This is a genomic window from Ruegeria sp. BHSC043 (assembly GCF_059612985.1).
Window position 1 is genome coordinate 275,902 of the sequence record NZ_JBXWRS010000002.1, and the last position, 55,546, is coordinate 331,447.

Annotated in this window: 55 protein-coding genes (2 of these 55 running past the window's edge); 23 read left to right on the forward strand and 32 right to left on the reverse strand. The window is 63.8% G+C overall.

What is annotated here, in order from left to right; all coding sequences use genetic code 11:
• Window positions 1-307 carry the start of a peptide chain release factor 3 gene (locus AC2FMM_RS06425; RefSeq protein WP_496796099.1) on the reverse strand. Its footprint begins 1,301 nt before the window's first position, so 307 of the gene's 1,608 nt are visible here — the first part of the coding sequence; it begins with the start codon at window positions 305-307; its stop codon lies beyond the left edge, outside the window.
• 109 nt (window positions 308-416) lie between these two features.
• Here AC2FMM_RS06425 and AC2FMM_RS06430 point away from each other — a divergent pair, with 109 nt between their 5' ends.
• From AC2FMM_RS06430 to AC2FMM_RS06460, 7 genes are all read left to right on the forward strand, one after another.
• Window positions 417-779: a nuclear transport factor 2 family protein gene (locus AC2FMM_RS06430; protein ID WP_496678040.1), complete on the forward strand. Its 363-nt coding sequence runs from the start codon at window positions 417-419 to the stop codon at window positions 777-779.
• A gap of 75 nt (window positions 780-854) precedes the next feature.
• On the forward strand, window positions 855-1,634 hold the full coding sequence (locus AC2FMM_RS06435; RefSeq protein ID WP_496686269.1) for an SDR family oxidoreductase: 780 nt from the start codon (window positions 855-857) through the stop codon (window positions 1,632-1,634).
• A 2-nt stretch (window positions 1,635-1,636) separates the two neighbouring features.
• Complete coding sequence (locus AC2FMM_RS06440; protein WP_496796100.1) at window positions 1,637-2,749, forward strand: YhaZ family DNA alkylation repair protein; 1,113 nt, start codon at window positions 1,637-1,639, stop codon at window positions 2,747-2,749.
• An 85-nt stretch (window positions 2,750-2,834) separates the two neighbouring features.
• Window positions 2,835-3,920 carry an ABC transporter ATP-binding protein gene (locus AC2FMM_RS06445; RefSeq protein WP_496678042.1) on the forward strand — a complete coding sequence of 362 codons (1,086 nt, stop codon included), beginning with the start codon at window positions 2,835-2,837 and terminating at the stop codon, window positions 3,918-3,920.
• A gap of 123 nt (window positions 3,921-4,043) precedes the next feature.
• Entirely contained in the window at window positions 4,044-4,826 is a 783-nt protein-coding gene (gene surE, locus AC2FMM_RS06450; protein WP_496678043.1) for a 5'/3'-nucleotidase SurE, read from the forward strand.
• Window positions 4,823-5,473, forward strand: coding sequence for a protein-L-isoaspartate(D-aspartate) O-methyltransferase (locus tag AC2FMM_RS06455; protein WP_496796101.1), 651 nt, complete (start codon window positions 4,823-4,825; stop codon window positions 5,471-5,473). Before surE ends, AC2FMM_RS06455 begins: the two co-directional genes overlap by 4 nt.
• Before the next feature lie 62 nt (window positions 5,474-5,535).
• Complete coding sequence (locus tag AC2FMM_RS06460; RefSeq protein ID WP_496678046.1) at window positions 5,536-6,687, forward strand: peptidoglycan DD-metalloendopeptidase family protein; 1,152 nt, start codon at window positions 5,536-5,538, stop codon at window positions 6,685-6,687.
• 33 nt (window positions 6,688-6,720) lie between these two features.
• On the opposite strand, the gene AC2FMM_RS06465 is transcribed toward AC2FMM_RS06460, so the two are convergent.
• Both AC2FMM_RS06465 and AC2FMM_RS06470 read right to left on the reverse strand, forming a co-directional pair.
• Window positions 6,721-7,392 carry a helix-turn-helix transcriptional regulator gene (locus AC2FMM_RS06465; RefSeq protein WP_496686262.1) on the reverse strand — a complete coding sequence of 224 codons (672 nt, stop codon included), beginning with the start codon at window positions 7,390-7,392 and terminating at the stop codon, window positions 6,721-6,723.
• Between the two features lie 21 nt (window positions 7,393-7,413).
• The gene (locus AC2FMM_RS06470) at window positions 7,414-7,719 is read right to left on the reverse strand and encodes a hypothetical protein (RefSeq protein ID WP_480753377.1); all 306 of its coding nucleotides are present in this window, start codon (window positions 7,717-7,719) and stop codon (window positions 7,414-7,416) included.
• A 219-nt stretch (window positions 7,720-7,938) separates the two neighbouring features.
• Between AC2FMM_RS06470 and AC2FMM_RS06475 the strand changes: the two genes are divergently transcribed.
• The 4 genes from AC2FMM_RS06475 (at window position 7,939) to AC2FMM_RS06490 (ending at window position 10,455) form a co-directional block, all read left to right on the forward strand.
• Window positions 7,939-8,154, forward strand: a complete 216-nt coding sequence (locus AC2FMM_RS06475) for a twin-arginine translocase TatA/TatE family subunit (RefSeq protein ID WP_496678054.1) — start codon at window positions 7,939-7,941, stop codon at window positions 8,152-8,154.
• Between the two features lie 6 nt (window positions 8,155-8,160).
• Window positions 8,161-8,619 (forward strand): Sec-independent protein translocase protein TatB, encoded by a 459-nt coding sequence (gene tatB, locus AC2FMM_RS06480; RefSeq protein WP_149774519.1) that lies wholly within the window; start codon window positions 8,161-8,163, stop codon window positions 8,617-8,619.
• Window positions 8,616-9,497, forward strand: a complete 882-nt coding sequence (gene tatC, locus AC2FMM_RS06485; protein ID WP_496686259.1) for a twin-arginine translocase subunit TatC — start codon at window positions 8,616-8,618, stop codon at window positions 9,495-9,497. Before tatB ends, tatC begins: the two co-directional genes overlap by 4 nt.
• A 115-nt stretch (window positions 9,498-9,612) precedes the next feature.
• Window positions 9,613-10,455: an ATP-binding protein gene (locus AC2FMM_RS06490; RefSeq protein WP_496686256.1), complete on the forward strand. Its 843-nt coding sequence runs from the start codon at window positions 9,613-9,615 to the stop codon at window positions 10,453-10,455.
• Window positions 10,456-10,513: 58 nt separating this feature from the next.
• Here the strand turns inward: AC2FMM_RS06490 and AC2FMM_RS06495 are convergent, their stop codons facing one another.
• The 17 genes from AC2FMM_RS06495 to AC2FMM_RS06575 form a co-directional block, all read right to left on the reverse strand.
• Entirely contained in the window at window positions 10,514-11,161 is a 648-nt protein-coding gene (locus AC2FMM_RS06495) for an SDR family NAD(P)-dependent oxidoreductase (RefSeq protein ID WP_496796102.1), read from the reverse strand.
• A 42-nt stretch (window positions 11,162-11,203) separates the two neighbouring features.
• Window positions 11,204-11,452 carry a hypothetical protein gene (locus AC2FMM_RS06500; protein ID WP_496678064.1) on the reverse strand — a complete coding sequence of 83 codons (249 nt, stop codon included), beginning with the start codon at window positions 11,450-11,452 and terminating at the stop codon, window positions 11,204-11,206.
• 184 nt (window positions 11,453-11,636) lie between these two features.
• Window positions 11,637-13,097, reverse strand: coding sequence for an amidophosphoribosyltransferase (gene purF, locus AC2FMM_RS06505; protein ID WP_496678066.1), 1,461 nt, complete (start codon window positions 13,095-13,097; stop codon window positions 11,637-11,639).
• Between the two features lie 482 nt (window positions 13,098-13,579).
• The gene (locus AC2FMM_RS06510; RefSeq protein WP_496678068.1) at window positions 13,580-14,149 is read right to left on the reverse strand and encodes a CvpA family protein; all 570 of its coding nucleotides are present in this window, start codon (window positions 14,147-14,149) and stop codon (window positions 13,580-13,582) included.
• A gap of 41 nt (window positions 14,150-14,190) precedes the next feature.
• The gene (gene radA / locus AC2FMM_RS06515) at window positions 14,191-15,555 is read right to left on the reverse strand and encodes a DNA repair protein RadA (protein ID WP_496796103.1); all 1,365 of its coding nucleotides are present in this window, start codon (window positions 15,553-15,555) and stop codon (window positions 14,191-14,193) included.
• A gap of 129 nt (window positions 15,556-15,684) precedes the next feature.
• Window positions 15,685-16,464 (reverse strand): DNA repair protein, encoded by a 780-nt coding sequence (locus tag AC2FMM_RS06520; protein ID WP_496796104.1) that lies wholly within the window; start codon window positions 16,462-16,464, stop codon window positions 15,685-15,687.
• Window positions 16,465-16,614: 150 nt separating this feature from the next.
• The gene (locus tag AC2FMM_RS06525) at window positions 16,615-17,064 is read right to left on the reverse strand and encodes a paraquat-inducible protein A (RefSeq protein WP_496796135.1); all 450 of its coding nucleotides are present in this window, start codon (window positions 17,062-17,064) and stop codon (window positions 16,615-16,617) included.
• A complete protein-coding gene (locus AC2FMM_RS06530) occupies window positions 17,058-17,711 on the reverse strand; it encodes a hypothetical protein (protein ID WP_496796105.1) in 654 nt (217 codons plus the stop codon). Before AC2FMM_RS06530 ends, AC2FMM_RS06525 begins: the two co-directional genes overlap by 7 nt.
• Window positions 17,712-17,726: 15 nt before the next feature.
• On the reverse strand, window positions 17,727-18,473 hold the full coding sequence (locus tag AC2FMM_RS06535; RefSeq protein WP_496678076.1) for an ABC transporter ATP-binding protein: 747 nt from the start codon (window positions 18,471-18,473) through the stop codon (window positions 17,727-17,729).
• The gene (locus AC2FMM_RS06540; RefSeq protein WP_496796106.1) at window positions 18,470-19,252 is read right to left on the reverse strand and encodes an MlaE family ABC transporter permease; all 783 of its coding nucleotides are present in this window, start codon (window positions 19,250-19,252) and stop codon (window positions 18,470-18,472) included. The genes AC2FMM_RS06535 and AC2FMM_RS06540 overlap by 4 nt, the downstream gene beginning before the upstream one ends.
• Window positions 19,249-20,283 (reverse strand): alanine racemase, encoded by a 1,035-nt coding sequence (gene alr, locus AC2FMM_RS06545; protein WP_496796107.1) that lies wholly within the window; start codon window positions 20,281-20,283, stop codon window positions 19,249-19,251. Before alr ends, AC2FMM_RS06540 begins: the two co-directional genes overlap by 4 nt.
• 198 nt (window positions 20,284-20,481) lie before the next feature.
• Complete coding sequence (locus AC2FMM_RS06550; protein WP_496678081.1) at window positions 20,482-21,972, reverse strand: replicative DNA helicase; 1,491 nt, start codon at window positions 21,970-21,972, stop codon at window positions 20,482-20,484.
• A gap of 225 nt (window positions 21,973-22,197) precedes the next feature.
• A complete protein-coding gene (locus AC2FMM_RS06555) occupies window positions 22,198-22,878 on the reverse strand; it encodes an orotate phosphoribosyltransferase (RefSeq protein ID WP_496686243.1) in 681 nt (226 codons plus the stop codon).
• A gap of 146 nt (window positions 22,879-23,024) precedes the next feature.
• A complete protein-coding gene (locus AC2FMM_RS06560; protein WP_496678084.1) occupies window positions 23,025-24,206 on the reverse strand; it encodes an ammonium transporter in 1,182 nt (393 codons plus the stop codon).
• 180 nt (window positions 24,207-24,386) lie between these two features.
• On the reverse strand, window positions 24,387-24,863 hold the full coding sequence (locus AC2FMM_RS06565; RefSeq protein ID WP_496796108.1) for a CinA family protein: 477 nt from the start codon (window positions 24,861-24,863) through the stop codon (window positions 24,387-24,389).
• The gene (locus tag AC2FMM_RS06570) at window positions 24,860-25,357 is read right to left on the reverse strand and encodes a phosphatidylglycerophosphatase A family protein (RefSeq protein ID WP_496796109.1); all 498 of its coding nucleotides are present in this window, start codon (window positions 25,355-25,357) and stop codon (window positions 24,860-24,862) included. The genes AC2FMM_RS06565 and AC2FMM_RS06570 overlap by 4 nt, the downstream gene beginning before the upstream one ends.
• Window positions 25,354-26,484 carry a bifunctional 2-C-methyl-D-erythritol 4-phosphate cytidylyltransferase/2-C-methyl-D-erythritol 2,4-cyclodiphosphate synthase gene (locus AC2FMM_RS06575; RefSeq protein ID WP_496796110.1) on the reverse strand — a complete coding sequence of 377 codons (1,131 nt, stop codon included), beginning with the start codon at window positions 26,482-26,484 and terminating at the stop codon, window positions 25,354-25,356. Before AC2FMM_RS06575 ends, AC2FMM_RS06570 begins: the two co-directional genes overlap by 4 nt.
• A gap of 152 nt (window positions 26,485-26,636) precedes the next feature.
• Here AC2FMM_RS06575 and dusB point away from each other — a divergent pair, with 152 nt between their 5' ends.
• The 5 genes from dusB (at window position 26,637) to ntrX (ending at window position 33,907) form a co-directional block, all read left to right on the forward strand.
• Window positions 26,637-27,653: a tRNA dihydrouridine synthase DusB gene (gene dusB / locus AC2FMM_RS06580; RefSeq protein ID WP_496796111.1), complete on the forward strand. Its 1,017-nt coding sequence runs from the start codon at window positions 26,637-26,639 to the stop codon at window positions 27,651-27,653.
• Window positions 27,650-28,729, forward strand: a complete 1,080-nt coding sequence (locus AC2FMM_RS06585) for a two-component system sensor histidine kinase NtrB (protein ID WP_496796112.1) — start codon at window positions 27,650-27,652, stop codon at window positions 28,727-28,729. Before dusB ends, AC2FMM_RS06585 begins: the two co-directional genes overlap by 4 nt.
• Before the next feature lie 16 nt (window positions 28,730-28,745).
• The gene (locus AC2FMM_RS06590; RefSeq protein WP_496796113.1) at window positions 28,746-30,113 is read left to right on the forward strand and encodes a response regulator; all 1,368 of its coding nucleotides are present in this window, start codon (window positions 28,746-28,748) and stop codon (window positions 30,111-30,113) included.
• Between the two features lie 96 nt (window positions 30,114-30,209).
• Window positions 30,210-32,501, forward strand: a complete 2,292-nt coding sequence (locus tag AC2FMM_RS06595) for a sensor histidine kinase NtrY-like (protein WP_496796114.1) — start codon at window positions 30,210-30,212, stop codon at window positions 32,499-32,501.
• Window positions 32,498-33,907, forward strand: a complete 1,410-nt coding sequence (ntrX, locus tag AC2FMM_RS06600; RefSeq protein ID WP_496796115.1) for a nitrogen assimilation response regulator NtrX — start codon at window positions 32,498-32,500, stop codon at window positions 33,905-33,907. The genes AC2FMM_RS06595 and ntrX overlap by 4 nt, the downstream gene beginning before the upstream one ends.
• A gap of 63 nt (window positions 33,908-33,970) precedes the next feature.
• Here the strand turns inward: ntrX and AC2FMM_RS06605 are convergent, their stop codons facing one another.
• Window positions 33,971-34,438 carry a hypothetical protein gene (locus AC2FMM_RS06605; RefSeq protein ID WP_496678100.1) on the reverse strand — a complete coding sequence of 156 codons (468 nt, stop codon included), beginning with the start codon at window positions 34,436-34,438 and terminating at the stop codon, window positions 33,971-33,973.
• A gap of 96 nt (window positions 34,439-34,534) precedes the next feature.
• On the opposite strand from AC2FMM_RS06605, the gene trkA reads away from it, so the two are divergent.
• The 4 genes from trkA to hflX all read left to right on the forward strand — a co-directional run bounded on the left by trkA (window position 34,535) and on the right by hflX (window position 39,082).
• Window positions 34,535-35,911, forward strand: coding sequence for a Trk system potassium transporter TrkA (trkA, locus tag AC2FMM_RS06610; protein WP_496678102.1), 1,377 nt, complete (start codon window positions 34,535-34,537; stop codon window positions 35,909-35,911).
• The gene (locus AC2FMM_RS06615) at window positions 35,911-37,449 is read left to right on the forward strand and encodes a TrkH family potassium uptake protein (protein ID WP_496686224.1); all 1,539 of its coding nucleotides are present in this window, start codon (window positions 35,911-35,913) and stop codon (window positions 37,447-37,449) included. The genes trkA and AC2FMM_RS06615 overlap by 1 nt, the downstream gene beginning before the upstream one ends.
• Window positions 37,450-37,571: 122 nt before the next feature.
• Window positions 37,572-37,811, forward strand: coding sequence for an RNA chaperone Hfq (gene hfq, locus AC2FMM_RS06620; RefSeq protein WP_005982826.1), 240 nt, complete (start codon window positions 37,572-37,574; stop codon window positions 37,809-37,811).
• Window positions 37,811-39,082: a GTPase HflX gene (gene hflX, locus AC2FMM_RS06625; protein ID WP_496796116.1), complete on the forward strand. Its 1,272-nt coding sequence runs from the start codon at window positions 37,811-37,813 to the stop codon at window positions 39,080-39,082. Before hfq ends, hflX begins: the two co-directional genes overlap by 1 nt.
• Before the next feature lie 3 nt (window positions 39,083-39,085).
• On the opposite strand, the gene AC2FMM_RS06630 is transcribed toward hflX, so the two are convergent.
• From AC2FMM_RS06630 to hemB, 4 genes are all read right to left on the reverse strand, one after another.
• The gene (locus tag AC2FMM_RS06630) at window positions 39,086-39,481 is read right to left on the reverse strand and encodes an SgcJ/EcaC family oxidoreductase (RefSeq protein WP_496711418.1); all 396 of its coding nucleotides are present in this window, start codon (window positions 39,479-39,481) and stop codon (window positions 39,086-39,088) included.
• A 108-nt stretch (window positions 39,482-39,589) separates the two neighbouring features.
• Complete coding sequence (locus tag AC2FMM_RS06635; RefSeq protein ID WP_496711417.1) at window positions 39,590-42,052, reverse strand: penicillin acylase family protein; 2,463 nt, start codon at window positions 42,050-42,052, stop codon at window positions 39,590-39,592.
• 159 nt (window positions 42,053-42,211) lie between these two features.
• Window positions 42,212-42,784: a lipid-binding SYLF domain-containing protein gene (locus AC2FMM_RS06640; protein WP_496740619.1), complete on the reverse strand. Its 573-nt coding sequence runs from the start codon at window positions 42,782-42,784 to the stop codon at window positions 42,212-42,214.
• Between the two features lie 144 nt (window positions 42,785-42,928).
• A complete protein-coding gene (gene hemB / locus AC2FMM_RS06645; protein WP_496796117.1) occupies window positions 42,929-43,927 on the reverse strand; it encodes a porphobilinogen synthase in 999 nt (332 codons plus the stop codon).
• Window positions 43,928-44,046: 119 nt separating this feature from the next.
• On the opposite strand from hemB, the gene AC2FMM_RS06650 reads away from it, so the two are divergent.
• The gene (locus tag AC2FMM_RS06650; RefSeq protein WP_496796118.1) at window positions 44,047-44,571 is read left to right on the forward strand and encodes a component of SufBCD complex; all 525 of its coding nucleotides are present in this window, start codon (window positions 44,047-44,049) and stop codon (window positions 44,569-44,571) included.
• 21 nt (window positions 44,572-44,592) lie between these two features.
• Entirely contained in the window at window positions 44,593-48,051 is a 3,459-nt protein-coding gene (mfd, locus tag AC2FMM_RS06655) for a transcription-repair coupling factor (RefSeq protein ID WP_496796119.1), read from the forward strand.
• A 9-nt stretch (window positions 48,052-48,060) separates the two neighbouring features.
• On the opposite strand, the gene AC2FMM_RS06660 is transcribed toward mfd, so the two are convergent.
• The 5 genes from AC2FMM_RS06660 to AC2FMM_RS06680 form a co-directional block, all read right to left on the reverse strand.
• Window positions 48,061-48,738 carry an SH3 domain-containing protein gene (locus tag AC2FMM_RS06660; protein ID WP_496796120.1) on the reverse strand — a complete coding sequence of 226 codons (678 nt, stop codon included), beginning with the start codon at window positions 48,736-48,738 and terminating at the stop codon, window positions 48,061-48,063.
• A complete protein-coding gene (locus AC2FMM_RS06665; protein ID WP_496796121.1) occupies window positions 48,735-50,399 on the reverse strand; it encodes a tetratricopeptide repeat protein in 1,665 nt (554 codons plus the stop codon). The genes AC2FMM_RS06660 and AC2FMM_RS06665 overlap by 4 nt, the downstream gene beginning before the upstream one ends.
• A 56-nt stretch (window positions 50,400-50,455) precedes the next feature.
• Complete coding sequence (locus tag AC2FMM_RS06670; protein WP_496678126.1) at window positions 50,456-51,664, reverse strand: multidrug effflux MFS transporter; 1,209 nt, start codon at window positions 51,662-51,664, stop codon at window positions 50,456-50,458.
• A 76-nt stretch (window positions 51,665-51,740) separates the two neighbouring features.
• On the reverse strand, window positions 51,741-52,400 hold the full coding sequence (locus AC2FMM_RS06675) for a DsbA family oxidoreductase (RefSeq protein ID WP_496796122.1): 660 nt from the start codon (window positions 52,398-52,400) through the stop codon (window positions 51,741-51,743).
• On the reverse strand, window positions 52,397-53,914 hold the full coding sequence (locus AC2FMM_RS06680; protein ID WP_496796123.1) for a class I adenylate-forming enzyme family protein: 1,518 nt from the start codon (window positions 53,912-53,914) through the stop codon (window positions 52,397-52,399). Before AC2FMM_RS06680 ends, AC2FMM_RS06675 begins: the two co-directional genes overlap by 4 nt.
• Window positions 53,915-53,979: 65 nt before the next feature.
• On the opposite strand from AC2FMM_RS06680, the gene AC2FMM_RS06685 reads away from it, so the two are divergent.
• Window positions 53,980-54,603, forward strand: coding sequence for a helix-turn-helix domain-containing protein (locus AC2FMM_RS06685; protein WP_496796124.1), 624 nt, complete (start codon window positions 53,980-53,982; stop codon window positions 54,601-54,603).
• Here AC2FMM_RS06685 and AC2FMM_RS06690 read toward each other — a convergent pair.
• Together AC2FMM_RS06690 and AC2FMM_RS06695 are read right to left on the reverse strand one after the other, a co-directional pair.
• Window positions 54,600-54,827 (reverse strand): hypothetical protein, encoded by a 228-nt coding sequence (locus tag AC2FMM_RS06690; RefSeq protein WP_490360565.1) that lies wholly within the window; start codon window positions 54,825-54,827, stop codon window positions 54,600-54,602. The genes AC2FMM_RS06685 and AC2FMM_RS06690 overlap by 4 nt on opposite strands.
• 457 nt (window positions 54,828-55,284) lie before the next feature.
• Window positions 55,285-55,546, reverse strand: partial view of an extracellular solute-binding protein gene (locus AC2FMM_RS06695; RefSeq protein ID WP_496796125.1) — the end only. The gene runs 1,565 nt beyond the window's last position; the window shows 262 of its 1,827 coding nt (coding positions 1,566-1,827); its start codon lies beyond the right edge, outside the window — the gene reads right to left on this strand; the stop codon is at window positions 55,285-55,287.

Sequence of the window (55,546 nt, forward strand, 5' to 3'; positions counted from 1 at the left end):
CTTCGGAGAAGTCCGAGTGGCCGGGCGTATCGACCAGGTTGAACCGGTAGGGGCCATAGTCAAACGACATGGCCGAGGCCGAGACCGAAATGCCCCGGTCCTTTTCCATCTGCATGAAGTCCGACCGCGTGCGCCGTGCCTCGCCCTTGGCGCGCACCTGTCCGGCCATCTGGATGGCGCCGCCATACAGAAGAAACTTTTCGGTCAGGGTCGTCTTGCCCGCATCCGGGTGCGAGATGATGGCAAAGGTCCGGCGCCGGGCGATCTCGGGCGGCAGGGTGGGTTGGTTCGAGGCGGTATCAAGCATGACCGCGCGTATAGGCGGGGAATCCTGCCGAGGCAAGACAAAGGGGGTGGTTCGAATCGGGCGGATGTGCGACGAAGAACATATAGTGAACAAATAATGGAGTGGACCAATAAATTTGAAAGAAATCGCTCAGGAGCTGGTGGCCGGCTGCCGCGAGGACCGCGCCAAGGAGAATTTGGAAAAACTGTATGCGCCCGATGCCGTTTCGGTCGAAGCGATGGACATGCAGGGCATGGGCCGCGAGACCCACGGCATTGAAGGCATCCGAGGCAAGCACGACTGGTGGGAAGGCGCGCACGAGGTGTCGGGCGCGTCGGTCAGCGAGCCGTTCCTGCACGGCGAAGACCGCTTCGCCGTGATCTTCGAGGTTCAGGGCAAGGTGAAGGAAACCGGTGAAGTCTTTGATATGAAAGAGGTCGGCGTCTATCACGTGGCAGATGGAAAGATCGTACGCGAAGAGTTCTTCTACTGATTTGCCGCTGCCAATCTGGTCTTCCTTGCCTAGCCGGTGCTAGACATGCGGGCAACAACAAACAGGGGGGATCAGATGGATCTGGGAATCAAAGGAAAACGCGCGCTGGTCTGTGCCAGCAGCAAGGGCTTGGGGCTGGGCTGCGCCGAGGCGCTGGCGGCCGAGGGCGTCGATCTGGTGATGAATGCGCGCGGGCCTGACGCGCTGGAGGCCCAGGCCGACCGGTTGCGCGCCGAACATGGCGTCGAGGTGCAGACCGTGGCCTGCGATGTGACGACGCCCGACGGTCAGGCGCAGGTGATCGAGGCCGCGCAGGGCGTTGATATCCTTGTGACAAACGCCGGTGGCCCGCCGCCTGGTCTGTGGTCGGACTGGGACCGCGAGGATTTCATCAAGGCGCTGGATGCCAACATGCTGACGCCGATCGCCTTCATGAAGGCGCTGTTGCCGTCGATGATGGACAAGGGTTGGGGCCGCGTTGTCAACATCACCTCGCAATCCGTGCGGGCGCCGATCGCGGTGCTGGGCCTGTCGAACGCGGCGCGCACCGGGCTGACCGGCTATGTGGCCGGAACCGCGCGGCAGGTGGCGCCCTATGGCGTGACGATCAACAACCTGTTGCCGGGCATCCACGCCACCGACCGTGCGGATTCGCTGGATAGTGGCGTCGCGCAGCAAAAGGGAATCTCGCTGGACGAGGCACGGGCCGAACGCGCGGCCACGATCCCGGCGCGGCGCTATGGCGCGCGGCAGGAATTCGGCGCGACCTGCGCGTTTCTGTGCTCACAACATGCCGGGTTCATCGTGGGGCAGAACATCCTGCTGGACGGCGGGGCGACCAACCTGACGATGTGACCGTGGCGCAGGGGTTTTCGCTGAAGGATCAACTGTTCAACGCGGAAAAGACCCGTTACCTGGCCGGCCTGTTCACGCAGGCCGACGCCGGTTTTGACGGCGACGCGTTCCACGCGCGGGTCATGTCGCGCCTGCCGGAGCTGGAGCTGAAGCAGCGGATCGCGTGGATTGCCGATTGTTTGCATGCGGCCTTTCCCGGCGCGCTGCCCGACGTAGCCCCGGTGATCCTGCGCGCCTTGCCGCCGCCTCTGGATCCGTCCCTGAGTGATGACGATTTCGGTGACTTCATCTTCGCCCCGCTGGGTGACTGGGTGGCGCAGGTCGGCGCGGACCATCCCGACCTGGCACTGGATGTCCTTGCGGAGCTGACCCAGCGGTTCTCGATGGAATGGGCAATCCGGCCCTTTCTGAACAGCCATCCCGATCTGGTGCTGGACCGGATGCAGGACTGGTGTAGGCATTCCAGCTATCACGTCCGGCGGCTGGTCTCCGAAGGCACGCGCCCGCGGCTGCCTTGGGGGCAGGCGGTCGGGCTGGACCTGACCGACCCACTGCCGCTGCTGGATCGGTTGCATTCGGACCCGACGCGCTATGTCACGCGGTCGGTAGCGAACCATCTCAACGACATCACCAAGAAAGACCCTGACCTGGCGCTGAACCGCCTGAAGGCGTGGCATGCCTCGGGCGCGCAAGACACTGACGAGATGCGGTGGATCACCGCACATGCGCTGCGCGGGCTGGTCAAGTCCGGCCATGGCGGGGCGATGGCGCTGCTGGGCTATGATCCCGACGCGCCGCTGGAGGTGGATGTTTCGGTGAATGGCGACGCCCGTATCGGCGGCGTTCTGGAGTTCACCGTCTCGGTTTCAGGCCCTGATGATCAACCGGTATTGATCGACTATATCGTTCATTTTCAGCGATCTGGGGGAAAAATCTCACCCAAGGTTCACAAGCTCAAGCAAGCCAATCTGTCAGATGGCCGCCTGCAGCTGAGCAAGCGGCACAAGCTCAAGGGCGACGCCACCACGTTTCGGCTGGTCCCGGGGCCGCACAGGCTTGAGGTTCAAGTCAACGGCCGTGTCCGCGCGGGCGTGTCGTTCGAGCTGCTGGCATAGGCCTCTCTTGCGCCCGATGGGCCGGGTTGTTATCCCGACGCAAGCCCGATGAATTTGATCGGGAAAAGGCAATTGGGGTCCGTCGGTGGCAATCAATACAGCTCCTCCGCGATTGGAAATCCGCAATCTGGTCTGCCGGTTCGGCGGGCGCACGGTGGTCGATGATGTCTCTCTGACCGTTCAGGCGGGGCAGGTGACCTGTCTGCTGGGCCCGTCGGGCTGCGGCAAATCCACCACGTTGCGGGCGATCGCCGGGGTCGAGATGCAGGAGTCCGGCGAGATCTATGTCGACGGCAAGCTGATCTGCGACACCGTGTTCCGCGTGCCGCCCGAACGGCGCGAGATCGGGCTGATGTTCCAGGACTTCGCCCTGTTCCCGCACCTGAGCGTGGCCGACAACGTGGCCTTCGGCCTGAAGGGCGGCAAGGACGAGAAACGCGCCCGCGTCGAGGAGTTGTTGGGCAAGGTGGACCTGCTGCGCTATGTCGACGGGTTTCCTCATCAGTTGTCGGGGGGCGAGCAACAGCGGGTCGCGCTGGCCCGTGCGCTGGCGCCGCGTCCCCGGATCATGCTGATGGACGAGCCGTTCTCGGGCCTCGACAACCGTCTGCGCGATGGCATCCGCGACGAGACGCTGGCCATCCTCAAGGAAGAGGACGCCGCCGTGCTGCTGGTCACGCACGAGCCCGAAGAGGCCATGCGCATGGCGGACGAGATTGCACTGATGCGGCGCGGCAGGATCGTGCAGCAGGGCGCGCCCTACAACGTGTATACCCGGCCCGTCGACAAGGCGGCGGTGGCGTTCTTCAGCGATGTCAACGTGTTGCGGTCACAGGTGAATGGGGCGCTGGCGGAAACGCCATTCGGACAGTTCCTGGCGCCGGGAATCCCCGACGGCACCAATGTCGAGATCGTGTTCCGCCCGCAGCATGTGCGGCTGGATTTCGACCGCAACGGCAAGGGGCCGCTGCCCACCGCCACCGACGGCGTTCCGGCCCGCGGCGTGGTCGAGCGGGCGCGGTTCCTGGGCAACGAAAGCCTGATCGAGTTTCGCATGGACTATGACGGCTCGATCCTGAAGGTCACCGTGCCCAACGTGTTCGTGCCCAATCCGGGTCGGGTGATGTGGCTGACCATCCGCCGCGACAAGTGTTTCGTTTTTCCGGCCTGACCGCCCTGCGCCGTCGATTTCCCCGCAAGTGGTGCGCGAATGCCGCAGAAAGGGCCGGGGCGTCGCTTGCCGCGTTCGGTGGCTGCGTCTATCAAGGGCCAAACGCGGGGGCACAGCAGGCAGATGCGCATACTTCTGACGAACGATGACGGGATCAACGCGCCGGGGCTGATGACGCTGGAGGCGATCGCTGCAGATCTGGCCGGACCCGGGGGCGAGGTCTGGGTCGTGGCGCCTGCTTTCGAGCAGTCGGGGGTGGGCCATTGCATCAGCTATACCCATCCGATGATGATCGCCAAGCTGGGCGAGCGTCGGTTCGCCGCCGAGGGCTCGCCCGCCGACTGTGTTCTGGCCGGGCTGCACGAGGTGATGAAGGACGCCCGGCCCGATCTGGTCCTGTCCGGGGTGAACCGGGGCAACAATTCGGCCGAGAACACGTTGTATTCCGGCACCATCGGCGGCGCGATGGAGGCCGCCTTGCAGGGCATACCCGCGATTGCCCTGTCGCAGTATTTCGGGCCGCGCAATCTAGGGCTCGAGGATCCGTTCCAGGCCGCCGCGCGTCACGGCGCCGACCTGGTGCGGCGCATCCTTGCGGCCACGCCGCCCGAGCAGGAAGACTACCGGCTGTTCTACAACGTGAATTTCCCGCCCGTTCCCGCCGACGAGGTGCTGGGCACCCGCGTCGTGCGCCAGGGCTTTCGGCGCGACACGCATTTCTCGGTCGAGCCGCACACCTCGCCTTCGGGGCGGCGGTTCCTGTGGATCAAGGGCGGCTATCAGCACAACCCCACCGCGCCCGGCACCGACGCGGCGGCCAATCTGGAAGGTTACATCTCGGTCACGCCGATGCGGGCCGATCTGACGGCGCATGACGCGCTTGACGCTTTGAAGACGATCGAATGACTGGACCGGACCCGGAAACCAAGATGCAGTTCCTGTTTGCCCTGCGCTCGCGCGGGGTGACGGATGCGCGCGTTCTGAACGCGATGGAGCAGATCGACCGTGGCAGGTTCGTCCGCGGCCTGTTCGCGGAACGGGCCTATGAGGACACGCCGCTGCCGATTGCCTGCGGTCAGACGATCAGCCAGCCCTCGGTCGTTGGGCTAATGACGCAGGCGCTGCAGGTCACGCCGCGGGACAAGGTGCTCGAGGTGGGCACCGGGTCGGGCTATCAGGCGGCGGTTTTGGCCAAGCTGGCACGCCGGGTCTACACGGTCGAGCGCCACAAGCGCCTGGTGCGCGAAACCGGAGAGCTGTTTCGCGAGTTGGGATTGACCAACATTACCGCGATGCATTCAGACGGATCCTTTGGATTGCCCGAACAGGCCCCCTTTGACCGGATTATCGTGACCGCCGCCGCCGAGGATCCGCCCGGGCCGCTCTTGGCGCAGTTGAAAATCGGCGGTATCATGGTGTTGCCCGTGGGGCAGTCGGATGCGGTGCAGACCCTGATCCGGGTCACCAGAACCGAGTCCGGCTTCGACTATGACGAATTGTTGCCCGTCCGATTCGTGCCCTTGTTGGAGGGGCTTGGCAGGGACGAAGCGTAGAAGCCGTAGCAAAAAGGGCGCCAGAACCCCGGCAAACAGGGGCAGGTGTTGAGGACAGAGACATGAGAGCAGTTTCCAGGTCAGTCTTGGGTCGTGGCGCGTCGGCGCTGGCCACGGTCGCGGTGCTTGCCGGGTGCGAGGGGCCGCTGGATTACGATTTGCGGGGTCAGGTCGGCGGGTTTTCGACCACCCCGGCCGCCTTGTCGGCCACAGCAGACCGCCCGGCGCCCGATGCGCGCGGGGTGATCACCTATCCCACCTACCAGGTGGCGGTGGCCCGGCGGGGCGATACGGTCGGCACGGTCGCGGCGCGGGTCGGCCTGCCCGAGGCCGAACTGGCCCGGTTCAACGGATTGCTGCCCAGCGACCAACTGCGCGAGGGCGAGGTTCTGGCCTTGCCCCGGTCGGTCGGGGCCGGGGCGGGCAATGTCGATATCGCCTCGATCGCAACGACGGCCATCGATCAGGCGCCGGATACCGGCGGCGTGCGTGTCTCGACGCTGGAACCGGTCAAACCTGCGCCGGTCACCTCGACGGACGAGCCGATCCGCCACAAGGTCAAGCGCGGCGAGACGGCCTATACCATTTCCCGCCTGTACCAGGTGCCGGTGGATGCGCTGGCCGAATGGAACGGCCTGGGCCCCGATTTCACCGTGCGCGAGGGGCAATACCTGCTGATTCCAGTCAAGGACCAGGCCGCGCCGCGACAAGCGGCCGTGCCCGCGGCAACGGCGGTGACCGAGCCGGGGCAGGGGTCTCCGACACCCACGCCGCCCAGTGCCACCCAGCCCCTGCCGGATGAAAAGATCGCACCGCCGGCCCCCGCGCCGGACGTTACCGCCGAGGCGCCGACCCAGACCAGCGCTTCGGCCCTGGCGATGCCGGTCACCGGCAAGATCATCCGGCCCTATGCCAAGGGCAAGAACGAGGGGATCGATATTGCCGGCAGCCCCGGCACACCGGTCAAGGCCGCCGAGGCCGGCACCGTGGCCGCGATCACGGCCGATGCCGACCAGATCCCGATCATCGTGGTCAAGCACAGCAACGATCTGCTGACGGTCTATGCGAATGTCGAGGGGATCTCGGTTAAGAAAGGCGACCGGGTCAGCCGCGGCCAGAGCATTGCCAAGCTGCGCGGCGGCGAAAACGCCTATGTGCATTTCGAGGTGCGCGAAGGCTTTGAGTCGGTGGATCCGGAAACCTATCTGCGCTGAAAATTCGGCGCGATCTTTCGGGGCTTACGGGCATCAGGCGGTCGGGTCGTAATCGGCCAGCCGCTTTCCGGGCTCATCGGCAAAGATCTCGGGCAAGGGCGTGACGCTTTCGATCAGGTCAATGCGGAACACGCGGAAGGCGTCGCGCAGCTCGCACCAGGCGGTCAGGGTCCAGACCCTGCCCCAGTATTCCATGTGCAAGGGGCGGATTGTGCGTTCGGTCAGGGTTCCGTCGATGCGCCGGTAGGTCAGCCGCAGTTTCTGGCGCGATTTGATGGCCGCTCGGATCGGCGCCATATGCGCCAGCCCGCGCGCGGCATCGGCAAAGGGATAGACGGCGAATTTCCACGCATCCGCCTCGGCCACCACCTGGGTGGGCAGTACTGCGTCGATCTTGGCGGCCAGCGACTCGGCGGCGGCCTTCAGGTCGGGGTCGGCGGCCTCGGCCACGATCGCCATGCCGAGGTTCAGGGCCTCAAGCTCGGCCGGGCTGAGGTTCAGCGGGGGCAGGGTGATCTGCTCGCGCACCATGTAACCCACACCGCGTTCGCCCTGGACGGGAACGCCCGAAGCCACCAGTGTGTCCATATCGCGATAGATGGTGCGGACCGAAACCTCGAGCCGGTCCGCGATGTCCTGCGCGCGGTGCAGTTTGCCGTCGCGCAGGATCTGGATGATGTCGAACAGGCGGTCAGTGCGGCGCATGACACGCCGTCCGGACCGCGATCAGGCGGTCATGTTCCATAGCACTTTCTCATGGCGCATCTGGATGCTGGCGGGGTCGATCGCCGCCATCAGACCGGCGGCAAAATCCTGCTGTGGGAACTGCGCTGCGGCGTCCTGTGCGGCCTTCATGTCGGTCCAGATGACATAATCGGTCCAGCGGCCATCCTCGCCCTGGCTCAACTGTCGGTGGGCAAAGCCGCGAGCCGCGCGCACGAAGGCCTCGGTCGTCTGGCTGAGCCTGACGAACTCTTCCGGCGTGGTGCCATCAGCGAGGGTGAAGGTGACGATTTCAGCAACATGGGTCATGTGAGTCTCCGTTGACCAGGTTTCGATGCCCTGTTCCTAGTCGTCAGCAACTGACATAAACCTGTCAGTTGAAAATTGCCAGCCCGCAAAAACCACATGAGCGGCCCGGATTTGAACGCGGATTTGACTTGCGTCACTTTTTTCGATGGCCCGGTGGGCGTAGACACGAAGTCAGATCACATTCCCGGCGCGTTGCGCCGACGTAGAAGGAGAAGAGACATGCTCAACAATATCGGCCTTCCCGGCCTCCTGCTGATCGCCGTCGTGGTGCTGGTGCTGTTTGGCCGCGGCAAGATCAGCTCGTTGATGGGTGAGGTGGGCAAAGGCATCACCGCATTCAAGAAAGGCGTAAAGGAAGGCGGCGAGGAGATCGAACAGGACGCGTCTGAGCTGGCCAAGGACGTCACGCCCGAGACCGACAAAGACAAGGTCTGATCGCCCATGTTTGATCTGGGCTGGACCGAGCTGCTGGTCATCGGCATCGTTGCCCTGATCGTCGTGGGGCCCAAGGACCTGCCGGTTCTCTTCCGCAATGTCGGACGGTTCATCGGCAAGGCCCGGGGCATGGCGCGCGAATTTTCAAGCGCCATGAACGAGGCGGCCGACCAGGCGGGCGTGAACGATATCAAGAAAGGTCTGGACGCGGCCACCAACCCGGTGGGCAGTGCGATGGATGGCGTCAAGCAGGCCGCGCAGGACATGGCCAAGAGCATGGATCCGACCAAGTTCGACCCCGACAGCGAAACCGGCAAACTGGCCGCTGAACGCGCCGAGCAGGCCAAGAAGATCCAGGCTGCCACCGCCCGTGCCGCCGCCGAGCGCAAGGCGAAAGAAGCCGCCGAGGCCCTGGCCAAGGCCGAAGAGGCCGAAGCCGCGCTGAAAACCGAAGGCAAGACATGAGCAAGACCGACGAGATCGAGGATACCTCGGCCCCCCTGATCGAGCATCTGGCCGAGTTGCGCACGCGTCTGATCCACAGCGTCGTGGCCTTTTTGATCGGTATGATCATCTGTTTCACGGTTGCCACGCCGATCTTCAACTTTCTGACCCAGCCCCTGTGCGATGTTCTGTCCGAGCGCGGACAGGACTGCGACCTGATCTTCATTTCGCCGCAGGAGGGCTTCTTCGTGGCGATCAAGGTCTCGCTCCTGGGTGGGTTCATTCTGGCCTTTCCGTATATCGGCATGCAGATGTGGCGGTTCGTGGCGCCGGGGCTCTACCGGTCCGAGAAGAACGCCTTCCTGCCATTCCTGCTGGCCTCGCCCTTCATGTTCCTGCTGGGCGCGAGCTTTGCCTTTTACGTGGTCACCCCGCTGGCCTATGACTTCTTCCTTGGATTCCAGCAATTTGGGGCCGAGGGTGAGGCTGTCGCCGAAGGCGCATCCGCGCCGCTGAGCGTGGTGTTCCAAGGTTCGGCGCAGGAATATCTGAACCTGACGATCAAGTTCATCGTGGCCTTCGGTCTGTGCTTCCAGCTTCCGGTTTTGTTGACCCTGATGGGCAAGGCCGGGCTGGTCAGCGCCGAAGGTTTGGGCGCGGTGCGCAAATATGCCGTGGTGGGCATTCTGGTTCTGGCCGCCATCGTGACCCCGCCGGACGTGATCACCCAGATCATTCTGTTCGTTGTGGTCTACGGCCTGTACGAGATTTCGATCTTCCTGGTGGCCCGGGTCGAGAAAAAGCGCGAAGAACAGCTGCGGGCCGACGGCTATTATGACGATGAAGAAGCAGCCGATGACGAGCTGATGGCAGAGTTTGAGGCCGAAGACGACAAGTAAACCCGAGCAGTGAATGGGGAAGGGCGCGCCTTGACGGGTGCGCCCTTTCTTCATCCGGGTCTTGTTGGCGGCCCATGAACGTGGTTGAAATCGGCCGCAAGACTTCGGAGGACCCATGGACGACCAAGCCCTGAACCGCATTGCCGACGCATTGGAACGCATGGCCCCGGCGCCGCTGGCTGCGCCTGATTTCTCGGCCGCCCCCGCTTTTGTCTGGCACATTGCGCCCGACCGGCTGGAGCCGGTGCACCATGTCAACCGCGTCGATCTTGACCTGCTGGTGGGCATCAACCGGTCGCGCGATACGCTGTTGGACAACACGCGCCGCTTCGCGGCCGGGTACAAGGCAAACAACGCGCTGTTGTGGGGTGCCCGCGGTATGGGCAAGTCCAGCCTTGTCAAGGCGGTGCACGGCACCCTTCAGCCCGAGTTTCCCGACCTGAAGCTGGTTGAGCTTCAGCGCGAGGACATGGGCTCGGTCGCGCGGTTGCTGAACCACCTGCGCGCTGCACCTTTCCGGTTCATCCTGTTCTGCGACGACTTGTCGTTCAGCCATGACGATCAGCACTACAAGTCGCTGAAGGCCGTACTGGATGGCGGGATCGAGGGTCGGCCCGAAAACGTGGTGTTCTATGCCACGTCGAACCGCCGCCACCTGATGCCGCGCGACATGATCGAGAACGAACGCTCGAGCGCGATCAACCCGTCCGAGGCAGTCGAGGAAAAGGTTTCGCTGTCTGACCGGTTCGGCTTGTGGCTGGGGTTTCACCCCTGCGATCAGGACGAATACCTTGCGATGATCGACCGGTATTGCGCGGCTTATGGCGTCAGCGTCGATGCCGACGCTCTGCGGGCCGAGGCGATCGAATGGCAGGCCACGCGCGGCGCGCGTTCGGGCCGGGTGGCGTGGCAGTTCTTTGTCGATCTGGCGGGCCGGCAGGGCGTCCATATCGAATGAAAACGGCGCCCGTCATGGGGGCGCCGCTGCAACTTGCAAGGGATCTGGCCGAACGGTCTCAGCCCAGCATGGATAGCAGGCGCGCGGCCTCGTCCGAGGAGCTGGCCAGCTTCGACCGATCCTCACCCGGGAAGAAACGCGCGCGCAGGGCTGTGGCCATAGGCCTAGGCTGCAGAACATGAACCTTTGGCCCGGTGCGCACGGTTTCGGCGGCCCAGCTGCGCGCCATGGCAATCTGCGCAGCCTTGGTTGCGCCATAGGTGGCGCAGAACTTCTCGCCGGCACGCGGGTCGTCAAAGAACACCGCCTGTCCAGCCTCACCCAGCAGGGGCGCGACATAGGGAATCAGAACTGAAGTCGCGGTGGCGTTCACGTCCACGGATTTCTGCCAATCCTTGGGGTCGATGAAATTCGCAGGCGTCAGCGGTGCGGTGTGGATGGCCGTGTGCAGCCACAGGTCCAGCTTGCCCCAGCGGTCATGGATGCCGCGGCACAGTGTGGCCATGGCATTGGGGTCGGCGATATCCATCGGCGCCAGGGTGGCCGCGCCTCCTTGGGACTTGATGCGGTCATCCAGATCTTCCAGCCCGCCTGTGGTGCGGGCAACGGCGACGATGTGGTATTCGGGTGCCAGCGCCTCGGCCAGGGCGGCTCCCAGCCCACGCGACGCGCCGGTAACAAGGGCAATTTTGGTCTGATCGGTCATGCGCGGGGTTTGAACCCAAGCGCGCAGCCCGTCAAGCCCGGATCAGCTTCCGGGGATGGCGATGCGCTGGGTCCGGCCGCTTTGTCGCAGTATGATGCCGTCCTTGTCGATGGCCACGATCGTGCCCGAACCAAAGCGGCTGCCTGTCTTGACCTCTTTAACCCGTCCCGACGATGAGCGCATCAGGGCGCGCATGTCGTTCTGCGGGCCAAAGACGCCCAGGACGGTCGTACCATTCTTGCTGAGCGCGCCCTTCTGCGTGGCCGCGCTGTCGACTCGGGGATTTGCCATGTGAACTGGCCGGCCCGGTGGCCCGGCCTCCGTGTGGTTGCGTGAGTGAGCAGCCGGCTGGCTAGCAGAGCCAAAGGGGAAGGAAAAGCCGGTGCAGCAGCTTTCGGCCATCTTTTGCCACGCGGACCGGGGCCATGAAACAAGGGGCCCTGCGGCCCCTTGGAGAAGTCTCTGAATTCCGGCCTTATTCGGCCGCCGGTTGCATCTTGAACCCTTGTTCAACCATGTCCGCCGGAGTGACGGGATACTCGCCCGAGAAACATGCATCGCAGTATTGCGGGCATTCTTTGCTGCGACCCTGCGATTCGCCGACCGCCCGGTACAACCCGTCCAGCGAGATGAACCGGAGGCTGTCGACCGCCAAATGCTTGGTCATCTCTTCCTCGGTCATCGTGGCGGCCAACAGCTTTTCGCGCTGTGGCGTGTCCACGCCGTAGAAACAGGGCCAGGCCGTGGGAGGCGAGGCGATGCGGAAATGCACCTCTTTCGCACCGGCATCCAGGATCATTTCCTTGATCTTGCGGCTGGTTGTGCCGCGCACCACCGAGTCGTCGACCAGAATCACCCGCTTGCCCTCGATCAGGGCGCGGTTCACGTTCAGCTTGAGCCGCACGCCCATGTTGCGGATTTGCTCGGTGGGTTCGATGAAGGTGCGGCCCATGTATTGATTGCGGATGATACCCATTGCATAGGGGATGCCCGACTCCAGCGAGTACCCAATGGCCGCTGGTGTGCCGCTGTCGGGCACGGGGCAGACCAGATCCGCCTCGACCGGGCTTTCCTTGGCCAGCTCGCGTCCGATGGCCTCGCGGGTCTCATAGACCGAGCGTCCACCCAGAATCGAGTCTGGGCGCGAGAAGTAGACATGCTCGAAGATACAGAACTTGCTGGGTTGTCGGCGGAACGGGAAGTGGCTTTCAACGCCGTTCTGGGCATTGATCACCACCATTTCGCCGGGCTCGATCTCACGTAGGAATTCGGCGCCGATGATGTCCAGCGCGCAGGTTTCCGAGGCCAGGCACCAGCCGTCGCCGATTTTGCCCAAAACCAGCGGGCGTACACCCAGGGGGTCGCGTACCCCGATCAGCTTGGTGCGGGTCATGGCCACGACCGAGAAGGCGCCCTCGACCCGGCGCAGCGCGTCCTCCATCCGTTCTGGGATGTTGCGCTGCAACGACCGCGCCATCAGGTGGATGATGCATTCGCTGTCGGACGAGCTCTGGAAGATCGAGCCGCGCTCGATCAACTCGCGCCGCAGGGCGTTGGCGTTGGTGATGTTGCCATTGTGCGCAATCGCAGCGCCGCCCATGGCGAACTCGCCAAAAAACGGTTGAACGTCGCGGATTGCGGTCTGGCCCTTGGACCCGGCCGTGGAATAGCGCACATGCCCGATGCCGATCGGACCGGGCAGGCTTTCGATGATGTCGGACGAGGTGAAATTGTCGCGCACATAGCCGAACCGGCGGGCCGAGTTGAAGCCAAGCTGCGGGTCGTGGGTGACGATCCCGCCGGCCTCTTGCCCGCGATGCTGCAGGGCGTGCAGCCCCAAAGCGATGAAACTTGCGGCATCCTGGACGCCGACGACACCGAAGATCCCGCATTCCTCGCGGAGTTTGTCGTCATCGAACGGGTGGGCGGGGGGCATCTGCGGGCTTGGCAAGACGGGCAGCTCCGATTCCGTTGCGGGTTGGCCCTCACATAATGCCTAAACCCGCGCATGTCATCAAAGGATCACAAATCGTTTTGCCGCAGCGCGGTTTTGGGGTTCAATGATGTGCGGAAATATCGCCACCGCAGGTGTTCCGAGCAGTGCTGGCCTGCGGTCCCAAGCCAAGATGGAGGTGGGCATGTGGCAAGGCCGACCCGGACCCAAGAAGGAAGAACGCGTCAAGCGAAGGTGTCATCGGTGCCGCGGAATGGGACGCGCGCCCTGCCAGATCTGCATGGGCAAAGGTGAGGTTCTGAAAGGCCGCGATCACCTCGGTCGGCCGCAATTCAGTCGTTGCGATGGCTGTTTCGGCCTGAAGACATCGCGCTGTTCGATTTGTGGTGGCGAAGGGTTCGTCTGACCGGCAAAAAGAAAAAGCCCGGCCAGGGCCGGGCTTGGTCTGCAATTCCGGGTAGCCGTTATTGACCTTGCGAATCCGCGGTGCACGTTGCCACCAGTTGTTCGTATTGCGTGGTGACCCAGCCCAGAGCGGCCTCGGGGTTCTGCTCTTCGATCTTGTCGCTGAACTGTTCGAACACCTTGGCCGAGCGGCTTTCGTCCACGATCGTGTACGACTGACCGGTCATGACGGTGTCATAGACAAAAAAGGCAATGGCCACCAGCAGGATACCGCGCGCGATGCCGAAGAAGAACCCCAGCGCCTGATCCAGCCCTCCCAGCGCCGACCGCTGCACCAGCGACGAAAACAGTGGGGTAAAGATACTGACCACGATCAGGGCCACGGCGAACACGGCGGCGAAACCGGTGATGACCGACAACTCGCAGCTGTCGCGCAGGAAATCCCCGACCACCGGGATTTCCTTGACCAGCGGCACCGCCTGCGGCGCAAAGATGAAGGCCAGTACGGCCGCGGCCACCCATCCGGCGATGGCCATCACCTCGCGCATGAAACCGCGTGAATAGGCCAGGATGCCCGACAGCACGACGATCAGGGCAACGACCCCGTCAATGATTGTAAAACCTTCCATGGCCCTCGCCTGTTCGTTTTTCTGCCCCTCGTGGCGCGAGCTTAACCTGCTCCGAAGGTTTCGCCAACAAACCCGGCCAGATCAGAGGGTCGGGTGAGTGTCAGACCTGCCACAGTGCCGGTTTTGCCACCTGCCGGAGCAATTGCCGATGTGAAACCAAGTTTTTGCGCTTCTTTCAACCTGTTTTCGGTTTGCGATGCGGGTCTAAGTGCCCCGGATAGAGAGATTTCTCCGAAAACCACAGTGTCGGCGGGCAGGGCGGTGTCCTCGCGCGCGCTCAGCAGAGCGGCTGCCACTGCGAGGTCGGCTGCGGGCTCGCTGATCTTCAGGCCCCCGGCCACGTTCAGATAGACGTCGAGCCCCGCAAAGGGGATGCCGCAGCGCGCTTCGAGCACGGCGAGGATCATCGCAAGCCGTCCGCTGTCCCAGCCGACGACGGTGCGGCGGGGCTGTGAATGGGGCGAGGGCGCGACCAGCGCCTGCAGTTCGACCAAAACCGGCCGGGTGCCCTCGATGCCTGCGAAAACGGCCGAGCCGGGGCTGGGCGTGCCGCGTTCCGACAGGAAAAGGGCCGAAGGGTTGGTGACCTGCGCCAGACCTTTCCCAGTCATCTCGAACACGCCGATCTCGTCAGCGGGGCCAAATCGGTTCTTGACCGCGCGCAGGATACGGAACTGGTGGCCGCGCTCGCCCTCGAAATAGAGGACGGTATCGACCATGTGTTCGACCACGCGGGGGCCGGCGATCTGGCCTTCCTTGGTGACGTGGCCGACCATGATGATGGATACGCCGTGGCGCTTGGCAAAGCTGGTCAGTTCATGCGCGGCGGCGCGGACCTGGCTGACCGATCCAGGCGCGCTGTCGACATTGTCCGCCCACATGGTCTGGATCGAGTCGATGATGGCAAGGCCGGGTTTCTCGGCCTCGAGCGTGGTCAGGATGTTGCGCAGGTTGGTCTCGGCGGCCAGCTGCACCGGCGCGTCTTCAAGCCCCAGACGGCGCGCGCGCATGCGGACCTGCGCACTGGCTTCCTCGCCCGAGACATAAATGGTTTTCAGCCCCGACCGGGCAAAGCGCGCGGCGGCCTGCAGCAGCAGGGTGGATTTGCCGATGCCCGGATCGCCGCCCACCAGCAGGGCCGAGGCCGGGACCAGCCCGCCGCCCAGGACACGGTCCAGTTCCTCGACACCGCAGACTGTGCGGGGGGGCGGGGCCTCTTCGGTGGAGAGGTCAGTCAGGGTTACAGCTTGGCCGCGCTTGCCGCCCAGAGATTTTTTGGCTGGGCCAGCCGATAGCGGGGTTTCCTGGACAATGGTGTTCCACTCGCCACAGCCGTCGCAGCGCCCGGACCAGCGGGTATGCGAGGCGCCACAGGCCGAGCAGGTAAAAGTCGTCATCTTTGCCATGGAGCCTTTGGTGCCCGAGGATGGAAGGTTCTTCAAGCCCCCGTGGCCCGAAAGCCGAACGGGCGAGCCGCGGCGTCAGGCCCGGCGGGCCATCCTTCACGGCGGGTGCTGGTGCACTTGGGGGGCGTGCTATTCAGCAGCCCGCGGGGGCATGGCGATGACACTCGTGGCAGTCGGGTCGCTGTCGTCGGGTGGGGTCTGCAATTGGGCGGACAGCTCGGGCAGGAGCTCGAACAATTCGTCTCGCAGGCGGGTCAACTGGGACTTGGCTATCGATTCCTCGATCTCGATGTCGCGCGTCCACTGGCGCAGCTCGTGCTGGATCGTCTGGGCCTCTTCAATCCGCTGCTGGAACTGCGCGACCTCTTCCTGCCGCTGTTGCAGGAACGCCCGCGCCCGCGCGACCTTGGCCGCGCCATAGGTCTCGGCCAGTTCGTGGCTGACCTGGCTCATCTGTGCAGCCAGTTCCAGGACTTCGGGCTCGAGCGTTTGCAGGTCGGGGTGGTCGCGCAGGAAAGCCATGCGTTCCTTGACCGCGTCGAATTCCGAGGCCAGCGCAAACACGCCGCTGCGGTCGGCCGCGTGGGCGATCTGGTAGGCATCGACCACGTCCTGCATCTGCAGCGAGAACTTCCGATGCGTATTTTCCAACGCCATCATGCGCGCGCTCGAGGGCAGATAGAAGGCGAGCATCAGAACCAGAGCGGTCAGGCCGATCTGGATGTAGGCGCCTGCGTTCGGGATGTCCTGTCCGCCCAATCCAGCCTGCATCGTCAGCCAAGGCCAGACATCCACGGCGGCAAGCATGGTGGCGGATACGGCAAACAGGGCAGCGGCGCAGATCAAGAAAAAAGTCAGTCGAAGGAATACGTTCTGGAAATGAATTGAAATCGAATGGAGGGCGGCCATGGCAGTCCTACTCCTTTTGAAACCGGCAAAACCGGGCCCGGGCGGAGTATCCATCAAACGTGCAAGACGATCCGCGTCGGACCCTGAAACAAAAAACGACTTGGCTGCTCGAATACTGGCCATCATAGCCAGAAATGCGTTTTCAATCAATCAGGTCCGGGGATTTCGTGAACCACGTTTCACTTCGGTAACGTAGCCCAGCGCGATTGAGGCAAGGATGCAGCCAGTGAACAGGTACAGACCCCACGCTGTTTCGATCGTTGCGTAGGAAATGCCCTTGGCCAAGGTGATGTAGAGCGCGATGAGGAAGATATCGGCCATGGCCAGCTTGCCCATGATGTTCAGCGCGGGTTGGACACGTGGGTCCAGCAGATCCCATTGGACCAGCGCGGTGCCGATGGTTTTGATGTAAGGGGCGAACAGGGCAAAGACGGTGACGACCAGCGCGAGGAAGATGTCTGATTTCCAGAGGGATTGAAGGCCGGTGATGACGCTGATCTCGCTGAGGCCGAAGATCGGCAGCAGGCCCGCGCGCATCAGCGGGGCGAACCACGCGATGGGGTAGAGGATCAGCAGCGAGAGGGTGGCGACTTTTAGGATTCTGCTTCTCCGGATTTATCTTCAATTTGCTTTGGAGGCGCTGGAAGGCCAAGTGGCTCGTCTGTCTCGCCTTCTGCGATTGTGAAGATTTTTTTGAACAGATCTACAACCGGGTTCAGGTTTTTCGCGCTCTGACCAGCTACCGCGGTGACTTCGGTCACCCCTGCAAGCATTACGTCCAAATCGCTAATCTTTTTGTTTATTTCTGCTTGAAGCTTTTCAAGTCGGTTCAAAAGTCTGCGCTTGTGTTTTTCTTCAAAAGCATCAGAGGAGCGTATTTTTTGCCGAGCTTCATTAATATGTTCCTCGATTTCTTCAACCTGATCTTTCGATAACCTGACCAAATGGTTCTCATGCTCAATAGCAATGCTAGTTGCACCTTTTCTTAACCGAAACGCTAGTTCCATGCGTTGAATTTGGTTCAAAACTATATTGCAAGCTCTCTCTAGGTCTTCAGCATGAGAGGGGTCCAGGGTCTGGACCGGTTGTCCGCATAACTTGGCCAGTTGCACAATCCGCCCATAATATTCGAACAAGTCTCCTGCGATTGCTTGCGCGTATTCGTAGTTGTTTGTGGGGGATAAATCGCCATCGTTGAGCTGTTTGACGTCTTTGATGGCAATTTCTAGTTGCTCAAACGGGTCCATCGCTTCGCCAGTAAACTATCGCACCGCCTCAATCGGCCCTTCCGCACTCCCACTGATGAACTGCTCGACAAAAGGATCACCCGAGGAATCCATCTGGCTGACCGGACCGGTCCACTGGATCACCCCGTCATGCAGCATCGCCACGTTGTCGGCGATCGCGCGGACGGAACTCATGTCGTGGGTGATGGTCATTGCGGTGGCGCCCATCTCGGTCACGATTTCGCGGATCAGATCGTTAATGACGCCCGACATGATCGGGTCCAGCCCCGTGGTGGGCTCGTCGAAAAAGATGATCTCGGGCTCGGCGGCGATGGCGCGGGCCAGGCCCACGCGTTTCTGCATGCCGCCCGACAGCTCGGAGGGGTACAGATCGGCCACATTGGCGCGCAGGCCGACGCGGCGCAGCTTGTCGATGGCGATCTCGCGGGCCTCGTGTGCCGGGCGCTTGAGCGAGCCGCGCAGCAGACGGAAGGCCACGTTCTGCCAGACGGGCAGGGAATCGAACAGAGCGCCGCCCTGGAACAGCATGCCGAACCGGGCCAGAAAGGCATCGCGGTCGCCGGTTTCAGCATCCTGACCATCGACATAGATCTTGCCGCTGTCAGGCTTGATCAGGCCGAGGATGCATTTCAGCGCCACCGATTTTCCGGTGCCCGACCCCCCGATGATGACCATTGAGGTACCCGTGGGAATTTCCAGGTTCACGCCCCGCAGGACATGGTTGTCGCCAAAGGCCTTGTGTACGTTCTCCAACCGGATCATAGCGAGAAGAACACCCCCGTCAGAACGAAGTTGGCGGCCAGGATCAGCACGGCCGCGGCCTCGACCGAGCTTTTGGTCGCGCGGCCCACGCCCTGGGCGCCACGGCCTGAGTGCATGCCGTAGTAGCAGCCCATGATGGCGGCGATTACCCCGAAGGCCGCCCCTTTAACCAGCGACGACAGAATGTCGAGCGGTTCCAGAAAATCGACCGTATTCTTCAGATAGGCCGCCGGGTTGAAGCCCAGGTTCTGCGTGGCCACGGCATAGCCGCCCGCGATGCCGATGATGTCACCCACCGCCACCAGCACGGGCAGGGTGATCAGCGCGGCCAGAACGCGCGGGGCGGTCAGGTATTTCATAGGGTGGGTCGACAGGGTGACCAGCGCGTCGATCTGCTCGGTCACTTTCATGGTGGCGATTTCTGCCGCGATTGACGAGGTGACGCGGGCGGCGATCATCAGGCCGACCATGACAGGGCCCAGCTCGCGCACCATGCCAATGGCGACGATCTGGGGCACCACGGCCTCGGCATTGAAACGCGCGCCGCCGGCATAGATCTGCAGCGCCAGTGCCCCGCCGGTGAAGATGGTGGTCAGCCCAACGACCGGCAAGGACAGCCAGCCGATGTTCAGCAGGGCCACGCCGAATTCACGCGGGTAGAAGGGCGGGCGAAAGATGTGCGACACCGCATCCAGAGCAAACAGCGCCACGCGGCCGAAGGCGGCCAGCAGGTTCAGGACCGCGCGGCCCAGTTCGCCAAGCCATGTGATCGGGTTCATTCGACGTAGCCCCGCGAATAGCGGCTGCCGAGTGAGGTCAGGATCTCGTACCCGATGGTGCCCGCGGCCTCGGCCAGGTCGTCCACCGTCTGGTGGCCGTTGAGAATGCGCAGACGTTCGGGCGTGTGCGGCAGGTCGGTCACGTCAACGGTGATCAGATCCATCGAGATGCGTCCCACGACCGGGCAGGGCAGGTCACCGGCGAAGGTGTCGATGCCGCCGCCGATGGCGCGGTGGAGCCCGTCGGCATAGCCCGCGGCCACCGTGGCGATGCGCGACGGGCGGCGGGCCTTCCAGGTATTGCCATAGCCGACGGTTTCTCCGACGGCCAGATCGCGCACCTGGATTACCGGCAGATCGACGGTGACGACCGGCTTGGCCGCGGCGAAGGGCAGGCCGCCATACAGGCCGATGCCCGGGCGGCACAGGTCGAAATGGTATTCAGAGCCCAGCAGCATGCCACCGGTGGCGGCCAGCGACCGGGGGGCCGAGACGCCCTCGGTCATGCCCCGGAATGCCTCGAGCTGCTGGCGGTTCATCGGGTGGTCGGGTTCGTCTGCGCAGGCCAGGTGCGACATGACCAGCACCGGGTTCAGTGCCTCGGCCCGGTTGCGCAGGGCGGACCAGTCGGCGGGTTCCAGCCCCAGGCGGTTCATGCCCGTGTCCAGTTGCAGGCCGAACGGATGCACCGGCAGCGCCTGGATGTGGCGCTGGAATTGTTCGGGCGAGTTGAGCAGCGGCACCAGGTCGTGATCGCGCAGCAGATCCGCATCGCCTTCCATGTGGCCGGAAAAAACGAAGATTAGAGGCCCGGGACCGATCGCCCGGCGCACGGCGGCGCCTTCCTCGGCCACGGCAACAAAAAACTTGCGGACGCCTTCCTCGGCCAGCGTGCTGGCAACGGGGCCGGCACCCAGACCGTAGGCGTCGGCCTTGACCACGGCGCCGGTCTCGGCATCGGTTTTGGCGTCCAGCGCTCGCCAGTTTCCGGCCAGCGCGTGAAGGTTGATCGTCAAACGTGCGGTACTCATGATCCGTTCATGACATCGCGCCGCACGAGGTCAAGGGGGAATGCGCCACAAATGAGCGGAATCTCCGCGACTTGGGCAGCATGTGGCCGGGCCGCTCCCAAAGGGGGCGCGTTCGACGGCCACCCGCATTGTTCCCCCATCAGGGTCAAAGCCAGCGAATGACCCCGATCGTTCACATGGTCGACTGAGGAGAGGGGGTCAGTAACCCTCGATCTGGGCGCCCTGCTGCCAGGGTTTGACAAGGTTGCCGAACCGGGTGAACTGCGCCTCGAAGGACAGCTCGACCGTGCCGATGGGACCGTGGCGCTGTTTGCCGACGATGACCTCGGCCTTGCCGTGCAGGCGCTCCATCGCCTGCTTCCATTCTTCCATCTTCTCCAGCTCGTGATCGCCGGGCTTTTCGCGCTCTTTGTAGTACTCTTCGCGGAACACGAACATCACCACGTCGGCGTCCTGCTCGATCGAGCCGGATTCGCGCAGGTCGGACAACTGCGGGCGCTTGTCGTCACGGTTTTCCACCTGACGCGACAACTGCGACAGGGCGATGACGGGGATGTTCAGTTCCTTGGCGATGGCCTTCATGCCCATCGAGATCTCGGCGATCTCGTTCACGCGATTGTCGGACATGCCGCGGCACAGCTGCAGATAGTCGATGACCAGCAGGTCCAGCCCATGCGTTCGCTTGAGCCGACGCGCGCGCGCCGCCAGCTGGCTGATCGGCAGAGCCGGCGTGTCGTCGATGAACAGCGGGCAGGCCTCCAGCGCCTTGGCGGCGTCGACGAAACGGCGGAACTCGTCCTCGGTCATGTCGCCCTGGCGGATCTTGTGGCTGGAAATCTCGGACGCTTCGGCCAGGATCCGCCCCGCCAGCTGCTCGGCGCTCATTTCCAGCGAGAAGAAGCCGACGACGCCGCCATCGACCGCCCCTTCGGTGCCATCGGCACGGATGCCGCGCTTGTAGGCCTTGGCCACGTTGAAGGCGATGTTGGTCGCCAGCGAGGTTTTTCCCATCGACGGCCGCCCCGCAAGGATGATCAGGTCGGACGGATGCAACCCGCCCAGCTGCTTGTCCAGATCGATCAGCCCGGTTGAAATCCCGGCCATGCCGCCGCCGCGCTGATAGGCTTCGTTGGTGACGTTCACCGCCTCGGTCACGGCCTTGAGGAAGGACTTGAACCCTTGTTCGGTCTGGCCCTGCTCAGACAGCTGGTACAGCTTCTGCTCGGCTTCGACGATCTGTTCCTTGGGTTCGCTGGCCACATCGACCCGCGCCGCCTTGTCCGAGATGTCGCGACCCAGCCGGATCAGCTCGCGCCGGATCGCCAGGTCATAGATCATCTGGGCATAGTCATGCACGGCAAAGGCGCTGATCGAGGCGCCGGCCAGCTTGACCAGATAGGCCGGACCGCCCAGTTCCTTAAGGCCTTCGTCCTCGGCCAAAAAGGATTTCAGCGTCACCGGCGAGGCCAGTGCGTTCTTGGCGATGCGCGCGGCGGCGACTTCATAAATACGGGCATGGACCGGGTCATAGAAATGCTCGGGCCCGATGATCGAGGCGACCCTGTCATACAGGTCGTTGTTGGTCAGGATCGCGCCAAGAAGCTGCTGTTCGGCTTCGATGGAATGCGGCATGGTCTCGGCGTTCTGAATCTGCGCCGCTGCCTGCTCGATACTGCTGATTTCGTTCATTTCGTCCCCGCTGCCTGTCCCGAGGTTCTACACGCAGACCCGCTGTTCAAGCTATCTGGAAATACCTGTGGCTAACTGCGGGTAAAGCCATGGGATAACTTTCCAGACCGTTTGGATGTTATCTTGATTGTCGCCTATTATGTAGGAAACGGTGAAAAAGTCACCAGATATCGCGGTGACTGGGCTGATTCCCTCACAGTTATCCCCATCTCATCCACATTTGACCTAAGACTGTTTGTTGGCCTCCTGCCAGCCGCGCGGGTCGTTCAGGAAGGCTTCGACCCCGTCAAGTGTTTCCGCATCAAAGGCTTGCTGCGCCTTGGCCTCGGCCAGAACGTCCCACCAGGTGCACAGGTGGTGCAACTGCACGCCGTGATCGCCCAGCGTCTTTTCGGTTTCGGGAAAGATGCCATAATAGAAGATCACCGCCGTATGTGCGCAGGTGGCGCCGGTTTCGCGGATCGCGTCCACGAAGGACAGTTTCGAGCCGCCATCGGTGGTCAGGTCCTCGACCAGCAGCACGCGCTGGCCTTCGGTCATGGTCCCTTCGATCCGGGCGTTGCGGCCATAGCCCTTGGGCTTCTTGCGCACATAGGTCATCGGCAGGGCCATGCGTTCGGCCACCATCGCGGCGAAGGGGATGCCCGCGGTTTCACCGCCGGCGATGTTGTCGAAGGCTTCGAACCCGGCATTCCGCATGACTGTGACCGTCAGGAAATCCATCAGGGTCGACCGGATGCGCGGGTACGAGATCAGCTTGCGGCAATCGATATAGGTGGGGCTGGGCAGGCCACTGGCCAGCGTGAACGGCTCACGCGCGTTGAAATGCACCGCCTTGATCTCCAGCAGCATCCGCGCGGTCAGGCGGGCTATTTCCGTGCTGTCGGGAAAGGAACTGGGGATCATGGCGGGACCTCGGTGCTGAAATGACGTTGCGGGCTGATAGCCTGCCGACCGGCCCGATGTCGAGAGGGGTTGGCGCAAAAGAAAAGCGGACCTCGCAAGAGGTCCGCTTGATGCCCGGATGGGCAGTTGAGGCAGCCAAGGTGGGCTTAGCTGCTCATGTCATAGGCCCGTTCGCCGTGGACCGACAGATCGAGCCCGTTCGTCTCGGTCTCGGCGTCTACGCGAAGCGGGGTGACAAGCGCAACCACCTTGATCAGCACAAATGTGACAACTGACGTAAAGGCACCCACGATCACCAGCCCGCCCAGCTGTGCGGTCCAAGCGCCCAGGCCGAAGACGGCGATCATGATGGTGCCGAAAATGCCGCCCACGCCATGCACGGCGAACACGTCCAGCGTATCGTCGATGTTCAGCACGTTGCGGACCACGTTCACCGCCTCTTGGCACAGGATGCCGGCGACCGCGCCGATGATCAGCGCCTGAACCGGATCGACATAACCCGAGGCCGGAGTGATCGAGGCCAGACCCGCGATGGTCCCGGTGACCAGACCGACCAGCGAGGCCTTGCCATACTTGATCCGCTCCCACAGCGCCCAGCTGAGCGATGCGGTGGCGGCCGAGATATGGGTGACCGTCAGCGCCATTGCCGCGCCGCCATCCGCGGCCAGTTGCGAGCCGCCGTTGAAGCCGAACCAGCCGACCCACAGCATCGCGGCCCCGATCATGACGAATCCGGGGTTGTGCGGCGGGGTTGTGCGGTTCTTACGCGGCCCCAGGACCCAAGCGATGATCAGAGCGGCCAGACCGGCGGTTTCGTGCACCACGATTCCACCGGCGAAATCGCGCACGCCGATTTCACCTAGAATGCCGCCATCGGTCAGGATTCCTCCGCCCCAGATCCAATGAACCACCGGCGCATAGCACAGCAGCATCCACAGGCCCGAGAAGACTAGCACGAAGCCAAAGCCCACGCGCTCCACATAGGCGCCGACGATCAGGGCCGGGGTTATGATGGCAAAGGTCATCTGGAAGGCAAAGAACAGCACCTCGGGCAGGGTGCCCGACAGGCTGTCGGCATCGACGCCGTTCAAAAACGCCTTGCCCAGCCCGCCCCACAGGCCCGAACCGCCGTCGCCGAAGGCGATCGAGTAACCCGCGACCAGCCACAGGATGCTCATCAGGCAGGCGATCGCGAAGCAGTGCATGAAAACGCTCAGCACGTTGCGGGCGCGCACCAGCCCGCCATAGAACAGGGCCAGGCCCGGCAAGGTCATGAACAGGACCAGCGCCGTCGCGACGATGATCCAGGCGGTATCGGCTCCGTTCATTGGGCCGTTCTCCTCTTTCCTGAAGCTGCGCCAAGGGGCGCGGTGTGAGTGACGTGCCGTGGGTTCAACCGAACGGACGTCGAGGAAAAAAGAGGCAGGGTGCAAAAAAGATGCCTGTTTTGGCGCCCTTTTTCCAAGTGGTGACAAAAAGTGCGCCCTATCCGGACGAGTGCAAAAAATTTAAGCGAGTTCGGAAAGGCCGTTTTGCAGCAGTTTCAGCGCATGATCCCGCGCCGAGCGTCGGACATTGGCGCGGCCTGCGGCGCCGAACTCTACGGTTTCGGTCAGGGTAGGGCGGCCTGTGAGGGCAAGGCCGAAACAGACCCGGCCCTCGGGCTTGAACTCGGACCCGCCGGGCCCCGCGATGCCGGTGATCGAGACCGCAAGCTGCGCCTGGGAATGCGCCATCGCACCCTCGACCATCTCGCGGGCGACCTCTTCAGAGACGGCACCATGGGCCGCCAAGGTCTCGGCGCGCACGCCCAGCATGTCCTGTTTGGCGGCGTTGGTATAGGTGACGAAGCCTCGGTCAACCACGGCCGAACTTCCGGGAATGTCGGTCAGTGCGGCGGCGACCATACCGCCCGTGCAGCTTTCGGCGGTGGCGATCATGACGTTCAGCGCCTTGGCGCGGTCGAGCAGTTCGGCGACGGTCATAGGCCCAGTACTCCGTGTGCTATCCCGGCCAGGATCAGAACGCCCACGGCCGCGAACGCGCCCGCGATCACGTCGTCCAGCATCACGCCCAAGGGGTCGCCGCGCCGGTCGGCCCAGCCGATGGGGCCGGGTTTGGTGATGTCGAACAGGCGGAACAGTAAAAACGCGGCGATCCAGCCCGGCCACAGGGCGGTGACCGCGATGTCATGCGCCCAGGCCGGATAGGACACGGCCCAGATAGCGATGAACTGGCCCGCGACCTCGTCGGCGACGATCTCCGAGGGGTCGTGATCGTCCTGCCCGGCGGTCATGACGCCGGTGGCCCAGGTGCCGGCCACAAAGACGGCGACGGTTGCGACGGCCAGCAGCGGGAAGCCACCTAGCAGGTGCAGCGCCAAGGCCAAAGGCAGTGCGGCCAGCGAGCCCCAGGTGCCGGGGGCAGGGCGCAGATATCCGACCCCGCCGACGGTTCCGATCAGGCGCGCCAAGGTCATGGTTTCACCAGACAGGCGGTTGCGATAGCAGCGATGCCTTCCTTGCGGCCGGTAAAGCCCAGCCGCTCGGACGTGGTGGCCTTGATCGACACGCGATCGGACTCCAACCCTATGATTTCGCTCATTTTCTGCCGCATCGCCGCAGCGTGCGGGCCGATCTTGGGGTATTCGCAGACCAGCGTGCAGTCGATGTTCGAGATACGAAAACCCATGCGCGTGGCCAGATCCACCGCATGGCGCAGAAAGATCTCGCTGGCGGCGCCTTTCCACTGCGGGTCGGACGGGGGGAAGTGCTGGCCGATATCGCCCTGCGCCAGCGCGCCATAGATCGCGTCGGTGACGGCGTGCATGCCAACATCCGCGTCGGAATGGCCCTGCAGCCCCCGATCATGCGGGACCTCGACGCCGCACAGGATAACGTGATCGCCCGGCCCGAACCGGTGCACGTCATATCCGTTGCCCAGCCTTACATCCATGTCTGACCTCAATATCCGTTCAGCCCGGGCAAAATCCTCGGGCCGTGTGATTTTCAGATTGTCCGCGTCGCCCGGCACGATGGCCACGTTGATCCCGGCGGCCCGGGCAACCTCGACATCATCAGCGGCCCCGCCGGAGTGCGCCGCATGCGCGGTCACGATGGCGTCATAGCGGAACCCCTGCGGCGTCTGCGCAGCAAACAGGTCCGCGCGATCTCGGGTGCCCGTCACTTGGTCGTCGGCCCCGGTCCACAGCGCATCGGTCACCGGCAGCCCAGGTGCCGCGGCGGCGTGGGTGTCGAGGGCCGCCAGCACGTCACCAATGACCCGCGCGCTGACACAGGGCCGGGCCACGTCATGGATGAGAACCTTGCTGACGTTGCGATCAGCCAGTGCTTGCAAGCCGTTGCGCACGGATTCGGCCCGGTCGGCGCCGCCGGGCGCAAGGATCAGGCCGCTGTCGGCGAATTCCGTCCAGGCCGCGGGGTCGTCGGGAGACAGGACCAGCACGACCAGTGACACCTGCGCCTTGATCCGTTCGATCGTCCAGTCGGCCACACGCCGCCCGGCCAAAGGGCGCCATTGCTTGGGCTGGCCTCCTCCGGCGCGAAGGCCGCGCCCGGCGGCGACGATGATGGCGGCGGTTGTCATGTTTGTGTTTCCGAACTTCGCTTAGCTCCCGTGTTTAGGCGGCGGTGAAAGCAGAGGCAATCACTCGCGGCAACCTGATTAATAATTGGGCACATGATGATTTTGCGGGCTTGCGGGCCGTGGTTTTATTGTTCATACGCGCCGAATTCGATATGAAAACCGCGAATGCTCAAGGATTAGGCACGTTGACGCTGCGCATTGCCGAGAAAATTGTGACCCCGCCGGTTCTGCTGGCGCCGATGGCCGGAATCACCGACCGGCCCTTTCGCGACCTCGTCATGCGGTTCGGCGCCGGGATGGTGGTCAGCGAGATGGTCGCCAGCCAGGAGATGGTGCAGGCCAAGCCGGGCGTGCGCGAACGGGCCGAGCTGTCGGCTGATGTGGAAAACACTGCCGTACAGCTGGCCGGGCGCGACGCCTATTGGATGGCCGAGGCCGCGCGGCAGGTCGCCGATCGGGGCGCGCGGGTGATCGACATCAACATGGGCTGCCCGGCCAAGAAGGTGACGAACGGCTATTCCGGCTCGGCCCTGCTGAAGACGCCCGACCACGCCCTGACCCTTATCGAGGCGGTCGTGGGCGCGGTGGACGTTCCGGTGACTCTCAAGACCCGGCTGGGGTGGGACGACACGCTGCTGAACGCGCCGGACGTGGCGCGGCGGGCGCAGGAGGCCGGCGTTCAGATGGTGACGATCCACGGGCGCACGCGCTGTCAGTTCTACAAGGGCGAGGCGGATTGGGCCGCGATCCGCGCGGTCAAAGAGTCTGTCAGCATTCCGGTTGTGGCCAATGGCGACATCACCAGCCCCAGACGTGCGCAGACAGCGCTGGAGCGGTCGGGTGCGGATGGCGTCATGGTCGGCCGTGGAGCGCAGGGCAAACCGTGGCTGCTTGCGCAGATCGCGCACGAGCTGTGGGAGACACCGGCGCCAGAGGTTCCCGAAGGTGACGATCTGGCCGACATGGTGCGGGCGCATTACGAGGCGATGCTGGGGTTCTATGGCGCCGATCTGGGGCTGCGCGTCGCGCGCAAGCATCTGGGCTGGTACATGGACGAGGCCAGAACGCCGGCGTCGCTGCGCCGCGCGGTCCTGACCTCGCGCGATCCTGCCGAGGTTCTGCGGCTGATCGGCAACGCGTTGACGGAAAATGCCGAGGTGGCAGCATGATTTCGGATCAGGTCATCTGGGCTTCTCTGCCGGTTCCGGCCTTCATTATCGACCCCGCTGATCGCATCGCCGATATCAATTCCTCGGGTGAGGGGTTTCTGAACGCCTCACGCAAATCGGTGGTCGGGCATCCGGTCTGGGACCAGATCGCCGTGGACGCGCCGTTGGAAGAGGCTTTCACGCGCGCCCGCCAGCAGGGCACGCCGCTGTTCGTGAATGATGTGGACGTGGGTTCGGGCAATCGCGCGCCGCTGCAATGCGCGTTGCAGATCGCGCCGTTGCTGGGGCATCCGGGGTCCATGATCATGATCGTCTCGCCGCGCGAACTGGCCAGCCGCATGACCCGCGGCAACACGGTCAAATCGGCGGCGCAGTCGGCGATCGGCATGGCCGAGATGCTGGCCCACGAAATCAAGAACCCGCTGGCCGGGATCACCGGTGCTGCGCAGTTGTTGAGCATGAATATCGGCCCACAAGACCTTGAACTTACAGATCTTATCGTGGCCGAAAGCCGCCGGATCGTGAAGCTCCTCGAACAGGTCGAGCAGTTCGGAAACCTCTCGCGCCCCGACTTCAAGCCGGTCAACATCCACGATGTTCTGGACCGCGCGCGCCGCTCGGCGCTGCTGGGCTTTGGAGCCGACATGACCATCATCGAGGATTACGACCCCTCCTTGCCACTGGCTTATGGTGACCCGGATCAGTTGCTGCAGGTGGTTCTGAACCTGCTCAAGAACGCGTCCGAGGCGGCCGGTCCCGAGGGCGGGACGATCCGCCTGCACACTTATTTCGAACATTCCTTCCGTCTGCGGCGCAGTGATGGGTCGGGCCACTCGCTGCCGCTGCAGATCGAGATCATCGATAATGGCCCGGGCCTGCCCGAGGACATCCGCAGCGACATTTTCGACCCGTTCGTATCCGGCAAGGAAAACGGGACCGGGCTGGGTTTGGCGCTGGTCAGCAAGATCGTGTCCGACCACGACGGTTGGATCACGGCCGAGTCGGTGCCGGGGCGGACGGTCTTCCGGCTGTCGCTGCGCCGCGCGCCGCGCGAGGCAGGGCAGGACAAAGAATAATCAAGGAGAACACCAGATGGATGGCACGGTACTGGTTGCAGATGATGACAGAACGATCCGGACGGTTCTGACCCAGGCCCTGACGCGGGCGGGCTGCAAGGTGCATGCGACCTCGTCCCTGACAACGCTGATGCGTTGGGTCGGCGAGGGCAAGGGCGACGTGGTGATCTCGGATGTGGTCATGCCTGATGGCAACGGGCTGGAAATGCTGCCCAAGATCGCGCAGGACCGGCCGGGTCTGCCGGTGATCGTGATCTCGGCTCAGAACACGATCATGACGGCGATCCAGGCGGCCGAGGCGGATGCCTATGACTATCTGCCCAAGCCGTTCGACCTGCCGGACCTGATGAAGCGCACCGCCCGCGCGCTCGAGCGCAAGCAGCGCGCACGGTCCGAGCCGGATACGCCGAGCGAAGAGCGCCCCGACGATCTGCCGCTGGTCGGTCGTACCCCGGCGATGCAGGCGCTGTACCGTCTGGTCGCGCGGGTGATGAATACGGATCTGTCGGTGCTGATCTCGGGCGAGAGCGGCACCGGCAAATCGTTGATCGCGCGGGCTATTCACGATTTCTCGGACCGGCGCACGCTGCCCTTTGTAACGGCTGCCGCCGCGGATCTGATCGACCTTGAAGGCCCGGCGCGCGTCATGGCGCGGGTGCGCGGCGGGACCCTTCTGTTCGACGAGATCGGCGATCTGGACGACGAGATCCAAGCCCGTATCGTGCGGATGATGGATACGCCCGGCGATCACGTTCCGCGTTTCATGGCCACCAGCCAGACCGACCTGACTGAGGCGATGGAACGCGGCCAGATCCGGCAGGACTTGTATTACCGCCTGTGCGGGGCCACGATCCAAGTGCCCGCCCTGCGCGAGCGCGTCGACGACATCCCGCTGCTGGCCGAGCATTTTCTGGCTCGGGACGAGCGAGACACCGGTGTGAAACGCTGGCTTGGGCCCGAGGCGGTCGAACTGGTGCGCCGCTATTCCTGGCCGGGCAACGTGCGACAGCTGGAAAACGCCATCCGACGGCTGAGCCTGACCAGCCGGTCTGACGAGATCACCAAGGCCGAGGTCGAGGCGGTTCTGGGCAGCCAGCCCGAGGCCGAGCCTCTGTTGGGCGGGGGAGAGCGCGAAAAGCTGTCGTCGTCGGTCGCGCGCCATCTGCGGCGGTATTTCGACCTGCACGGGAACATGCTTCCGCCGCCGGGCCTGTACCAGCGCATCCTGCGCGAGGTCGAGGCGCCGCTGATCGAAATCGCGCTGGAGGCAACGGGCGGAAACCAGGCGAAATGCGCCGATCTTTTGGGGATCAACCGGAATACGCTGCGCAAAAAAATCACCGATCTCGATATTCAGGTGACACGTCGCCGTAAACTGATGTAATATCGCCACACAAACCGTGGCATCCGGGCATGCGCCCGGCAAGGACCACGACATATGGCGGTAAGTCGCGCAAGCGGCACATCAGGATGAGGGCAGATGGTGGCAACCCGGGCACAGAACCGGCCGATGATTGTCCTAGATCGGTGGCGGAAGTCCCGAAAGTTGCGCAATTTCGGCACGTTGGGCTTGGTGGTTCTGGGGCCGGCCCTGGCCTTGGCGACCTATCTGGTGATCGGGCCGTTCGATCTGGGCGCGACCGCTCCGTCGCTGCGGCTGATCCTTCTGGCAGATCTGGTGTACGTTCTTGTCGTGGCGGCCCTGGTGCTCAGCCAGTTGGGCCGCTTGGTCGCCGCTCGGCGTGCGAAATCGGCGGGGTCCCGCCTGCACCTGCGGCTTATCGGCGCCTTCACGCTGCTTGCGCTGGTGCCTACGGTGATCGTGGCGATCTTTGCCGGCTTGACGGTGAATATCGGGCTCGAGGGCTGGTTCTCGGACCGGGTGCGGCAGGTGGTGGGCTCGTCGCTGGCGGCGGCCGAAGCCTATGAGCAGGAGCACCGACAGGGCCTGACGCAGGATGCGCTTGTGCTGGCCCGGTTTCTGGACAATGCGCGGTCGCTGGACTTCTTCATCTCGGATGGCGAATTGCGCGAGGTATTGGCGCAGGGGCAGGCCCAGATCCAACGCGGCCTACGCGAAGCTTATGTCATCGACGGCAGCGGCGAGATCCGGGCTCGGGGCGACCGGTCCTATCTGTTCAATTATGAACGACCGACTCCGCAGCAGTTCGACCAGGCGCGCGCACAGGGCCATCTGGTCATCGCCGACTGGCCCAACAATGAGTTCCGCGCGCTGGTCCCGTTGGAGGCCTTCCCCGACCGGTACCTGTATGTTAGCCGCGCGGTCGACGGGCGGTTGTTGACGCTGCTGGACGACACCAAGGAAACCGCCCAGTTCTACCAACAGCTCGAACGCGAGCGGGGCCGGGTTCTGTTCGAGTTTGGCTTGCTGTATCTGGGCTTTGCGCTGATCCTGATCTTGGCGGCGGTGTCGCTGGGCATGTGGTTTGCCGAACGTCTGTCGCGGCCTGTCGGGCGGCTGACCACCGCCGCGCAACGGGTCGGGGCCGGTGATCTGGACGTGCAGGTCATCGAAGAGTCCAGCGATGACGAGATTTCCATGCTGGGCCGCTATTTCAACCAGATGACCCGGCAGTTGAAGGCGCAGCGCGACACGTTGCTGGAAAACACCCGCCAGATCGAAAGCCGACGGCGGTTGTTCGATTCGGTACTCAGCTCGGTCACGTCGGGTGTCGTCGGAGTCGATTCAGACGGGCGGGTTACATTCGTGAACCGGTCGGCCGAACGGCTGCTGGACTGGTCCGGCAGCGACCAGCATCCGCCGATCGGCATTGCCGTGCCTGAATTTCTGCCATTGTTCGAGAAATTGAAGGAAGGCGCGCAGGAGGCCGTTCAGGGCGAGGTCAAAGTGATCCGCAAGGGGCGGTTGGAGAACCTGTTGGTGCGCATGGCCACGCGCCGGGGCGAGGATGGCCGCCTTGAAGGGTATGTGGTTGCGTTCGACGACGTGACTGACCTGGTCAGCGCTCAGCGGATGGCGGCCTGGGGCGACGTGGCCCGTCGGATCGCGCATGAGATCAAGAACCCGCTGACCCCAATCCAGCTGAGTGCCGAGCGCATCAAACGCAAGTTTGCCCGCAAGCTGGAGCCCGAGGACAGCGCCACGCTGGAATCCATGACCGACGTGATCGTGCGCCAGACCAACGACCTGCGCCGGATCGTGGACGAGTTCTCGAAATTCGCGCGGATGCCCGAACCGGACCGGCGCCAGGAGGATGTCGTCAACCTGGTCAGCGAGGCGGTCTTGCTGCAACAGGCCGGGCAGCCGGATGTCGAGATCACGGCCGATCTGCCGGATCAGCCGGTGCTGGCCGACGTCGATGCGACCATGCTGAGCCAGGCCTTGACGAATTTGATCAAGAATGCCGGCGAAGCGATTGAAACACTGAAAGAAAAAGGGGCCCCCGAGAACTTGGTGCCGCAGATCCAAGTCGTGGTGCTAACGGTTGATGACGGGGTTCAGATCACCATCGCGGACAACGGGATCGGTCTGCCCGAGGATCGGGCCAAGCTTTTCGAACCCTATGTGACCACCCGCGACGAGGGGACGGGTTTGGGCCTGCCCATCGTCAAAAAGATCATTGAAGAACACGGCGGTTCGCTGACCCTCGAGGATGCCCCCGTGTTCGCCGGACAGGACCATTTTGGCGCGATGGCCGTGATCCGCTTGCCGTTGACCGACGCGGTCCCAGGCGCAGCGCCGCAGAAACAGGCAATAATAACCAACTCAGTGAAAGCAGGCCAAAGATGAGCGACATTCTGATCGTAGATGACGAACGCGATATTCGCGAACTTGTGTCCGACATTCTGGAGGACGAAGGATACACCACCCGGCTGGCCGCAAACTCGGACGAATGCATGAACGCAATCAACGCCGAGCCGCCGGGGTTGTTGATCCTGGATATCTGGCTCAAGGACAGCCGGATGGACGGCATCGACATCCTGAAGGCGGTCAGGCGCGACAATCCCGACATTCCGGTGGTTATCATCTCGGGGCACGGCAACATCGAAATCGCCGTCGCCGCGATCAAGCAGGGCGCTTATGACTTCATCGAAAAGCCCTTCAACATCGACCAGTTGATGGTGGTTATCCGCCGTGCCATGGAGACCTCGCGCCTGCGCCGCGAGAACGCCTCGCTCAAGCGCAATGAGGTCAGCAGTTCCGAGATGATCGGCAGTTCGGCCGCGTTCCGCGCCATGGTGGCCCAGTTGGACAAGGTGATCAAGTCGAACGGTCGGGTGATGCTGCGCGGCCCGGCCGGGTCGGGCAAGGAGATCGCCGCGCGCTACATCCACGCTCATTCCAATCGCGCTAACGCCCCTTTCGTGACCGTGAATTGTGCCGGGATCGAACCCGAGCGCGTGGAAGAGGTTCTGTTCGGCCGCGAGTCGCCGGAACGCGGCATCGAATCCGGTCTTCTCGAACAGGCGCATGGCGGTGTGATCTATTTCGACGAAGTCGCCGACATGCCTTTGGGCACGCAGTCCAAGATTCTGCGGGTGCTGGTGGATCAGCAGTTCCAGCGCGTCGGCGGCAGCGACAAGGTGCGGGTCGATCTTCGGGTGATCTCGTCGACCAACCGCGACCTCGAGGCCGAGATCGCGGCCGAGCGGTTCCGCGAAGAGCTGTACCACCGTCTGAACGTGGTTCCGATCGCGGTGCCGTCGCTGGAAGATCGGCGGGAGGATATCCCGGTTCTGGCCCGTCATTTCATCCAGATCTGCAACGAGACCCAGGGCCTGCCCGTTCGCGAGTTGTCGGACGAGGCCGTGGCGCTGCTGCAGACCATGAGCTGGCCCGGAAACGTGCGACAGCTGAAAAACCTGGTCGAGCGAGTGTTGATCCTAGGTGATGGCAGCGGTCCCATCGAGGCGCGCGAACTGCCCAGCGACGAAGACAAGAGCGAAGAGCCGGGCCGCGTGGTGCTGTCGGGCGCGCTGGCAACCTTGCCCCTGCGCGAGGCGCGCGAGGCGTTCGAACGTGAATACCTGCTGACCCAGATCAACCGGTTCGGCGGCAATATCAGCCGCACGGCCAGCTTTGTGGGGATGGAGCGCAGCGCGCTGCACCGCAAGCTGAAGTCGCTGGGTGTGGTCACCTCAAGCAAATCCGGCGCCCGGGTGGCACGGGTGGATGAACCCGAACCGGCCGAGTGACGGGCGGCTTGCCTGCGGGGGTGAATGCCCCTGCGGCGCATGCGCGAACCGGTGTCGTCCCTGTCAGGGCGTGATGATCTGGAAGGATCCGTCGTCGAATTTGACATAGCAGGCGCTGCCGGTCAGCGGTGGCAGGGTTGTAGTCCGCTGGGGTGCAACTCCGCGTTTCTGGCTCTGCTTGCAGGGCGGCAGGCTGACCGGCCGGTATCCGTTGCGCGCCATGCATTGCGCCTCGACCGTGTCGCGTAGGCCCTTGTTTGCATCCACGGTGTAGACCCGCCCCGGCTCCCACCAGCCGGCCGAGCGATAGCAACGTCCGCGGCCATCGCAATAGGTCTGGCCCGGCCAGTAGACCGGCGGAGATTGACGCACCTGGTTGGCCACGGGCACCTTGTTCAGCGCCGCGACCTGGCATTCGGTGGTATCGGCCTGCATACGCGTCACGCTCGCGCCTTCGCGATAATACATCGACAGGGGACCGCAGGCGGCCACGGCAAGCAGGATCAGACAGCTGAGCAAGACGGTCTTCATGCCTCGATCTTGCATCACGGATAAGGTCATGACAATTCAATTGACCGTATTCGGGGCATCTGTCATTCAAAACGCTCAGGCAGAAGGGCCAAGGGAATGAAGGTCATCATTTGCGGCGCCGGCCAGGTCGGCTGGCAGATCGCGCGGCACCTGTCGGGCGAATTGAACGACGTAACCGTCGTGGACAACAACCCGGATTTGGTGCGCCGGGCGATCGAGACGCTGGACGTGCAGGGTGTTTCGGGCTTCGCCAGCTATCCCGACATACTCGAGCAGGCCGGGGCGCGGGACGCCGACATGATCATCGCCGCCACCCATTCGGACGAGGTGAACATGGTCACCTGCCAGATGGCGCATTCGGTGTTCTCGATCCAGCGCAAGATTGCGCGGCTGCGTGCGAAATCCTATCTCGAAGCGATTCACCGCGATCTGTACCGGCGCGACCATCTGCCCATCGACGTGGTGATCAGCCCCGAGCGCGAAGTGGCCGCCGCGGCCATGCGGCGCCTGTCGGCGCCGGCAGCCTTCGACACCGAGCTGTTCATGGACGGCATGGCGCAACTGCTGGGCATCCGGCTGGATGAAGACTGCCCCATCGTGAACACCCCTTTGCGTCAGTTGACCGATCTGTTCTCGACTCTCAGCGCGATTGTGGTGGGGGTGCGGCGCGACGGCACGCTGTTTGCGCCGGAATCCGAAGATCAGCTGTTCGTGGGCGACGAATGCTACGTCTTTACCCACGTCAAGGACGTCGACCGCACGATGGAGGTCTTCGGAAAAACGCAGAAAAAGCAGGACCGCGTGGTCATCGTCGGTGGCGGCAATGTCGGGCTCGAGGTTGCGCGCACGCTGGAAGAGCGCGAGGGTCGGATCCGGGCCAAGGTGATCGAGCGCGATCGGCGCTGCGCCGAGAAGGCCGCCGAGGCGTTGGAGCGCACGATCGTTCTGAATGGCGACGGTCTGGATGCCGCGTTGCTGCGCGAGGCCGGGATCGAGCGGGCCGACGCCATGCTGGCCGTCACCGATGACGACCGGACCAACATGTTGTCGGCGGTGCGAGCCAAGGCCGAGGGTTGTCCGCTGGCGATTGCGCTGATCAACGATCCCAGCATGGCGGCCTTGACCGGCCCGTTGGGGATCGACGCCTATATCAACCCGCGCGCAACCACGGTCAGTTCGATCCTGCGCCACATCCGGCACGGCCGCGTGCGGCAGGTCTATTCGATCGGCGACGCCGAGGCCGAGGTGATTGAGGCCGAGGTCCTGTCGACCTCGCCGCTTGCCGGGCAGAAACTGCGCGACATCGCTTTCCCCGAAGGTGTACTGGTCGGCGCATTGCGCCGCGGCGACGAGGTGCTGCGGCCGTCCGGCGCTCTGCGGATCGAGGAAAAGGATGTGCTTGCGATTTTTGCCATGGCCAGTGACGTACCCGAGGTCGAACGCCTGTTGCAGGTGTCGATCGATTTCTTCTGATGGCCGTCGCGCGCACCGGACGGATCGGCGTTTTTCAACGCTTGCCCCTGTTCCTGCTGATCTGGGGTGTCGCGTCGCTGGCGATGTGGATTCCGGCGATCTATGCGTTGGCACTGAACGACCATCATACGTCTCAGTCCTTTTTCTATTCCGGCCTGATCGGGGTGTTTCTGGTGTCGATCATCGGATTGGCCCTGTCCAATCGGCGGCCGCGCAGGGGCACGTTGGGCCAACTGGCGGTGCTGTTGGCCACGCTGACCGTGCTGCCGGTCTTTCTGGCGGTGCCGATGCATGACGCGCTGGGGAACACGCGCTTTCTGAATGCCTATTTCGACATGGTCAGTGCCGTGACGACCACCGGAGCCGATCTTTTCAGTGATCCCGGCCGCCTGTCGGCCCCGGTGCATCTGTGGCGTGCGCTGGTCGGCTGGATGGGCGGGCTGCTGATGTGGGTCTCTGCGGCGGCCATCCTTGCACCTCTGTCTCTGGGCGGGTTCGAGATCACCGCACGCGGTGAACCGGGGCGGCCGGTCTCGGGCGTGGCGCAGAGCGAACTGGCCGATCCCCGCGGCCGGCTGTTTCGCGTGGCTCGGACCCTGACACCGGTTTATGCGGGGCTGACGGCCGTGATTTGGATCCTGCTGCTGATCGCGGACGAACAGGGTCTGACGGCGATTTGCCATGCGATGTCAATCATGGCGACGTCGGGGATTTCACCCGTTGGTGGCCTGGAAGGATCAACCGCGGGGATCACGGGCGAGGCCATCCTGTTCCTGTTTCTGTTTTTCGCTCTGTCGCGGTTGACCTTTTCGACCGATACGGCGGTTTCCGGTCATAGCCGTCTCGACAAGGACCCCGAGTTCCGCATTGGCCTGCTGATCGTGGTTGCGGTCGCGGCCTTGCTGGTGTTCCGGGCCTTGGCCGGCATGGCCGAGATAGGAGGCCAGGCCACCGGGTTGCAGGTTTTGAACGTGATCTGGGGCATGCTGTTCACGGTGCTGTCCTTCCTGACGACCGCCGGGTTCGAAAGTTCCTATTGGAACGATGCACAGCAGTTGTCGGGCCTGGGGACGCCGGGGCTGGTTTTGATGGGGCTGGCGCTGATCGGTGGCGGTGTGGCCACGACTGCGGGCGGGGTCAAGCTGTTGCGGGTCTATGCGCTGTATCTGAACGGCGCGCGCGAGTTGGACCGCCTGATCCATCCGTCTTCGGTCAGCGGCGCGGGGGCGGGCAATCGCCGCATCCAAAGCCAGGGCGCTTACATCGCGTGGATCTTCCTGATGATCTTTGCCTTGGCGCTGGCGGTCTTCGACGTTCTGCTGGCCGCTGAAGGGGTGGGCTTCGAGCAGGCCATGGTTCTGAGTGTCGCCGCGCTGAGCACGACGGGCCCGCTGATCGAACTGGCAACGGACGTGCCGTTGCGGCTGATCGATCTGTCGGCGGGGGCCAAACTGTCACTGTGTGCCGCGATGGTGATCGGGCGGCTGGAAACGCTGGCGATCATCGCGCTGATCACGCCCAGCCTGTGGCGCGATTGAAGCGCTTCGGGTTACTGCCTGATTTTTCATCTGGAATATCTGTTCGTGTCACTCCATACTCGCGCGGAGGGAGCGCGTTGGTCCGCAGCGCGTAAGCAAGAACAACGGCGAGATAACAAAATATGGCTTCGGACAGACAGAATCTTCAGGATGCCTTCCTGAACAATGTACGGAAAGCAAAGGTTCCCGTTACGATTTTCCTGATCAACGGCGTGAAATTGCAGGGTGTCATCACCTGGTTCGACAATTTCTGCGTGCTGCTTCGCCGCGACGGACAGTCGCAGCTTGTCTACAAGCACGCGATCTCGACCATCATGCCCTCACAGCCGATCAACCTGTATGAGGGCGAAGACGCCTCTTGATGGAACATGACCGGAGGCGCACCCGGGCTTGGGTGCTGCATCCCGATATCAAGTCAGATGACCAGCGCCGTGATCCCGTTCCGGCGCTGGAAGAGGCGGTGGCACTGGCTGCCGCTTTGCCCGATCTGGATGTGATCGGGTCCGAGATCGTTCGCCTGCCGCGGGCGCAGCCCGGCCTGCTGTTCGGCAGCGGCAAGATCGAGGAACTGGGCGCGCGTTTTGCTGAAAACGAAATCGAGCTGGTCCTGATCGACGGGCCGGTCACGCCGGTTCAGCAGCGCAATCTGGAGAAGGCTTGGAAGGTCAAGATTCTCGACCGAACGGGGTTGATCCTTGAGATCTTCTCGGACCGCGCCCGCACGCGTGAGGGCGTGTTGCAGGTCGAGATGGCCGCGCTCAGCTATCAGCGCACGCGACTGGTGCGGGCCTGGACCCACCTGGAACGTCAGCGCGGTGGGCTGGGCTTTGTCGGCGGACCGGGGGAAACCCAGATCGAGGCCGACCGTCGTGCGATCGACGATCAATTGGTGCGCTTGCGCCGTCAGTTGCAGAAGGTCGTGAAGACACGGACGCTTCACCGGGCCGCGCGGGCCAAGGTTCCCTATCCGATCGTGGCGCTGGTCGGCTACACCAACGCGGGCAAATCCACGCTGTTCAACCGCCTGACCGGGGCCGAAGTCATGGCCAAGGACATGCTGTTTGCCACGCTGGACCCGACCATGCGCCGGATCGAACTGCCCGACGGGCCCGAGGTGATCTTGTCGGACACGGTGGGATTCATCTCGAACCTGCCGACCGAACTGGTCGCGGCCTTCCGCGCCACGCTCGAGGAGGTTCTGGCCGCCGACCTGATCGTGCATGTGCGCGACATCAGTCATGCCGAGACCGAGGAGCAGGCCGAGGATGTGCGCACGATCATGGCCTCGCTGGGTGTGGACGATACCCGCCCTCAGCTTGAAGTCTGGAATAAGATCGACCTGCTGTCCGACGAAGACCGGCAAGCCGTGCAAGCGCGGGCCGGGCGCGATCCCGCAGTGTTCCCGATCTCGGCCGTGACCGGCGAGGGGATCGACCCGCTGCTGACCGAGATTGCCACGATCCTGCAGGGCGTGCGCCGGGAAGAGGTTCTGAAACTGGGGTTTGCCGATGGCAACAAGCGTGCCTGGCTGTTCCGGCAGGACGTGGTGCGCGGCGAAAAACAGACTGAGAACGGGTTCGAGATCACCGTTCTGTGGACCGACAAGCAGGCCAACCAGTTCGCGGGCCTCTGACGCTCAGGCCCCGTTGATCTGGCGCTGATGGTCGTCGGCATCGAACCAGTCCGACGACGACTGGATTTTGTAATCTGCATCCAGCTCCCATTCTTCCCAGCCGCGTGTGATGACTGCATTGCCGGTCTGGGCATGATGCCCTTCAAGGGTCCAGACGAAAATGGCGTGGCAACCGGCCCATCGCAGCATATCGCAGCGCACCTCAAGATCGGGAAAGTCGGTATGAAAACCGCGCGCCATGTCCGCTATGGCCGCGCGCCCGACGATGGGGTCGCCGCGATTGATCGTGATCTGCCCATCCGACGTAAAGAATTCGGCTACGGCATCGGCGTCACCCGAGCTCCAGGCGATGGCATAGTCGCGGGCAAGATTGTTCAGGGTATCGCGCAAACTGGCCATTATTTTCCCCCTCGCGCTACGGTCTGGGCGCTCCGGAATGGTAGGCCAACCCACGGGGCCACGTCCACGGGGCGGCAAAAAAGGGGCGGGGGTCCGCCGAAACCTCGCCTATTGCGGCATCAGGTGGGTGGTCCCGACGGCGGCGGCGCGGGCCAGATCCAGGTCCAGCGACATGGGAATGTACTCACCCCGGCGCCACAGTTGCGCTTGATCGTCATAGTAGCGCGACAGGAAGTGGCCCGATTGCCCTGTGGCCGTGATGAAGACCGAGTTGTCGGGGTCGGCAAAGTCATAGACCCCGCGATAGCCGGCGCCGTGCACGTTCTGGAACGGATCCGGCCCTTCGCCCGAGGTGCGCCCGCGCAGCAGGGTGTTGTCGCCGCCGCTGGTCGATTGGCGGATGTTAACGAAATAGCGCAGCACCGGAACCTCGCCCAGCACCGGGTGGTCATGGGTGGCTTGGTGGGCATCGCCCCAGCGCAGGGATTCCAGTTGGCTGCCATAGCGCTCGGAAATCCAGACCAGCGCGTCGTCCAAGGCCAGCCGGGCCATGTCGGTGCAGGTTTCCACCGGTGCGCTCTGCCGGACGTCGCACCAGGCCGAGGCCCCGTCGATGTCGCGGAAGACGCGTTCGATGAACAAGGGCTCGACATGCTTGAATTCCTTGGCCAGTGGCCCGAGGTCATCGGCGATTAGGCGGTTTTGCAGCGCGCGGACCCAGGCCGCATAGATCAGCGGCTCGGGCAGGTGCTCGTTCATTTCACCGTTCCATTCGGCTAGCAGGGTCAAGGCAATCTGGCGCTGGCGTTCGGGGGTGCCTTCAGGCGCGGCCTCGCCGGTAAACCACAGGTCGGCACCGATCAACGGCAGCAGTGACCGCGCGGTAAAGCTGACCGTGTCCAGTTGCGCCTCGATGAAGCTGTCGCGGGTGTGCACCTCGCGCGATTGCATCAGGTATTCCCAGCGGTGGACTCGCTGCGTATCGCCCCACTCATAGGACACATGCAAGGGGAAGGGCCGGTCGATGATCTTGTTGTTGGTGTTGCCCAGAACGCCGCCGGTCGGCGCCACAAATTCGGGGTTGTCGGAATAGGGCAGACGGCCCTGCCAGCGGTTTGCCGCGATCCAGCCCGGGGTCGGGATGCGCCCGAGGCTCTGGTTGTTAAGGTCGCGGCTTGGCATTGCGCCGATGAGTTTCATGCCGACGGTCGTCTTGTCGACCACCGACAGGTTCTGGGACGGCGCGATGTACTTCTCGGCCGCGTCGATGGCTTCGCCAACGCTGTCCGCGTTCATTAGGGCCATCGAGGCGCTAATCGAGGTGTCGCGCGGGCTGAGCGCCGTCCAGGACAGCGAAGCCACATGGCCCGGCGGCGTGATGGTTTCTAGGTTGTAATGCGTGCCGGGCAAGACGGGGCCGTTCTCGGTCCAGCGCAGAGTCAGGGTGATCGGTGGCGCGCCCTTGATTTCGATGATCGAGGGGCGCGTCTTGAAGCGTTTGTAGCCGTCGGGCGTCAGGTATTCCTCGGGGTTGTCGGGGTTGATCTTTTCGATATGCACGTCCTGATCGTCGAGGTAGGACGAGGTCAGCCCCCATCCCAACCGGTCGCTGCGTCCGGACATAACCGCCGGAATGCCGGGGATGGTTGCGCCGATGACGCCGCCCTTGGCCAGTTCCAGCCGCGCCAGATACCAGATCCCCGGCGCGGTCAGGCCCAGATGCGGATCGTTGGCCAACAGGGTGCCGCCGCTGGCCGAGCGAGACGGCGCAGCAGACCAGGCATTCGACGCCCCCGCCAAACCGCGTTCGGGAAAGGGTGACAGTGGTGAATCCGGCATGTCTGTCCCTTGGGCATAGCGTGGCATGCCGGGAAAAAGCGCGGAATATTCCGGCAGCGCGGCGATACCGTCACCGGGCACGTCGGGCAGGATATCGGCCAGACGCGCGGGATCGTTCAACATCAGCGATACGCGCGCGCGAAGCACCTCGTCGGCCAGGTGGCCGGACAATTGCACCGCCATGAGCTTGATCAGGGCAATGCTGTCGCCGGGTTGCCAGGGGGCCACGGGAGCGTCGAACAGGAACATTTCGGGCGCGCCACGACCCAAGGCGCGGTCGTTGATCTCGTTGAGGCGCGCGTTCACCCCGGCCGCATAGGCGCGCAGGGCAGCCTTGGTATAGTCGTCCTGAACCTCCAAGGACCGATGCGCCAGCGTGTAAAGGTCCAGCCGCCGCATCAGCTTGTCGATCTGGACGGTGCGCGGGCCGAACAGTTCGGACAGGCGTCCCTGGACGGTGCGGCGCATAACGGTCATCTGCCACAGCCGGTCCTGCGCGTGGGCGTAGCCAAGGCCGAAAAAGACGTCGGGGTCGGACTGGCCCAGGATGTGCGGCACGTTGGCGTTGTCGCGCACGATCTCGACCGGTGCCGAAAGGCCCTTGACCTCCAGCGTCTGGTCATAGTCGGGCAGGGATTGGCTGGCTAGGTAATAGACAAGCCCGATCGCGGCCACCGCCAGAACAACCAGCCCCGAGGCGATCCGCAACAACCAGCGAAAGACCAGACCCATCAGCAGCGCCCCAAATCAACCCATCCAATCGCGGCGGAGGTTAAATCATGCCGCCGCCGACCAAAAGAGCCCGCCCCCGGAAAATACCGGCTGGAAATGAAAAACCCTGCCGTCACGCCGCGCGGAGGGCAGGGTTGGGGCCCGGTCCTGTTCGGATGATCACGGGATGATGCGCGTGTATTTGACGCCTTCTACGGTGGCGCCGATCTGCAGCCCGGCCTGACCGAAGACGGCAGCGAGAACCGGTTTGCGCAGGGTGGTCAGATCGGCCGACAGCTGGTCGCCCTCGTCGCTGATCACATAGCCGATATCGGCGCCCGCGGTCCAACCGCTCGAGCGGCGGAACTCGTTCAGTGCGGCCTGGGTCATGAAGAACAGAACATGCGCATATTGCTGGGCGCCGATCTGCAGCCCCGCCGTTCCCTTGACGGACGAGTAGTAATCGACCGTGGCACCGTTGATGCGCAGCGCGCCGCGACCATAGCCGCCGCCAAAGACGAATCCGGCCTCGGTGATCAGCGGCATGACCAGCATACCGTTGGCTTTGTTGGCGATTTCGACCGTGTTGGGATACCGGGCGAACATCTCGTTCAGCGTGGCATCGACGCGGGCGTCGATCGTGGCCGCGTTCGAATTGCCGACGCCGTTGCCGCAAGCGGCGGTCAGGGTCAGTCCGGCCATGCCGAAGGCAAAGCCGCGACGGCTCAGTCGTGGTGTGTTGGAACTGCTCATGTTTCTTTTTCTCTGTCGATGTGCCTGAAAAGCCGGGTGGTCCCGGTCTTGTGTGCAAGAATACGCCGAACGGCGTGGGGTGTCACGGGAAAACCGGCAGACCAAGGCCGGCTGATCGGCGAAAAATCGCGGAGTCCCGTGGGATTAGCCTTGCAGCAGCTTGGCGACCTGCGGCGCGAAATAGGTCAGAATGCCGTCGCAACCCGCGCGTTTGAAGGCCAGCAGGCTTTCCAGCATCACCTTGTCGCCGTCGATCCAACCGTTCTGCGCTGCGGCCTGGATCATCGCGTATTCACCCGACACCTGATAGGCATAGGTGGGTGCGCCGAACGTGTCCTTGACCCTCCGGCAGATGTCCAGATAGGGCATCCCTGGCTTGATCATCACCATGTCGGCGCCCTCAGTCAGGTCGCGCTGGATCAGGCGCAGCGCCTCGTTCGAGTTGGCCGGGTCCATCTGATACGTCTTCTTGTCGCCGGTGAGCGCGCCCGAAGCCCCCACCGCATCACGGAAAGGTCCGTAGAAGGCGCTGGCATATTTCGCGGCATAGCTGAGGATCATGACGTCATGATGGCCGGCGGCCTCGAGCGCCTGCCGCATCGCGCCAACCCGGCCGTCCATCATGTCAGACGGGCCGATGATGTCGGCTCCGGCCTCGGCCTGGGCCAGCGTCATCTTTACCAGCGCCTCGACGGTTTCGTCATTCACGATCTTGCCGTCCACCACGTATCCGTCGTGGCCGTTGATGTTGTAAGGGTCCAGCGCCACGTCTGTCATCACGGCGATTTCGGGCGCGGCCTGCTTGATCGCGCGGATGGCGCGGTTCGACAGGTTGTCGGGGTTCCACGCCTCGGCGCAATTCTGCGTCTTGAGGCTGGGATCGGTGTAGGGAAACAGGCAGATCGCCGGGATGCCCATCGCTTGTGCCTCGGCAGCGGCCCCGGCGATCAAGTCGACCGATCGGCGTACCACGCCGGGCATCGAGGGCACAGGCTCTTCAATGCCCTCGCCGTCGCGCACGAAGACCGGCCAGATCAGGTCATCAACGGTCAGGGTGTTTTCGCGCACCAGGCCCCTGATCGCCTCGGACTGGCGGGCGCGGCGAAAGCGGCCGTGGGGGTAGGGAGCGATTGTCGGTTTCATGGCGCGTTCTCCTTGAACAGTCGCGCATTGGGTGGCATGAATTCGCGCAGGTCTCAAGGGTACCAATGGCCGCGCCGTTGCGATAGAACCGCCTGAGAATTTTGAAAAAAGGACCGAGTTTGGACTGGTACTCCACGATCTTCGAGCTCATCGACATGCGCAGCTTTTCGAATCTGTGGTACTGGATTGCGCTTGCGGTCCTGTGGTCGACGGCCAGCCATTGGGTGCTGGGGGTTCCCTACGATCTGGTCGTGCGTGCCCGCCGCGTCGGAGGCCAGGCCGAGGCTGACCTGCTGGACATCGTGCGGATCAACACCAATCGAATTCTCTATGTGGCCGAAGTTTCGGGCGTCATTCTTCTGACATTGTGCTGCTTCCTGTTCGCCGGGCTGGCCACGCTGGGATTCTACTATCAGGTCGAGTTCGCACAGGCCGTGTTTCTGCTGTTGTTCCCGATGGTTCTTGTCGGCGCAAACAGCCTGCGGGTGGCCCGGAACCTGCGGCGGCGGGACTTAACGGTTGAAGGTGTATCCAAGGCATTGCACCGGTGCCGGCTGGCAACCCAGATCATCGGTATGCTGGCGATACTGGTCACTTCGATGTGGGGCATGTATCAGAACTTTTCGATCGGCGTTCTGGGATAGAAAATTCGGAAAGGCGAGGCGATGAAGGCTCCGAACCACGTGACAGTCGGCGGCGCCCCCGAGGGGTTCGACGCGCAGTTGGTGCTGAACGAGGTCGCCCGCTCGGGCGGGCCGGTTCTGCATGTGGCGCGCGACGACAAACGTGCCGAGGCGATGCGCGCGGCGTTGCGTTTCTTTGCGCCCGACATGCCCGTGATCCTGTTTCCCGGTTGGGATTGCCTGCCCTATGACCGGGTATCGCCCAACCCCGACATTGCGGCGGCGCGGGTGGCGACCCTGGCGGCGCTGGTGCACCAGATGCCCGAACGCTTTGTTCTGCTGACCACGCTGAACGCTGCCACCCAGCGCGTGCCGGCGCGCGACGTGCTGCGGCAGGCGGCGTTTACCGCACGGGTCGGACAACGCATCGACGAGGCCGCGTTGCGTGACTTTCTGGTGCGGATGGGGTTCAGCCAAAGCCCCACGGTGATGGAGCCCGGCGACTATGCCGTGCGCGGCGGGATCATCGACATCTTCCCGCCGGGCGAGGCAGGGCCAGTGCGGCTGGACCTGTTCGGTGACGTGCTGGACGGCGCGCGCCGGTTCGATCCGGCCACCCAGCGCACCACAGAAAAGCTCGATCTGGTCGAATTGGCCCCGGTCTCCGAGGTGATACTGGACGAAGCCGCCATCACCCGGTTCCGTCAGAACTATCGCATCGAATTCGGTGCGGCTGGTACGGATGATCCGCTGTACGAAGCGGTCAGCGCCGGACGCAAGCATCAGGGCATGGAGCACTGGCTGCCCCTGTTCCACGAAAAGCTGGAAACGTTGTTCGACTACCTTCCGGGCGCGACGATCACGCTGGACGATCAGGTCACGCCCGCGCGTCTGGCCCGGTGGGAAAGCATCGCCGATCAATACGAAACCCGGCGCCTGGCGCTCGAGAACCGCTCGCGCATGGATTCGGTCTATAAACCCACGCCGCCGGGTCGTCTGTATCTGGACGACGCCGCCTGGACCCAGGCGGTGGCGCAGCGGCGGGTGCTGCAGTTCAGCCCCCTGCCGCAGGCCAGCGGCCCCGGGGTGATCGACGCGGGCGGTCGGATCGGGCGCAACTTTGCCCCCGAGCGGCAGCAGGAAAGCATCAGCCTGTTCGGCGCGCTGGCCAGCCACATCAAGAACAAGCTGGAGAAGGGGCCGGTTCTGGTCGCGTCCTATTCCGAGGGCGCGCGCGAACGCCTGACCGGGTTGATCGAGGATGAGGGTCTGGCCGAGGCAATTCTTGTGACCGACGGCTCGCGCATCGGCAAGCGCGGCCTGCACCTGGCGGTCTGGGCGTTGGAGCACGGCTTCGAGACGCCCGACATGACGGTGATTTCGGAACAGGACGTGCTGGGCGACCGGCTGATCCGCCAGCCCAAGAAACGCCGCAAGGCCGAGAATTTCCTGACCGAGACCCAATCGCTCAGCCCCGGCGATCTGGTCGTGCATGTCGATCACGGCATCGGCCGGTACATGGGCATGGAGGTCGTGACCGCCCTGGGCGCCGCGCATGAATGCCTGCTGCTGGAATATGCTGAAGGCGCCAAGCTGTACCTTCCGGTCGAAAACATCGAGCTGCTGTCGAAATACGGGCACGAGGATGGCTTGCTCGACAAGCTGGGCGGTGGTGCGTGGCAGGCCAAGAAGGCCAAGCTCAAGGAACGCATCCGCGAGATGGCCGACCGGCTGATCCGCATCGCGGCCGAACGCGCCCTGCGCAAGGCCCCGATCATGGACCCGCCTCCCCACGCCTGGGAGGAGTTCAGTGCCCGCTTTCCTTATCAAGAGACCGAGGATCAACTGCGCGCCATCGCCGACGTGATGGAGGACCTGCACTCGGGCACGCCGATGGATCGCCTGATCTGCGGCGACGTGGGCTTTGGCAAGACCGAGGTCGCCATGCGCGCGGCCTTTGTTGCGGCTATGTCCGGGCTGCAGGTGGCGGTGATCGCGCCCACAACATTGCTGGCGCGTCAGCACGCCGCCAGCTTCAAGGAACGGTTCCGGGGCTTCCCGCTGGAAGTCCGGCAATTGTCACGTTTCGTCTCGGCCAAAGAGGCGCAACAGACCCGCGAAGGGCTGGCCAAGGGGACGGTCGATATCGTGATCGGCACCCATGCGCTGCTGGCCAAGGGCATCCGGTTCCAGAACCTCGGGCTGTTGATCATCGACGAAGAGCAGCATTTCGGCGTGGCCCACAAGGAAAGGCTCAAGCAACTGCGCTCGGACGTGCATGTGCTGACGCTGACCGCGACGCCGATCCCGCGCACCCTGCAACTGAGCCTGACCGGGGTGCGCGACCTGTCGATCATCGGCACACCGCCCGTCGATCGCCTGGCGATCCGCACCTATGTCAGCGAGTTCGATGCCGTCACCATCCGCGAGGCGCTGCTGCGCGAGCACTATCGCGGCGGGCAGAGTTTCTATGTGGTGCCGCGCATCTCGGACCTGCCCGAGATCGAGGAGTTTCTGAAAGAACAGCTGCCGGAGCTGACCTATGTGGTGGCCCATGGCCAGATGGCGGCGGGTGAGCTGGACGACAGGATGAATGCCTTTTACGACGGCAAGTATGACATTCTGCTGGCCACCACGATCGTGGAAAGCGGGCTGGACATTCCCACCGCAAACACGATGGTGGTGCACCGGGCCGACATGTTCGGGCTGGCGCAGCTCTATCAGATCCGGGGCCGGGTGGGGCGGTCCAAGACCCGCGCCTACGCCTATCTGACCACCAAGCCGCGCGCACGTCTGACCCCGGCCGCCGAAAAGCGCCTGCGGGTTCTGGGCTCGCTCGATACGCTGGGGGCCGGGTTCACGCTGGCCAGCCAGGACCTGGACATTCGCGGCGCGGGCAACCTGCTGGGCGAGGAACAGTCGGGCCAGATGCGCGACGTGGGGTATGAACTCTACCAATCGATGCTGGAAGAGGCGATTGCCAAGATCAAGGCCGGCGAGATGGAGGGGCTGAGCGAAGCCGACGACCAGTGGGCGCCGCAGATCAACCTGGGCGTTCCGGTGCTGATCCCCGAAGACTATGTGCCCGATCTGGACGTGCGGCTGGGCCTCTATCGCCGTCTGTCGTCGCTGTCGACCAAGGTCGAGCTGGAGGGCTTTGCCGCCGAGTTGATCGACCGGTTTGGCCCGCTGCCGAAAGAGGTGAACACGCTGCTGTTGGTGGTGCGGATCAAGGCGATGTGCAAACGCGCGGGCATTGCCAAGCTGGACGGCGGACCCAAAGGGGCCACGATCCAGTTCCACAACGACAAGTTCGCCTCACCGCAAGGTTTGGTCGAGTTCATCCAGAACCAGCGCGGGCTGGCCAAGGTCAAGGACAACAAGATCGTGGTGCGGCGCGACTGGAAGAAGGACAGCGACAAGATCAAGGGCGCCTTTGCCATTGCCCGCGATCTGGCCGAGAAGGTGGCGGCTGAGAAAAAGAAGAAGGCCAGCGCCTGAGGGCGCGGCCTAGTCCCCGGCCACGAATGTGCACAGCTGCCAGGCACCGCTGTCCGATTTCACCAAGGCCGCGCGATAGCCGACCATCGACCACAGGAAATCGGAATAGATATAGCCGCGCGTTCCGTCGGTCAGGATGACGCCCTGATACTCGGCCTCTTCCAGATATTCCGGCACGATCACCACCTCGTGGCTGATCAGGTCCAGAATGGGCGCGCCACGGTTGGGAGCCTGGCGCAGGGTGACATCCTGGCCGGTCACGAAATAGGCGGTGAACGGGTCCAGCGCCGCCGGCAGGGTGATGCGCCACTGGTGCGGCATCCAGAACTCGCCATCCTCGTCGAAATAGCCGGGCTGGGCCAGCGTGGTCTCGAGGTCGCGCCAGTAGTCCTCGCGGATCGTGGCGGCGTGGCGGCGGTCGGATTCGGGCAGGGTCTCGGGATCGACCGTCAGGTTGGTGCGGAACGTCTCGGGGCCGTCCGGGTCGCTGTGGCTGGTATAGATCTCGGGGCAGGTGGCGGCCATAACGCCCTCCAGGTCGCGGTCGGCGACCTTGGCGCGCAGCTCCGCACGGAAGGCTTCAAGCGCCGGGTCGTTGCTGGCCTCGTCCACAGGCGGAAAGGTCTGACGGTCGGCCCAGGCGGGGCCGCAGAACAGTGCGACCAGCGCAGCGTTCAACAGTTTCATTCAGCGGCTCTCATCGCGGCCTGGGCGCAGAAGCATGAGGCGCCGACGCTGTGGTCGGCCCGCGCCAGGGCCAGGTCAAGTCGTTGTCGGATGAGCTGCAATTCCTCTCGCGCGCCGCGCGCCTTGAGGCAATCGTGCAAGCCCTTGAGGCTCCAGACATTGTCGGGATGGATCGAGGCCCGGCCGAGGGTGCGGCCCAACCCCAGATCCTCGCGATAGACGGCTTCGGCCTCAGCCACATGGCCCTGTTCGAACAGCAGCGCCCCCAGCGCGTGGCGGGTGGGCTGCATCCAGCCCCAAGGCTCGTCATAGGGCAGGTTGTCGTCCAACTCGACCGAGCGGCGAAGATGGGCGAAGGCCGTGTCGAAGTTGCCTTTGCGGTACTCGATCTCGCCCCGCAGCATCTCGCGCGCGATCTCCAGCAGGTCGATCACGCGGTTGTTGTGCAACAGGCGGGTTTCGGGCACCCGGTCCTTGGCGACCAGGAACAGCCGTTCTTCGGCTTCGGCCTCGGCCACGTCGCCCGTGGCGGCATGGGCGACTGCGCGGGCATAGTGCGTGGTGGCCGTCACCGTCAGGTACAGGTCGGGATCGGGGGGCAGGGGCAGAGCCTTGGCTTCCTCCCACCGGCCGAAACGGATCAGGATATGCGGTCCCATGGCCATGTAGCTTTCGAAGTAATCCGCCATGGGCGGGCTTTCGATGCGCAGCATTTCCTCGGGCGTGGTGGCCCACAGGCCCTTGTTGGCGCGTAGGGCGGGCTCCATCTGACCCAGGAACAACGCGCCATAGATGACGAAGTGGTAATTGTGCTGGCGATAGCCGGTATAGATGTTGAAAGCGCCTTCGCGCTGGTAGTATTTCAGATCGGCAGTGACCGCCTGTTCGTTCCAGTGGACGACGTTCTGATAGTGGCCGCACAGCACGTCGATATGGGTTGGCATGTGCACCAGATGCCCGGCATCCGGCACCAGCGTGCGCAGCACGTCACCGGCCTTCAGTGCCTTTTCCGGCGTGGGCGACATCTCCATCAGGTGTACGTAGAGGTGCAGCAGGCCCGGATGCGACATCGCCGCCGGATCATGGGCCATGGCCCATTCCAACGCCTCCTGCGCTTCAAGCGTGGCGGCGCCCTCGGCGGGCTGGCCTGTCCTCAGGTCCCACATCTGCCAGGGGGTCAGGTTCAGCAATGACTCTACATAGATGGTGCGCAAGTCCAGATGATCGGGTTGGGCCGCGAAGGCGGCGCGCATGGCGTCGGCGAAGTCGTGGTCCCAGCGGTGCATGTCGGGCGCCGGGTCACGCTGGGGATAGCGGGCGGGCAGGGCGCGGATCAGTTCGCGTTCGACAGGCGTGCAGCGGTCCAGCAGGGCCAGTGCGCACTGGGTCGCGTCATAGGCGCAGGCCAGCGCCTTGGCCTTGCCCGCATCGTCCAGCAGCTCCCAGGGCAGGTTGTAGTTCGGCCCGGCGGCATAGGCCACGCCCCAATGGGCCATGGCGCAGTCCGGGTCATGCTCCAGCGCGCGCTGGAAACACACGACCGCCTCTTCGTGATTGTAGCCGTAGGTCCAGACAAGGCCCCGGTCGAACCACAGCTGCGCCTGATCCGAGGACGTGGTGACGGGGCAGCTATGCGTGCCCAGATCGTAATAGTCGCTCATTCCGGATTCCCCCCTGAATGGGGCGAGCCTAGCGCAGTTCAGGTGCGCTGCACAGGTCAGGCGGGAACGCGGTCTTCGATCCGGCCCATGTGGACCATCAGCCCGAAGGCCAGCACGCACATGGTCAGGATGCCGATGGTCAACGGCCCCAGCGTGCCGTCGAACAGCAGCCCAACCGGTGCGGCGATCGCGGCGGCCAGCACGGTCGAGATCGACCCGATGACCGAGGCCGCCATGCCGGCGATATGGCCCATCGGCTCCATCGCGATGGCATTCAGGTTGCCCATCGTGACGCCGGCCATGAAAAAGACAGTGGTCTGCCAGAACACGAACAGCGCAAACGAGGCCTGCGGCGACAGGTTCGACATATTTAGGGCAATCACCAGCGAGGTGATCAGGATCTGTCCGGCCAGTGCCCAGGTCACCATGCGGCGCATCCCCACGCGCACCACGACGGCCGCGTTCAGCAGGCTGGCCGAGCCGGACATCAGCGCCACGAACCCGAACCAGAAGGGGAAGCTGTCGGCGCGGTGGTGGATCACGTCATAGACCGGCTGCACCATGGTCAGCATGGTGAACAACATGCCCATGCAAAGGGTCTGAACAAAGATCGACAAGCGCACGGTGGGGTGGGCGAACATCTCTTTCACCGCACCGACCATCAGCGGCAGGCGGAACGGGCGGCGGTTTTCCGGGGCGAGGGACTCCGGCAGTCGGAACCCCATCCAGACAATGATCACCAGCGCGAACAGGATGAACGACATGAACACACCGCGCCAACCAGCGAAGGCGATCACGGCGGCACCGGCCATGGGCGCGATGGCAGGCACCAGTGTAAAGATCATCATCGCGATCGACACGATCCGCGCCATTTCCCGGCCCGAGAACAGATCACGGATGATGGCCATGGCAACGACACGCGGACCGGCGGCCCCCAGCCCCTGAGCCACCCGGGCGGCCAAAACCAGCTCCAGCGATGAACTGGCCCAGGCCACGGCCGATGCCAGAATATAGAGCGCCGCGCCGGCGAAGATCACCGGCCGGCGTCCGACCGCATCCGAGATCGGACCGGTGAAGAACGTGCCGATCCCCATGCCCAGAACAAAGCTGGTCAGGATCAGCTGCGCCCGGTTCACGTCATCAGGGCTGAGCTGCGCGCCGATCTCGGGCAGGGCAGGCAGCATTGAATCAATCGAAAATGCGATGGTGGCAAACATCATCGCGATCAGCGCGATGAATTCGGCCCTGGAAATACGGTCAGCCATGCGGGGACTCCTTGCTCCAACGCGCTAACACGACAGGGCAAGGTGGGCTAGGTGCAACCGCGCACAGAACTCTGTGCTATTCTGCAGAGGAGGGCTCAAACTGAGACATGATTTCATCGATGACCTGCGCCCAAAGCTCGGGCGGCTGGGCGCCAGGTACTGCGTGCTGGTTGGCGACGATAAAGGTCGGCACCGAGTTCACCCCCATCTCGCGTGAATGGGCGTCGCGTTTGCGGATGTCGTCCCGGTCGGCGTCGGATTTCAACAGTTTCAGAACCACAGCGGCGTCCATGCCCACGCTGTCGGCGATGTCGGCCAACACCTCGTGGTCGCCGATGTCGCGGCCCTGCACGAAATAGGCGTCGAACAGCGCATCCACCACCTCGTTCTGCTTGCCTTCGATCCCGGCCCAGTGGATCAGGCGATGAGCGTCCAGCGTGTTCGGGGTGCGCTTCATGGCCTCGAAATTGATGTTCAGGCCGGCCTTTTCGGCATGCTCCACCACCGGCGCATAAGCTTGGACCGCACCTTCCTTGCCACCGAACTTGCGTTCCAGGTATTCGCGCCGGTCCATGCCGCCTTCGGGCATGTCGGGGTTCAGCTGGAACGGATGCCATTCGATCACGAACGGATGGTCCGGGACCGAGGCCAGGGCCTTGTCTAGGTTGGTCTTGCCGATATAGCACCACGGGCAGATCGGGTCGGACAGGATATCAAGCTTGACGGTCTGGGTCATTCGGAGGGTGCCTTGAAATAGGCCGGCAGTGCGCGGCGCAGGAGTTTTCCGTTGCCCCCGGTGGGCAGTTCGGGAAGATGGATGAAGGCGCGGGGTTGTTTGTAGCGCGCCAGGTTGGCCTCGACATAAGCGCGCAGGGCGGTTTCGTCCAGTTTTTCCGGCCCGGAATAAAAGGCGGCGATCACGAAGGTGTCCGGTTTGACCTCGACCGCCGCCGCGCCGACCTGCGAGATTCCGGGAAAGCGCGACAGGACGGATTCGACCTCGACCGGGGATACCCGGTAGCCGCCGGCGTTCATCATGTCGTCGTCGCGCCCCAGATAGGTGATCTGCCCATCCACGGCCATCGCCCCTTGATCGCCGGTCAGGAACCAGTCGCCCTGCATACGCGCGCGGGCCTCGTCCGGGGCGTTGAGGTATGTCAGCATCAGCCCCGGGTCCGAGCGGTGAATGGCGATGGTGCCTTCCTGTCCCTGCGGAACCGGTCCGTCAGGCCCCAGGATCGCCACGCGGCGCCCCGGTTGCGGCTGGCCCAGCGCATCGCCGCGCGCAGGGTGGGATGGGCTGGATGAGATGAAGGTCGAGCATTCCGACATGCCATAGGCCTCGTACAGCTCGGTCCCGGTGGCCTGAACCCAGCGTTCGTGCAAGGCTCGCGACAGTTTCTCGCCGGCGCTCAGGCCGTGGCGCAGATCGGGCAGGGGCAGCGTGTCTGCCGCGTTCAGCATCTTGCGGTACACGCCGGGGGCGGCCGCAAAGATCGAGGCGCGGTGGCGGCGCAGCAACCCAGGCAGGTCTGCCGGGTCGGTTCCGGGTTCTGGGATCAGTGCGGTGGCGCCGATGGTCCACGGGTCCATCAGGCCGGTGCCCAACGTGTAGGTCCAGTTGAACGCGCCCGCGTGGCACAGGCGATCGGCCTCGCGAAGGCCGTACCAGCCATCCACCATCATCTGCCGCGCCCAGATCGCGCGATGCGCATGGGCCACTGCGCGTGGTTTGCCCGAGGTGCCCGAGGTATAGACGACATAGGCCATGCGTTCCGGGTCGCCCATGTCGAAGGACGCGGACGGCAGGTTGCGCATGGCGGCAAGGTCGGTCAGGCCGATCTGGTCGGGATGCGCGGCACAGGCCACGGACGGATCGCGCAGAATAGCGGCTGGAGACAGGTCCCGGATCATCCGTTCTGTTTCCGGCTCGGTCAGTTGCGAGGAGGTGGGCACCGGGATCAGCCCGACCGCGATTGCCCCCAGATAGGCGATGGGAAAATCGACCGTATTGCCTAGACGCATCAGCACGATGTCGCCGGGCACGAGGCCCGCACGCAGCAGCCCGGTTCCAGTACCCAGAACTGCGGATTTCAGCTGTGCATAGGACCAATCGTCCGAACCGTCGGCGCGCAGCACTGACAGTGCCACCTTGTCCGGCGTGGCATCGGCGCGCCGCAGCACATGGGCGGCCAGGTTGAATGGCGTAGGGCAGGGCGGCGGTGGCCCTTGATCGAAGATTGACAACATGCGCCTTGGCTATTGCCCTTTGTCACGCGTTGCAAGCGCGCGGCGCTGGCCCTATAGAATGACGCATGACGAGCAAAGACCACAAATCCATCGTACGCATCGCCCGCGACAACGGTACCCATACCGAGCCCGAGCCGGTCGATCTGGGCGCACGCGTGCGTGAGCTGCGCAAGGCGCGCAAATGGACGCTGGAACAGGCGGCCAATCAGGCCGGGCTGGCACGCTCGACCCTGTCCAAGATCGAAAACGGCCAGATGTCGCCCACCTATGATGCGCTGAAAAAGCTGGCGACAGGTCTTGAGATTTCGGTGCCGCAGCTGTTCACCCCGCCCGAGCGTGATCAGGTCATCGGCCGCATGGCGGTGACGCGCAACGGGCAGGGCACCGCGCACGCCACCACGACCTATGAGCACGAACTGCTGGCCGAGACTCTGACCAAAAAGCAGATGTTGCCCTATCGCGCGCGCGTTCGGGCGCGGTCGATGGACGAGTTCGATGGCTGGGTGCGTCACGACGGCGAAGAGTTCCTGTATGTGCTCACCGGCGTAATCCGCCTGTATACCGAGTTTTACGAGCCCGTCGAAATGCGCCGGGGCGACAGCGCCTATTACGACGGCAGCATGGGGCACAACGTGATCTCGGTCAGCGAGGAAGACGCGACAATCCTGTGGGTGACGTCACTGGCCTAGCTGTGCGCCAGTTCGCGGTTCAGTCCTTCGGTGAACAGAAAGTCTTCGACTTCTTCATGGGCCTCGGTCATCGTCAGGTGATGACGTTCGGCCAGATAGGCCTCGAACCGTTTCCTGTCGGCTTTGACGCGTGCCATGTCCTGGTCGCGCAGGTTCGGAAAACGGCGTTTGGCGCGGGCATAGGTCGCGCTCCAGTCTTGTGTCAAATCAGTCCAGTTCAACATCTGCGAGCCTCCCGCGGTTCGGGTTTCAGGACTGCTCTCCTCACTTGTAGCGTACGTAGCGCGATATGGTGTCGCGGGCATGACAAAATGTCGCAGGGCGCTTTGCGCTCTGCACGGCCGGGCATGGGCAGGGCTACAGAGCATGGGGGCGGCATTGACCCCGTCTGACCCGACCGGTCTCAACCGAAGGTCGGCGCCTGCAAACTCTTTTTATGTCGTTCATTTTCCGAAGAGAAGCGGCGACGACTACCCTGGGTCTCGCGCAAGTCGCTCCAATATTTGGGGGGTGCATTGAAGTCAGCCGCTTGATCTGCCGTCGCGCCCGGTATGTGGTCGGACGTGCCCGGGCCCGGTCATGATCTTGTGGTTGGGCGATGTGCCGTTTTTCGCCGATCTTCCGCTAGCGCGCTCAAGTCCGAAGCTGCCCGCAGGGTCAACCGCCCCTGCGGGCCGCGAGTCAGTCTTCGTACCACCAGACGTCGGGCATGAATTGCGGGCCGTCGCCATAGATCGGCAGAGTATCGGGGTGCCGCATCTGTTTGACATGGGCGATGCGACCCACGTCAAAGCTCCAGATCGGTATGACGTAGCGCCCCGCCGTCAGCACCCTGTCCAACGCGCGGGTGGCGGCCACGAAATCCTCGTGGCTTTCCGAGGCCAGCATCGCGTCGATCAGCCCGTCGACGGCGGGCGAGGCCACGCCCATCAGGTTGCGCGTG

What these genes read in the sequence shown, in the direction of transcription:
- AC2FMM_RS06615 (WP_496686224.1), top strand. Translation starts at nt 35,911, where the DNA reads ATGGCCGTCGCGCGCACCGGACGGATCGGCGTTTTTCAACGCTTGCCC.
- AC2FMM_RS06660 (WP_496796120.1), bottom strand. Translation starts at nt 48,738, where the DNA reads ATGAAACTGTTGAACGCTGCGCTGGTCGCACTGTTCTGCGGCCCCGCC.
- hflX (WP_496796116.1), top strand. Translation starts at nt 37,811, where the DNA reads ATGGAACATGACCGGAGGCGCACCCGGGCTTGGGTGCTGCATCCCGAT.
- AC2FMM_RS06690 (WP_490360565.1), bottom strand. Translation starts at nt 54,827, where the DNA reads ATGTTGAACTGGACTGATTTGACACAAGACTGGAGCGCGACCTATGCC.
- AC2FMM_RS06605 (WP_496678100.1), bottom strand. Translation starts at nt 34,438, where the DNA reads ATGAAGACCGTCTTGCTCAGCTGTCTGATCCTGCTTGCCGTGGCCGCC.
- ntrX (WP_496796115.1), top strand. Translation starts at nt 32,498, where the DNA reads ATGAGCGACATTCTGATCGTAGATGACGAACGCGATATTCGCGAACTT.
- AC2FMM_RS06575 (WP_496796110.1), bottom strand. Translation starts at nt 26,484, where the DNA reads ATGACAACCGCCGCCATCATCGTCGCCGCCGGGCGCGGCCTTCGCGCC.
- AC2FMM_RS06560 (WP_496678084.1), bottom strand. Translation starts at nt 24,206, where the DNA reads ATGAACGGAGCCGATACCGCCTGGATCATCGTCGCGACGGCGCTGGTC.
- dusB (WP_496796111.1), top strand. Translation starts at nt 26,637, where the DNA reads ATGAAAACCGCGAATGCTCAAGGATTAGGCACGTTGACGCTGCGCATT.
- surE (WP_496678043.1), top strand. Translation starts at nt 4,044, where the DNA reads ATGCGCATACTTCTGACGAACGATGACGGGATCAACGCGCCGGGGCTG.
- AC2FMM_RS06460 (WP_496678046.1), top strand. Translation starts at nt 5,536, where the DNA reads ATGAGAGCAGTTTCCAGGTCAGTCTTGGGTCGTGGCGCGTCGGCGCTG.
- AC2FMM_RS06475 (WP_496678054.1), top strand. Translation starts at nt 7,939, where the DNA reads ATGCTCAACAATATCGGCCTTCCCGGCCTCCTGCTGATCGCCGTCGTG.
- AC2FMM_RS06535 (WP_496678076.1), bottom strand. Translation starts at nt 18,473, where the DNA reads ATGATCCGGTTGGAGAACGTACACAAGGCCTTTGGCGACAACCATGTC.
- trkA (WP_496678102.1), top strand. Translation starts at nt 34,535, where the DNA reads ATGAAGGTCATCATTTGCGGCGCCGGCCAGGTCGGCTGGCAGATCGCG.
- mfd (WP_496796119.1), top strand. Translation starts at nt 44,593, where the DNA reads ATGAAGGCTCCGAACCACGTGACAGTCGGCGGCGCCCCCGAGGGGTTC.
- radA (WP_496796103.1), bottom strand. Translation starts at nt 15,555, where the DNA reads ATGGCAAAGATGACGACTTTTACCTGCTCGGCCTGTGGCGCCTCGCAT.
- AC2FMM_RS06595 (WP_496796114.1), top strand. Translation starts at nt 30,210, where the DNA reads ATGGTGGCAACCCGGGCACAGAACCGGCCGATGATTGTCCTAGATCGG.
- AC2FMM_RS06530 (WP_496796105.1), bottom strand. Translation starts at nt 17,711, where the DNA reads ATGGACCCGTTTGAGCAACTAGAAATTGCCATCAAAGACGTCAAACAG.
- AC2FMM_RS06565 (WP_496796108.1), bottom strand. Translation starts at nt 24,863, where the DNA reads ATGACCGTCGCCGAACTGCTCGACCGCGCCAAGGCGCTGAACGTCATG.
- AC2FMM_RS06495 (WP_496796102.1), bottom strand. Translation starts at nt 11,161, where the DNA reads ATGACCGATCAGACCAAAATTGCCCTTGTTACCGGCGCGTCGCGTGGG.
- AC2FMM_RS06590 (WP_496796113.1), top strand. Translation starts at nt 28,746, where the DNA reads ATGGATGGCACGGTACTGGTTGCAGATGATGACAGAACGATCCGGACG.
- AC2FMM_RS06570 (WP_496796109.1), bottom strand. Translation starts at nt 25,357, where the DNA reads ATGACCTTGGCGCGCCTGATCGGAACCGTCGGCGGGGTCGGATATCTG.
- AC2FMM_RS06675 (WP_496796122.1), bottom strand. Translation starts at nt 52,400, where the DNA reads ATGACCCAGACCGTCAAGCTTGATATCCTGTCCGACCCGATCTGCCCG.
- AC2FMM_RS06490 (WP_496686256.1), top strand. Translation starts at nt 9,613, where the DNA reads ATGGACGACCAAGCCCTGAACCGCATTGCCGACGCATTGGAACGCATG.
- AC2FMM_RS06680 (WP_496796123.1), bottom strand. Translation starts at nt 53,914, where the DNA reads ATGTTGTCAATCTTCGATCAAGGGCCACCGCCGCCCTGCCCTACGCCA.
- AC2FMM_RS06585 (WP_496796112.1), top strand. Translation starts at nt 27,650, where the DNA reads ATGATTTCGGATCAGGTCATCTGGGCTTCTCTGCCGGTTCCGGCCTTC.
- purF (WP_496678066.1), bottom strand. Translation starts at nt 13,097, where the DNA reads ATGCCCCCCGCCCACCCGTTCGATGACGACAAACTCCGCGAGGAATGC.
- AC2FMM_RS06685 (WP_496796124.1), top strand. Translation starts at nt 53,980, where the DNA reads ATGACGAGCAAAGACCACAAATCCATCGTACGCATCGCCCGCGACAAC.
- AC2FMM_RS06465 (WP_496686262.1), bottom strand. Translation starts at nt 7,392, where the DNA reads ATGCGCCGCACTGACCGCCTGTTCGACATCATCCAGATCCTGCGCGAC.
- AC2FMM_RS06470 (WP_480753377.1), bottom strand. Translation starts at nt 7,719, where the DNA reads ATGACCCATGTTGCTGAAATCGTCACCTTCACCCTCGCTGATGGCACC.
- AC2FMM_RS06510 (WP_496678068.1), bottom strand. Translation starts at nt 14,149, where the DNA reads ATGGAAGGTTTTACAATCATTGACGGGGTCGTTGCCCTGATCGTCGTG.
- AC2FMM_RS06435 (WP_496686269.1), top strand. Translation starts at nt 855, where the DNA reads ATGGATCTGGGAATCAAAGGAAAACGCGCGCTGGTCTGTGCCAGCAGC.
- AC2FMM_RS06555 (WP_496686243.1), bottom strand. Translation starts at nt 22,878, where the DNA reads ATGATCCCCAGTTCCTTTCCCGACAGCACGGAAATAGCCCGCCTGACC.
- hemB (WP_496796117.1), bottom strand. Translation starts at nt 43,927, where the DNA reads ATGAAACCGACAATCGCTCCCTACCCCCACGGCCGCTTTCGCCGCGCC.
- AC2FMM_RS06665 (WP_496796121.1), bottom strand. Translation starts at nt 50,399, where the DNA reads ATGAGCGACTATTACGATCTGGGCACGCATAGCTGCCCCGTCACCACG.
- AC2FMM_RS06540 (WP_496796106.1), bottom strand. Translation starts at nt 19,252, where the DNA reads ATGAACCCGATCACATGGCTTGGCGAACTGGGCCGCGCGGTCCTGAAC.
- AC2FMM_RS06640 (WP_496740619.1), bottom strand. Translation starts at nt 42,784, where the DNA reads ATGAGCAGTTCCAACACACCACGACTGAGCCGTCGCGGCTTTGCCTTC.
- AC2FMM_RS06500 (WP_496678064.1), bottom strand. Translation starts at nt 11,452, where the DNA reads ATGGCAAATCCCCGAGTCGACAGCGCGGCCACGCAGAAGGGCGCGCTC.
- AC2FMM_RS06635 (WP_496711417.1), bottom strand. Translation starts at nt 42,052, where the DNA reads ATGGGTCTGGTCTTTCGCTGGTTGTTGCGGATCGCCTCGGGGCTGGTT.
- AC2FMM_RS06455 (WP_496796101.1), top strand. Translation starts at nt 4,823, where the DNA reads ATGACTGGACCGGACCCGGAAACCAAGATGCAGTTCCTGTTTGCCCTG.
- tatB (WP_149774519.1), top strand. Translation starts at nt 8,161, where the DNA reads ATGTTTGATCTGGGCTGGACCGAGCTGCTGGTCATCGGCATCGTTGCC.
- AC2FMM_RS06550 (WP_496678081.1), bottom strand. Translation starts at nt 21,972, where the DNA reads ATGAACGAAATCAGCAGTATCGAGCAGGCAGCGGCGCAGATTCAGAAC.
- AC2FMM_RS06520 (WP_496796104.1), bottom strand. Translation starts at nt 16,464, where the DNA reads ATGGCCGCCCTCCATTCGATTTCAATTCATTTCCAGAACGTATTCCTT.
- AC2FMM_RS06630 (WP_496711418.1), bottom strand. Translation starts at nt 39,481, where the DNA reads ATGGCCAGTTTGCGCGATACCCTGAACAATCTTGCCCGCGACTATGCC.
- tatC (WP_496686259.1), top strand. Translation starts at nt 8,616, where the DNA reads ATGAGCAAGACCGACGAGATCGAGGATACCTCGGCCCCCCTGATCGAG.
- hfq (WP_005982826.1), top strand. Translation starts at nt 37,572, where the DNA reads ATGGCTTCGGACAGACAGAATCTTCAGGATGCCTTCCTGAACAATGTA.
- alr (WP_496796107.1), bottom strand. Translation starts at nt 20,283, where the DNA reads ATGAGTACCGCACGTTTGACGATCAACCTTCACGCGCTGGCCGGAAAC.
- AC2FMM_RS06670 (WP_496678126.1), bottom strand. Translation starts at nt 51,664, where the DNA reads ATGGCTGACCGTATTTCCAGGGCCGAATTCATCGCGCTGATCGCGATG.